This window comes from Streptomyces nitrosporeus, from assembly GCF_008704555.1.
GTDB classification, from domain to species: domain Bacteria; phylum Actinomycetota; class Actinomycetes; order Streptomycetales; family Streptomycetaceae; genus Streptomyces; species Streptomyces nitrosporeus.
Window position 1 is genome coordinate 6680001 of record NZ_CP023702.1, and the last position, 56511, is coordinate 6736511.

A 56511-nucleotide genomic window follows, 5' to 3' on the forward strand; every position below is an offset into this window, starting at 1 on the left:
TGAAGCCGGCCCGATCTCTTCGGAGTTGAGGGTAGTGGTGGAGCCGATGAACCAGACTTGTAGTAGGTAAGCGATGGGGTGACGCAGGAAGGTAGTCCAGCCCGGGCGGTGGTTGTCCCGGGGTAAGGGTGTAGGCCGTGTGGTAGGCAAATCCGTCACACGTTAAGGCTGAGACCTGATGCCGAGCCGATTGTGGTGAAGTGGATGATCCTATGCTGTCGAGAAAAGCCTCTAGCGAGTTTCATGGCGGCCCGTACCCTAAACCGACTCAGGTAGTCAGGTAGAGAATACCGAGGCGTTCGGGTGAACTATGGTTAAGGAACTCGGCAAAATGCCCCCGTAACTTCGGGAGAAGGGGGGCCATCACTGGTGAGGGAACTTGCTTCCTGAGCTGGGGGTGGCCGCAGAGACCAGCGAGAAGCGACTGTTTACTAAAAACACAGGTCCGTGCGAAGCCGTAAGGCGATGTATACGGACTGACGCCTGCCCGGTGCTGGAACGTTAAGGGGACCGGTTAGTGCACTTTCGGGTGTGCGAAGCTGAGAACTTAAGCGCCAGTAAACGGCGGTGGTAACTATAACCATCCTAAGGTAGCGAAATTCCTTGTCGGGTAAGTTCCGACCTGCACGAATGGCGTAACGACTTCTCGACTGTCTCAACCATAGGCCCGGTGAAATTGCACTACGAGTAAAGATGCTCGTTTCGCGCAGCAGGACGGAAAGACCCCGGGACCTTTACTATAGTTTGATATTGGTGTTCGGTTCGGCTTGTGTAGGATAGGTGGGAGACTTTGAAGCGGCCACGCCAGTGGTTGTGGAGTCGTCGTTGAAATACCACTCTGGTCGTGCTGGATGTCTAACCTGGGTCCGTGATCCGGATCAGGGACAGTGTCTGATGGGTAGTTTAACTGGGGCGGTTGCCTCCTAAAGAGTAACGGAGGCGCCCAAAGGTTCCCTCAGCCTGGTTGGCAATCAGGTGTTGAGTGTAAGTGCACAAGGGAGCTTGACTGTGAGACCGACGGGTCGAGCAGGGACGAAAGTCGGGACTAGTGATCCGGCAGTGGCTTGTGGAAGCGCTGTCGCTCAACGGATAAAAGGTACCCCGGGGATAACAGGCTGATCTTCCCCAAGAGTCCATATCGACGGGATGGTTTGGCACCTCGATGTCGGCTCGTCGCATCCTGGGGCTGGAGTCGGTCCCAAGGGTTGGGCTGTTCGCCCATTAAAGCGGTACGCGAGCTGGGTTTAGAACGTCGTGAGACAGTTCGGTCCCTATCCGCTGTGCGCGTAGGAATATTGAGAAGGGCTGTCCCTAGTACGAGAGGACCGGGACGGACGAACCTCTGGTGTGCCAGTTGTCCTGCCAAGGGCATGGCTGGTTGGCTACGTTCGGAAAGGATAACCGCTGAAAGCATCTAAGCGGGAAGCCTGCTTCGAGATGAGTGTTCCCACCACCTTGAGTGGTTAAGGCTCCCAGTAGACGACTGGGTTGATAGGCCAGATGTGGAAGCCCGGTAACGGGTGGAGCTGACTGGTACTAATAGGCCGAGGGCTTGTCCTCAGTTGCTCGCGTCCACTGTGTTGGTTCTGAAATAACGAACGGCCGTGTTGTTGTCCGGTGTTGGTTAATTTCATAGTGTTTCGGTGGTCATTGCGTTAGGGAAACGCCCGGTTACATTCCGAACCCGGAAGCTAAGCCTTTCAGCGCCGATGGTACTGCAGGGGGGACCCTGTGGGAGAGTAGGACGCCGCCGAACAATTATTCCGGGGAAGCCCCGCACCTTTTGGTGCGGGGCTTTCCTGCGTTCACCACCGGTTTCATCGCGCTGCCGGTTCCATCGGCCGGGGGCCGACGTACCGGACCGGTTCCCCTCCGGCACGGGCCCGGCGGGCATCCCGGGCAACCCCCGTGCACGCGGTGCCGAGGCCTGAAGGTAAGGTCATGGGGCATTGTTGGCACGTTCTTCACAGGAGGCCCCCGGGTGGAGGTCCAGGAGACTCGAGTTCAGACGGACCGAGTGCTCACCATCCCCAACATTCTGAGCATGGCTCGCCTCGTCGGCGTACCTCTCTTCCTGTGGCTGATTCTCCGCCCTGTCTTCGGGGGACCCAACAGCGACGGTTGGGCCCTGCTGGTGCTTATGCTCAGCGGCGTCAGCGACTATCTCGACGGCAAGCTGGCCCGTAAGTGGAACCAGATCAGCAGCCTCGGACGCCTTCTCGACCCGGCTGCCGACCGCCTCTACATCCTGTCGACACTCGTCGGACTCACCTGGCGGGAGATCCTCCCGCTCTGGCTGACCACCGCCCTGCTCGCCCGTGAACTGATGCTGCTCGTCATGGTGGGAATCCTCCGCCGGCACGGCTATCCGCCCCCGCAGGTCAACTTCCTGGGGAAAGCTGCAACGTTCAACTTGATGTACGCCTTCCCCTTGTTGCTGCTCAGCGACGGAAGTGGTTGGCTGGCATCGTTGGGCGCCATTTTCGGATGGGCGTTCGCTGGCTGGGGTACAACCCTCTATTGGTGGGCAGGGATCCTCTACGTGGTCCAGGTCCGCCGACTCGTCAAGGCGGATGCAGTAGCCGATTAGCTCGTTGTGACGCGGTGCCGTGCAGTGTCGCCGGCCCGCAGCAAATGCCTGAGGCGTTGCCCCGACGGGCGAAGTCGGCTAGACCGTCGTCTCTCAAGGAGGACGTTTCCGACATGAAGGCCGTCGTGATGGCAGGCGGCGAAGGCACTCGCCTTCGCCCCATGACCTCGAGCATGCCCAAGCCCCTCCTGCCGGTCGCCAACCGGCCGATCATGGAGCATGTGCTGAAGCTGCTCAAGCGGCATGGGCTCAACGAGACCGTGGTCACCGTCCAGTTCCTCGCGTCCCTCGTCAAGAACTACTTCGGGGACGGCGAAGAACTCGGCATGGAGCTCAGCTACGCCAACGAGGAAAAGCCCCTCGGTACCGCGGGCAGTGTGAAGAACGCCGAGGAAGCCCTGAAGGACGACACCTTCCTGGTCATTTCCGGTGACGCCCTCACGGACTTCGACCTCACGGATCTCATCGCGTTCCACAAGGAAAAAGGCGCACTGGTGACGGTCTGCCTGACACGGGTCCCGAACCCCCTGGAATTCGGGATCACGATTGTCGACGAAGAAGGAAAGGTCGAACGCTTCCTGGAGAAGCCGACCTGGGGCCAGGTCTTCTCCGACACGGTCAACACCGGCATCTACGTCATGGAGCCGGAGGTCTTCGACTACGTCCAGGCCGACACCTCCGTGGACTGGTCCGGTGATGTGTTCCCGCAGCTCATGAAGGACGGCAAGCCGATCTACGGCTACATCGCCGAGGGCTACTGGGAAGACGTGGGCACCCACGAAAGCTATGTGAAGGCCCAGGCCGACGTACTGGAACGGAAGGTCGACGTCGAACTCGACGGTTTCGAGATCTCGCCCGGGGTCTGGGTCGCCGAAGGCGCGGACGTCCACCCCGACGCGGTGCTGCGCGGCCCTCTCTACATCGGGGACTACGCGAAGATCGAAGCCGGCGCGGAGATCCGTGAGCACACCGTGGTGGGCTCCAACGTCGTGGTGAAATCCGGTGCGTTCCTGCACCGGGCCGTCGTCCACGACAACGTGTACATCGGGCAGCACAGCAATCTCCGCGGCTGCGTGATCGGCAAGAACACCGACGTCATGCGTGCGGCCCGTATCGAGGACGGCGCAGTCATCGGCGACGAATGCCTCGTCGGTGAAGAATCGATCATCCAGGGCAATGTGCGGGTCTACCCGTTCAAGACCATCGAGGCCGGCGCCTTCGTCAACACCTCGGTCATCTGGGAGTCCCGGGGCCAGGCCCATCTCTTCGGAGCCCGCGGCGTCTCAGGAATCCTGAACGTCGAGATCACGCCGGAACTGGCGGTCCGGCTGGCGGGTGCCTACGCCACCACCCTGAAGAAGGGCGCGACGGTCACCACGGCCCGTGACCACTCCCGAGGCGCCCGTGCGCTGAAGCGCGCGGTCATCTCGGCCCTGCAGGCCAGCGCCATCGACGTACGGGACCTGGAGAACGTACCGCTTCCGGTCGCCCGTCAGCAGACCGCGCGAGGCAGCGCCGGCGGCATCATGATCCGGACCTCGCCGGGGGTCCCCGACTCGGTCGACATCATGTTCTTCGACGAGAGCGGTGGAGACCTCTCCCAGGCGCGCCAGCGGAAACTGGACCGGGTCTACGCCCGTCAGGAGTACCGCAGGGCCTTCCCCGGCGAGATCGGTGACCTGAGCTTCCCGTCCAGCGTCTTCGACTCGTACACGGGCTCCCTGCTGCGCAACGTCGACACGGACGGAATCGCGGAGGCAGGGCTCAAGGTCGTCGTGGACGCCTCCAACGGCAGCGCGGGGCTTGTTCTGCCCAGCCTGCTGGGACGGCTTGGCGTGGACGCGCTGACCATCAACCCCGGCCTCGACGAGTCCCGGCCCACCGAGTCGGTGGAGAGCCGCAGGGCGGGACTCGTCCGGCTCGGAGAGATCGTTTCGTCGGCCAGGGCGGCCTTCGGGGTGCGCTTCGACCCGGTGGGGGAGCGGCTCTCCCTCGTCGACGAACGAGGCCGCATCATCGAGGACGACCGGGCCCTGCTGGTCATGCTGGACCTCGTGGCGGCCGAGCGGCGCAGCGGGCGGGTGGCCCTGCCCGTGACGACGACACGCGTCGCCGAGCAGGTGGCGGCCTACCACGGGACCCAGGTGGAGTGGACGACCACCTCCCCGGACGACCTGACCCGGGTCAGCCGTGAGGACACCACCATTTTCGGCGGTGACGGCCGCGGCGGCTTCATCGTCCCCGAGTTCAGCAGCGTCTTCGACGGAGCGGCTGCGTTCGTCCAGCTCATCGGCCTGGTCGCCCGGACCCAGCTCACGCTCAGCCAGATCGACGCCCGGATCCCGCGTGCCCATGTGCTGCGCCGGGACCTCGCGACCCCGTGGGCCGTCAAGGGCCTCGTCATGCGGCGGGTCGTGGAGGCCGCCGGGGACCGCAGCGTGGACACCACGGACGGTGTGCGCGTGGTCGAGACCGACGGGCGATGGGTCATGGTGCTGCCCGACCCGGCAGAGGCCGTGACCCACCTGTGGGCCGAGGGCCCGGACGACGCCTCGGCTCAGGCCCTGCTCGACGAATGGGCCGCCGTCGTCGACAGTGCGGGGGACTGACCCCCGGAACACCCCGGGCGTTTTTGGGCCGGGCAGCCGTCGTGGTGCGGCTGCCCGGCCCGCCGACGGGGCCATTCGGCGTCAGCCGGTATGACGTGCGACGATGTGCGGCATGTCGCAGCCGCCCCCCGATCGGAGTAGCGCACCGCCGCCTCCCCGCCCCGACGCGTCCATGTCGCTGCTGACCACGGTCATGGAGCACAGCCTGGACGAGGGGTACGCCGAGGCCTCGGCCCGGCGCAGGGCCGAGGGCAGGACCGGGATGCCCCGTACGCTCAAGGCGAAACTCGGCCTGGCGGCCGGACTGGTCCTCGCCGCCCTCGTGGTCACCCTCGGCGCAGCAGAGGCGCGTGTCGCCGCGCCGGTCGTGGCCAAGGAACGCGAAGAGCTCATCGACCGCGTCAACGCGGAGACCGGTACGGCCGACGAACTGGAAGCGGACGTCGAGGCGTTGCGCAAGGACGTCGGGGAACGCCAGCGCAAGGCACTCGAGCAGCACGGAGGCGGCCAGGCGAGCCTGGTCGCCCTGCTCTCGGGAGCAACCCCCGTCCAGGGCCCGGGGATCAAGCTGGTCGTCGACGACGCCGAGAACACGGACCAGGGCGGCGGCGGACCCCGGGAGTCGACCGGCTTCGCCGACACCGGGCGGGTCCGCGACCGGGACATGCAGCGAGTGGTCAACGGCCTCTGGCAGTCCGGCGCGGAGGCGATCTCCATCAACGGGCAGCGCCTGACAGCGCTCTCGGCCATCCGGGCGGCCGGTGACGCCATACTGGTCGACAACAGGCCGCTGGTGCCGCCGTACACGGTGCTCGCGGTGGGGGACGGAGAGAAGCTCGCCGCCGCGTTCCGGGACAGCGCCGACGGCCAGTACCTTCAGGCACTGCACGAGAGCTTCGACATCCGCACCGGCATCTCCGAGCAGGCGCAGGTACGCCTGCCGGCCGCGCCGAGCCTGATCGTACGCACAGCAGAGCCTTTGGCCGACGACACGGGAAGTGGCGCGGCGGAGACAGGGAAGGGCACATCGTGATCGCCGTACTGGGCCTCGTCGTGGGAGTCGTGGTCGGACTGTTGGTCCGGCCCGAAGTGCCGGCGGTGGTCGAGCCCTACCTGCCGATCGCCGTCGTGGCCGCGCTCGACGCGGTCTTCGGCGGGCTGCGCGCCATGCTCGACGGGATCTTCGTGGACAAGGTCTTCGTGGTGTCGTTCCTGTCGAACGTCGTGGTGGCCGCGCTCATCGTGTTCCTCGGGGACAAGCTGGGGGTCGGCGCCCAGCTCTCCACGGGCGTCGTCGTCGTCCTCGGCATCCGCATCTTCTCCAACGCCGCGGCGATCCGCCGGCACGTCTTCCGGGCCTGAGGCAGATGACCAACGAAGAACACCCGCGTATCGACGGACGTCGCAGCGCACTGCCCCCCGAGGTGCCCGCGCCGCCGCCGTCCGCCCCCGGCGCGCCGGAGCCGTCCGACGGGCGCAGACGCCTGCTGGCCGGTCTCTGGCCCCCGCGGGTGACGCGGGCCCAACTCGTCGTCGCGCTGCTGCTGTTCGGCCTCGGGCTGGGACTCGCGATCCAGGTCAGGTCCAACAGCGACAACGACGCGCTGCGCGGCGCCCGCCAGGAGGACCTGGTCCGCATCCTCGACGAACTCGACAACCGGACCCAGCGCCTGGAGGACGAGAAGCAGCGGCTGGAGGGCCAGCGCACGGAGCTGGAGAACAGCTCCGACCAGGCCGAGGAGGCCCGCAGGCAGACGCTCGAGAAGGAGCGGCAGCTCGGGATCCTGGCCGGTACCGTGGCCGCGCACGGCCCCGGCATCACGCTGACGGTCAACGATCCGACCGGCGCCGTCGAGGCCGACATGCTGCTCGACGCCGTCCAGGAGCTCCGCGCGGCGGGTGCCGAGGCGATCGAGGTCAACGGGGTGCGCGTGGTGGCCGACACCTACTTCTCCGGTGACGGGGGCGAGCTGAGCATCGACGGACACAAGGTACGGGCACCGTACGTGTTCGAGGTCATCGGCCGGCCGCAGGACCTCGAACCGGCTCTGAACATCCCCGGCGGAGTGGTCCAGACCCTGGAGAAGGAGCAGGCCACGGCAGAAGTGGCACGCTCGGAGGACATCGTCGTCGACGCCTTGCGGCACGCGCAGCAGCCTGATTACGCTCGGTCGTCCTCGCAGTGACACCGGTGCCCGGAGCACTCGGAGGACTCGGGGACGAGGTAGCGGGGGGTCGCCGCATCGGATCGGTGACGTGTGGTGGAAACTGTCGGGTGGATACGGACGTTGTGAGGATGTCCGGGTCGGCAGGTGTGTTCATTGAGGTTCGTCCTGCCCCACGGGCGGGTCTATTTCGGTCAAGGGGAAACGCCCGTGAAGTTGTTTGCAAAGTGGTTCGGAAAGAGCTCCCGCGAGGACAGCAACAGCGCTGCCCGTCACCGCGCTCCGCGGCAGGGTCAGAACGCCGATGAGCAGGGTTCGGAGCGCCCGCTCTTCCGCGACGAGGTGGCGGGAGGACCCGCCGGCGGATCCGGCGCGTCGTCTGTTGACCCTCGTGGTGCCGGGCGCATAGGTTTCGGAGAACCATCAACCTCAAGTACGGGTGGAGGGTTCACCCCCGCCCCGGAGGGCGCGTCCATGGCGGTTTGTACGAGGTGCGGCCACCGCAATGCCGCGGACAGCCGTTTCTGCTCCAACTGCGGTGCGCCGCTGCGGGGCGGAGTGCCCGAGCGTGCCTCGGAGACGACCTCGACCATCTCGATCTCGGGAATCGAGGCGTACGAGGCCGAGGCGACGGGACAGACCGTCCTGCCGTCCCTCTCGCCCGAGGCGCAGGCCGCCGTCGACGCCCTGCCGGCCGGTTCCGCGCTCCTCGTGGTGCGCCGCGGTCCCAACTCCGGCAGCCGGTTCCTGCTCGACGGGGACCTGACCACGGCCGGCCGTCACCCGCAGAGCGACATCTTCCTCGATGACGTGACCGTGTCACGGCGGCATGTGGAGTTCCACAGGAACCCGGACGGTAGCTTCACCGTGGGTGACGTCGGGAGCCTCAACGGGACCTACGTCAACCGTGAGCGCATCGATTCCGTCGCGCTGTCCAACGGCGACGAAGTCCAGATCGGTAAGTACCGGCTGGTCTTCTACGCGAGCCAGCGGGGCGTGTGACCCTCCCCCGGACCCGGTCCGGGGGGACCCCAGGAAGGTCCATGCTGCGAACAACGACAGGCGGTGCCGGACACGGCACCGCCTCCGCGGACGAACGCGCCATGAGCATCGGCACGGTGCTGCTGCGGCTGCGCGACGAGTTCCCCGAAGTCACCATCTCCAAGATCCGTTTCCTGGAGGCCGAAGGACTCATCGAGCCCCGGCGGACGCCTTCCGGGTACCGGAAGTTCAGCCCGGCGGACGTGGACCGGCTGGCGCAGGTGCTGCGGATGCAGCGGGACCACTACCTTCCGCTCAAGGTCATCCGGGAGCACCTGGACGCCCTGGCCAGGGGCGAGCGTCCGACGCTCGCCCCCGGGGGGCAGGGGCAGCTCGCCGACGGCCTCTGGGACCAGGAGCCGGGCCGGGCCACCGCCGCCCGTATCGGCCGTCCGGAGCTCCTCAGCGCCGCCGAGGTCACCGAGGAGCAGCTCACCGAGTGGGAGTCGTACGGCCTGATCACGGCCGGCCCTGAGGGCAGCTACGACGCCGAGGCGGTGACCGTGGCACGGCTTGTGGCGGATCTGGGCCGGTTCGGTCTGGAACCCCGCCACCTGCGGGCCGTCAGGGCCGCCGCCGAGCGGGAGGCGGGCCTGGTGGAGCAGGTCGTGGCGCCGCTGCGCCGGCACCGGAACCCGCAGACCAGGGCCCATGCGGAGGCCACCGCCAAAGAACTGGCCGAGCTGTCCGTGCGGCTGCACGCCGCACTGGTGCAGACGGCGCTGAAGGTCCGGTTCCACTGAGAGCAGGCGGGGCCCGACTATCCAAACATGCCGGGCACGTCCTAGGGTTGCTGTGTGAACGAGCTCGACGTTGTGGGTGTCCGGGTGGAAATGCCCTCCAACCAGCCGATCGTGCTCCTGCGTGAAGTGGGAGGCGACCGGTACCTCCCGATCTGGATCGGCCCTGGGGAAGCGACCGCGATCGCCTTCGCCCAGCAGGGCATGGCTCCGGCCAGGCCGCTGACCCACGATCTCTTCAAGGATGTGCTCGAGGCCCTCGGCCAGGAGCTCACCGAGGTCCGCATCACGGACCTCAAGGAAGGGGTCTTCTACGCGGAGCTGGTCTTCGCCGGCGGGGTCGAGGTGAGCGCACGGCCGTCCGACGCCATAGCGCTCGCCCTGCGCACCGGCACGCCGATCTACGGCAGTGACGGTGTGCTGGACGACGCGGGCATCGCCATCCCCGACGAGCAGGAGGACGAGGTGGAGAAGTTCCGCGAATTCCTCGACCAGATCTCGCCGGAGGACTTCGGTACCAACAGCCAGTGACCGCTGTTCCGGAGAAGCGCCAGCGCATCCGGCAAGCCGTTCCCCGTAATCGGTGTCCGGAAACCACCCTCAGGGTGATTATCACTCGGCGTGCCGAGTGTGGCGATCGTTGACGCACCCCGGGCGACTGCCTACCTTCGACATGGCAGGTCAAGGACGGAGGTCGGCGTGAGAAGCAGCGGCGACGGTACGGCTGCGGGCGGGTTGTACCGGCAGCACAGCAGTACGGCCGACCAAACCATCATGCAGCCGGTCACGCCGGCGGTGGTGGCAGCGGCGGACGGTGCGGCACCCGCGGACGGCATCGGCTATCGAGGGCCGACGGCGTGCGCGGCGGCGGGGATCACCTACCGGCAGCTCGACTACTGGGCGCGTACGGGGCTGGTGGAACCGAGTGTGCGGCCGGCGTACGGATCGGGGACCCAGCGTCTCTACAGTTTCCGGGACGTGGTCCTCCTCAAGATCGTCAAGCGGTTCCTGGACACAGGTGTCGCTCTGCAGAACATCCGCACCACGGTCCAGCACCTGAGGGCCCGCGGATTCACCGATCTGGAGCGGATGACCCTCATGAGCGACGGGGCGACGGTCTACGAGTGCTCCTCGCCCGACGAGGTCGTCGACCTCCTCCAGGGCGGTCAGGGAGTCTTCGGGATCGCCGTCGGTGTCGTCTGGCGGGACGTGGACGCGGCGCTGTCGCAGCTGCACGGCGAGCGGGTCGACACGGGCGAGACGCTCGTCGGCCACAACCCCGCCGACGAACTGGCACGGCGGCGCAACCGGGCGGGCTGACCTCCGAAGGCCCGCCGGGCCACCGGTTGTCAGTGGCGTGAGGCAGCATCGGGGGTGTGAGAGCAGCACCCACGATCCTGCATCTGGACATGGACGCCTTCTACGCCTCCGCGGAGCAGGCGGCGAAGCCCAGCCTGCGAGGCAAACCGGTGGTGGTGGGCGGGCTGGGGGCCCGCGGGGTGGTCGCGACCGCGTCGTACGAGGCCCGGCGGTTCGGCGTGCACTCCGCGATGCCCATGTCCCAGGCGAGACGGCTGGCCCCCAACGCCGCGTACCTGGTTCCGCGCTTCCCGCTCTACCGGGCGGTGAGCGAGACCGTGATGGAACTGCTCGGGCGGCTCTCCCCGCTGGTCGAGCCGCTCAGCCTGGACGAGGCGTTCGTCGACCTGGAGGCGGGCGGCCTCGCCGACGACTCCCGTTCCGCCCGTGCGGTCGGCGAGCAGCTGCGCCTGGTCATCACGGCGGCCACCGGACTCAGCGGGTCCGTCGGGCTCGCGGGTTCCAAGATGCTCGCCAAGATCGCCTCCGAGAAGGCCAAGCCCGACGGGCTCCTGCTCATCGAACCGGGCACCGAACGCGAACTGCTCGCACCCATGTCCGTCCGCACACTGCCGGGGGTGGGCCCCGCCACGGGTGACCATCTCAGACGCGCCGGGATGACGGTGGTGCACGATCTCGCCGAGGCGGGGGAGGCGGAACTCGTACGCCTGCTGGGCAAGGCGCACGGGGCCGCGCTGTACCGCATGGCCCTCGGCCACGACGACCGGCCCGTCGTGGCCGAGCGTGACGCCAAGTCCGTGTCGGTGGAGGACACCTTCGACGTGGACCTGCACGACCGCGTCCGGGTGCGGGCGGAGGTGGAGCGGCTCGCCGACCGGTGTGTGCGGCGGCTCCGGGACGCGGGACGCTCCGGACGGACGGTGGTGCTGAAGGTGCGCCGTTACGACTTCTCGACGCTGACCAGGTCCGAGACGCTGCGCGGCCCCACCGACGATCCCGGGGTCGTCAGGGAGGCCGCGGCGAGGCTCCTGGAGGCCGTCGACACCACCGGCGGCGTACGGCTGCTCGGGGTGGGGGTCACGGGACTCGCGGATTTCACACAGGAGGACCTCTTCGCGCAGGCGGCCGAGGCGCGGCAGGGCGACGCGGTGCCGTCCGCGGCCGAGGAGGCCGGGAGCGGGGCCGCCGGGCCGGGGACGGACGGGCGGGGGACGGACAGGCCCGAGACGGAGAGGCCGGAGACGGACGGGCCGAAGCCGGAGGAGTCCGGGGCCGCGCAGGCGGTGCTGGCCGCCCCGGAGGACGCCGGGCAGCCGTCCGCCCGGCGGTGGTCCGCCGGGCAGGACGTACGGCACGAGACGCTCGGGCACGGGTGGGTGCAGGGCAGCGGGGTCGGGCGGGTCACCGTGCGGTTCGAGGAACCGGGTTCGGCCCCGGGCCGGGTGCGGACGTTCAGGACGGACGACCCGGAGCTGCGGCCGGCCGATCCGCTGCCGCTGGTGCGCGATCCGGTCGACTACTCCTCGTGGCCGGCCAGCTTGCCGAAGTCCCGGTCGGGGGCCGTGCCCTCGGCGGGGGCCACGTCCAGCCCGTAGTGGCGGTAGAGCTGCAGTTCCTGTTCGGGGGAGAGGTGGCGGCCCACCCCGAAATCGGGCGCGTCCTTGATCAGGGCACGGTCGAAGGGGACCTTCAGCCGGCCGTCGGCGAACTCGCTCGGATCCAGCGGCACGAACGCGTCCCTGGTGAAGAGCCCCGTCCGCACGGCCGCCCACTCGGGGACGCCGGTGGCGTCGTCGAGATAGACCTCGTCCACCGTCCCGATCTTGGCTCCGGTGCGGTCGAAGGCCTTGCGGCCGATCAGACTGCGCGGATCGATGTCGCTCTGCACGGGACCTCCCACTGGTCACGGGGCATCAGGGTGGTCGCTACTGCTCCACAGGACTACGAAAGGCCAGATCCGGGGCTTCAGCCACTCGGAACGGCCCGGGCCGGCCCGCTGGTAGGCTGGAGGCGGCTGCCGACCCCGTGCGGGAGAGCCCTCCGAGACAGCATCGGAGGCGCCGAAGGAGCAACTCCTCCCCGGAATCTCTCAGGCCCCCGTACCGCACGGACGAAGCCACTCTGGAAAGCAGGGCGGGACCAGGACCGGCACGGACATGTGGCGGGACGGACCCGGCCTCACCGACGGTGAAAGCCGGCACGCCGCGAGGCGGGCCGGTGAAGCTCTCAGGTCGAGATGACAGAGGGGGAGGCCGTTCGGGCAGCTACGCCGTGCTGCCCCTCGCAGGTCGTGACAGACCAGGAGGCCTCCTTCATGACCCCCCGTCGCACTCCGCTCTCCCAGCTGGAGCAGGGCATCCCCTTCGAGCAGCGCCACATCGGGCCGGATGCCGGGGCCCAGGCGAAAATGCTCGCACAGGTCGGTTACGGCTCCCTCGACGAACTCACCGCGGCCGCGGTGCCCGACGTGATCAGGAGCGCCGAGGCACTGGACCTCCCCCGGGCGCGCACCGAGGCCGAGGTCCTGGCGGAGCTCCGGCAGCTCGCCGACCGCAACCAGGTGCTGACCCCGATGATCGGGCTCGGCTACTACGGCACGTTCACCCCGCCGGTCATCCTGCGCAACGTCATGGAGAACCCCGCCTGGTACACGGCGTACACGCCCTACCAGCCGGAGATCTCCCAGGGCCGCCTGGAGGCCCTGCTGAACTTCCAGACGATGGTGGCCGACCTCACCGGACTGCCCACCTCCGGCGCCTCGCTCCTGGACGAGGGCACGGCCGCCGCCGAGGCCATGGCGCTGGCACGGCGCGTGGGCAAGGTCAAGGACGGCGTGTTCCTGGTCGACGCGGACACCCTGCCGCAGACCGTCGCGGTGATCCGTACGCGCGCCGAACCGACCGGCGTCGAGGTGGTCGTCGCGGACCTGGCCGACGGCATCCCCGCCGAGGCCGCCGGACGCGGGGTCTTCGGCGTGCTCCTCCAGTACCCGGGCGCCTCGGGTGCCGTGCGTGACCTGCGGCCCGTCATCGAGCAGGCGCACGAACTGGGCGCGATCGTCACCGTCGCCGCCGACCTGCTGGCCCTGACCCTGCTGACCTCGCCCGGTGAGCTCGGCGCGGACATCGCCGTCGGCACCACCCAGCGCTTCGGGGTGCCGATGGGCTTCGGCGGCCCGCACGCCGGTTTCATGGCCGTCCGTGAGAAGTTCGCCCGGAGCCTGCCCGGGCGCCTCGTCGGCGTCTCCGTCGACGCCGACGGCGACAAGGCCTACCGCCTGGCCCTGCAGACCCGCGAGCAGCACATCCGCCGCGAGAAGGCCACCAGCAACATCTGCACCGCGCAGGTACTGCTCGCCGTCATGGCCGGGATGTACGCCGTCTACCACGGCCCCGACGGTCTGCGGACGATCGCCCGGCGGACCCACCGGTTCGCCGCGATCCTGGCCGGGGGGCTGCGGGCCGCGGGCGCCGACGTCGTGCACGACTCGTTCTTCGACACGGTGACCGTCCGGGTGCCGGGTGCCGCCTCCGGCGTGGTCTCCGCGGCGCGCGAGCGCGGGGTCAACCTGCGTCTCGTGGACGCCGACCACGTCTCGGTGGCCTGCGACGAGACCACCACCCGCGCCCATGTGGCCGCGGTCTGGGCCGCCTTCGGCGCGGACGGCGACATCGAGGCGCTGGACGCCGGGACCGCCGAGGCCCTGCCCGGCGGCCTGCTGCGCACCGACCAGGTCCTCACCCACCCGGTCTTCCACCAGCACCGCTCCGAGACCGCGATGCTCCGCTACCTCCGCCGGCTCGCCGACCGGGACTACGCGCTGGACCGCGGCATGATCCCGCTGGGCTCCTGCACCATGAAGCTCAACGCGACCGCCGAGATGGAGCCGATCACCTGGCCGGAGTTCGGCGCGCTGCACCCCTTCGCACCGGCCGAGCAGGCCCAGGGCTTCCTCACCCTCATCCGTGAGCTCGAGGAGCGGCTGGCCGAGGTCACCGGTTACGACGCCGTCTCCCTCCAGCCGAACGCCGGCTCCCAGGGTGAGTTCGCCGGGCTCCTGGCCGTACGCGCCTACCACCGGGCCAACGGTGACGAGGGCCGTACCGTCTGCCTCATCCCGTCCTCCGCGCACGGCACCAACGCCGCGAGCGCCGTGATGGCGGGCATGAAGGTCGTCGTGGTCAAGACCGCCGACGACGGCGAGGTCGACATCGAGGACCTGCGCGCCAAGATCCTGAAGCACCGCGACGAACTCGCCGTCCTGATGATCACCTACCCCTCCACCCACGGCGTCTTCGAGGAGCACGTCGCCGACATCTGCGGCGAGGTGCACGACGCGGGCGGCCAGGTGTACGTGGACGGCGCCAACCTCAACGCGCTGGTCGGCCTTGCGAAGCCCGGCAAGTTCGGCGGGGACGTCTCGCACCTGAACCTGCACAAGACCTTCTGCATCCCGCACGGCGGAGGCGGTCCGGGTGTCGGCCCCGTCGGCGTACGCGCGCACCTGGCGCCGTACCTGCCGAACCATCCGCTGCAGCCCGCCGCGGGCCCCGGGACCGGGGTCGGCCCCATCTCCGCCGCGCCGTGGGGGTCGGCAGGCATCCTGCCGATCTCCTGGGCGTACGTCCGCCTCATGGGCGGGGAGGGGCTGAAGCGCGCGACGCAGGTGGCCGTGCTCGCGGCCAACTACATCGCCAAGCGACTGGAACCGCACTTCCCGATCCTGTACACCGGCCCGGGTGACCTGGTCGCACACGAGTGCATCGTCGACCTGCGGCCGCTCTCCAAGGCGACCGGGGTCAGCATCGACGACGTCGCCAAGCGGCTGATCGACTACGGCTTCCACTCGCCCACGATGTCGTTCCCGGTGGCCGGCACGCTGATGATCGAGCCGACCGAGAGCGAGGACCTCACCGAACTCGACCGGTTCTGCGACACGATGATCGCCATCCGCGGCGAGATCGAGAAGGTCGCCTCCGGCGCCTGGAGCGCGGACGACAACCCGCTGCGCAACGCCCCGCACACGGCTGCCGCGCTCGGCGGCGACTGGGAGCACGCGTACAGCCGCACCGAAGCGGTCTTCCCGGCCGGTGTCACCCCGGCGGACAAGTACTGGCCGCCGGTCCGCCGCATCGACGGTGCCTTCGGGGACCGCAACCTGGTCTGCTCCTGCCCTCCGCTGGACGAGTACGACCGGTAGGGAACGCTCCCGGAACACGCGTCGGGGCCGGTGCGGAGACGATGTCTCGGCACCGGCCCCGGTGTTCCCCGTAAGCCTGGTGTTCTTCGCGGCGGCCGGGCGCTTCTGCTGTCTCTTCAGGCCGCTTTCGCCACGTGGCCCGTCCGCGACGGCCGGTGCGGGGCGATGATCTGCCCGTTCGGCAGCAGCTCACCGGTGTCCTCGAAGAGGAGAACGCCGTTGCACAGCAGGCTCCAGCCCTGCTCCGGGTGGTGCGCCACGAGGCGGGCGGCTTCCCGGTCGCTGGAGTCCGCGGTCGGGCAGGGGGGCTGGTGCTGGCACATGGGCGGGTTCTTTCGCTGCGTCGAGTCGGTTGTCCTGCGGGGTGGCGGTGGGTGCACGACAGCCCCCGTATCAAGTCGGTCCGTCACCAGTGTTGCCCCACGGACGCCTTTCCGCAGCGATTTCGCCCCAGCTTCCGCCCTCCTTCGAAGACGTGTCACCCGGCCGGGCGGTTCACGGCAACTGTGCTGCCTCTTCGGGTGGTTCCAGGTGGCCTGGGCGGGCTAGTCCGCATGGCCCACGCGGCCGGCGGCCGCTCCCGCGCCACGAACGGCGCAGGCCCCGTGACCGTGGCGGTCACGGGGCCTGCGCCGTCCTCGGTGCTCCCGGCGGGGTCAGCCGACGGAAGTGGTGCGGGAGGACGCCTGCTTCAGCGCCGGGGACGCCAGCAGCCCCGGCAGTGTGGCCGACGGGGTGATGCGCAGCGTCATGACGGGCAGCAGCGCGGCGACCGGATGCGGGAGGTGTGCCGTGATGCCCGGCGGGGCGGGCGCCAGCGGTACCAGTACGTCGGTCGGGGCGAGCGTGCCTCCCGCGGCGTCGTCCTCGGTGTCCTCGTGCAGCCACAGCGTGAGCATGTAGAGCTCCGGCACCGACAGCAGCCGGGCCTGGTACGGGGTCGTGACCGACTCGGCCTGCCTGAGGGCGAGTTCGGTCGAGGCGAGATAGGGCCCCTCGAAGAAATGGGAGAAGGCCCAGCCGTCGGCGGTGAGCACGGTGTCCGCGGCGGCCACCGCGCGCCCGCCGCCCCGGATCAAGAACCGCCACCCGGCGAGACGGGTGGACGGTGCCGGGCCGGTGGACGCGATGCGGTCCAGCACGTGGACAGGAAGCGGGAGTTCCGGGCTCAGCGGTCCCTGGACGGACCGGAGGGCGGGGGTGTGGGCCTCGCGGACTGCGGCAGGAGAACCGAGTGCCGTGAGAACGCTGCGCAGTGCGGGCGCGGGAGCCGGGGAGATATGCAGCGGCATAGTGGGTCGCCTCTCACTTCGGAGACACGGTGATGCGTGGGCGGGTGCAGACGGCGCTGTCGGCGTGCGGGGCCAGAGGAGGGCCGGTGGCGGAAGACGAGCCGGTGCGTCAACTCTCTGCCTCGTGCGCAGAGTTTATACGACAAGTGTTCACACGGTGTTTCGACTACCTGTCCCGCATATTGCCTGCAAGGCGGTTTCGAGCCTCTGAATTGCGGCATTCATAGCGGTTCGCCACGCCCTGCGGGGCCTTCGCCAGGTGTTTTCCCCGGGCGGCGGTAGGCTGAAACCCGCTGGCGATTGCCCTGTACCCGCTATCGCACACCCTTATGCGGCATGCCGTTGGAATGTGCCTGGGGCTCCGTTCACCAGACTACTGGGTACCCGTGGGCAGTGGAGGCGTTACGGATCACTTCCTCGGGGCATTATCGACCGTGATACGAGCGGCCTGTGCCGCGAGCCGTCCACCCGAGGAGGGACCCTTCGATGGGCGAGAAGGTCGTGGCGGGCGTCTTCGACCTGTCCGGTCGGCAGGAGTACCGCGAGAAGCTGGCCCGGTGTCTGGAGGGGTTGGAGCGGCTTCTGGCGGACAGGAGGTTCGACCGGCCCAGGAATCTCATGGGGCTGGAGATCGAGCTGAATCTCGTGGGTTCGGACGGCATGCCGCGGATGCGGAATGCCGAGGTGCTCCGACGCATCGCCAGCAGAGATTTCCAGACGGAACTGGGGATGTTCAACCTGGAAGTGAATATCCTTCCTCACCGGATGAGCGGCCGGGTATTCGATCAGCTCGCCGAGGAGCTCCGGACCGGTCTCGCATATGCCGACCGCAAAGCCGCCGAGGTCGACGCGGGCATCGTGATGATCGGCATCCTTCCGACGCTCGGCAGCCACGACGTCGTCTCGGCGAACCTGTCGGACGTGGACCGTTACATGCTTCTGAACGAGCAAATGGCGGCAGCCCGCGGCGAGGATTTCGTCCTGGATATCGACGGTGTCGAGCACCTGGTCGCCACTTCGGAGTCCATCGCCCCCGAATCCGCCTGTACCTCGGTGCAGTTGCACCTCCAGACCACCCCGGAGCGGTTCGCCGACGTCTGGAACGCCGCCCAGGCGATCGCCTCCGTCCAGATCGCCCTCGGAGCCAACTCGCCCTTTTTGTTCGGCAAGGAGCTCTGGCGGGAGTCCAGGCCGCCGCTGTTCCAGCAGTCCACCGACGTGCGGCCGCCCGAACTGAGGAACCAGGGGGTGCGGCCGCGGACCTGGTTCGGGGAGCGGTGGGTGGGATCGGCGTACGAACTCTTCGAGGAGAACCTGCGCTTCTTCCCGCCGATCCTGCCGATCTGCGAGGAGGAGGACCCGCTGCGGGTGCTGGACGAGGGCGGGGTGCCGAGCCTGGCCGAACTGGTCCTGCACAACGGGACCATCTACCGGTGGAACCGTCCGGTCTACGGGATCGCCGACGGCGTCCCCCACCTCCGCGTCGAGAACCGGGTACTGCCGGCCGGGCCGTCCGTCGCCGATGTGATCGCCAACGCCGCCTTCTACTACGGCCTGGTGCGCGCGCTCGCCGACGAGTCCCGCCCGGTATGGACCCGGCTGCCGTTCGAGACCGCCGCCCGGAACTTCGACACCGCGTGCCGCCACGGCATCGAGGCCGAGCTGCTGTGGCCCCGCCCGGGCCGCTCGGGCGGCGTGGCCAAGGTGCCCGCCGTCAAGCTGGTGCGGGACGAACTGCTGCCGCTCGCCGCCGCCGGGCTGGACGCCTGGAACATCGAGCCCGCGGACCGCGACCTCTATCTCGGGATCATCGAGGAGCGCTGCCGGCGCAGGGTCAACGGCGCCTCCTGGCAGGCCGACACCTACCACCGGGCCCTGGAGGCCGGTCTCGGACGGGAGAGCGCGCTGGCCGCCACCACCAGGCGCTACGCCGAACTCACGCAGACGGGCGAGCCGGTGCACAACTGGCCGGTCGGCTTCCCCGGCCGCTGAACGGCCGGCCTGGTGGCAGGCGCCCCCCTGCCCGTGGGGCAAGCTAGGGGTTGTCCCGTAATTCGTGGTGGATCAGCGTGCGGCGTCAGGCGCGGTGCATCGCAAGGCGGAGGGGCGTCCGCATACTGGATGTATGCGGATGTTCCGACAACGCCGCGAGGTGCCGTGACTGTCGTCGCACGCCCACCAGGGATTACGGGACAGCCCTTAGGGTCTGTCCGGCGGACCGGGGTCGGATGCCGTGGCCCCGGTCATGATCCGCCGGGCGGGCACGGGTGCCGGAACCGGGGGAACCTGCCGGAGGAGGCGCCGGGACGCACAGCTGACGGCAGGGTGCACGGGTGGAGGCGGGGCGCGTGGCGGGAACGGTTGCTCACGAGGGGACGGCACGCCGGACCCTCCGGTCGGAGACGCTGCTGGTGCTGGCCCTCTCCCTCGGGGCCAGCGGAGTGTCCGCCCTGATCAGCTTCATCGGTTCGCTGACGAAACCGGGCGGCCTGAAGGACCAGGCCGCGACGCTCAACGGCTCGTACGCCCCCGACCGGCCGTGGCTGGACCTGGCCTGGCAGCTGTTCGGCATCACCACGGCCCTGGTCCCGGTCGCCCTGGTCGTGCACCTGCTGACACGGGAAGGGGCGGGCCTGCGGACACTCGGGCTCGACCTCACCGCCCCCTGGAAGGACCTCGGCCGCGGCACGCTGGTCGCGGCCGGCATCGGCAGTGCCGGGCTGGCCTTCTACCTCGCGGCGCGGGCGAGCGGCTTCAATCTGACGGTGGTGCCGGAGTCGCTGCCCGACGTGTGGTGGAAGTTCCCCGTGCTGATCCTCTCGGCGGTGCAGAACTCGCTCCTCGAGGAAGTGATCGTCGTCGGCTATCTGCTGCGCCGGCTCGGCCAGCTCGGCTGGACCCCGATGGCGGCCCTGGCCGCCAGCTCCGTACTGCGCGGGTCCTACCACCTGTACCAGGGCATCGGCGGCTTCATCGGGAACATGGTGATGGGAGTCGTCTTCGTCCTGCTCTACCGGCGGTGGGGGCGAGTGGGGCCGCTCGTCGTCGCCCATGCCCTGCTGGACATCGGGGCGTTCGTGGGATACGCCCTCCTGGCGGGGAAGGTGGGCTGGCTGCCCACCGCGTGAGGCCCGCCCGCCGGCCCGCCGGGCCGCGTACGTCCGGTGGGGTACGTCCGGTCTCAGAGGCCGGTGAGCAGCTCGCCTTCGACGACGGTGACCGCGCTGCCCGTCAGCAGGGTGCGCTCGCCCCGCAGTGAGGTGCGCACCAGGCCCGAACGGGCGGAAGCCTGCAGGCCGGTGAGGTCGTCGCGGCCGAACCGCGCCGACCAGAAGGGCGCCAGCGCGGTGTGCGCGCTCCCCGTCACCGGGTCCTCGTCGATGCCGGCGCGGGGGAAGAACCCGCGTGACACGAAGTCGTACCCGGCTTCCCGGTCCGCCGCGGGAGCGGTGGCGACGATTCCGCGGGGGGAGCAGGAGGCGAGTGCGGCGAAGTCCGGCCGCAGGGCGCGTACGGCCGCTTCGTCGGCCAGCTCGACCAGCAGGTCACCGACGCGTTCGCCCGTGTCGTGGACGGAGACAGGAGTGGCGCCGAGCGCTCCGGCCAGTCCGGGCGGGGCCTCGACGGGCTCCAGCGGGGCCGTGGGGAAGTCCAGGGTGAGGGTGCCGTTCTCGTGGGCGGTGGTACGCAGGACGCCGGAACGGCTCGCGAAGCGTACGGTACCGCCGACGCCGCCCGCGGTGTTCAGTACGTGCGCGGTGGCGAGGGTGGCGTGGCCGCAGAGGTCGACCTCGGTGGTGGGGGTGAACCAGCGCAGGGACCAGTCCGCGTCTCCGCCCCGGGGAAGAGGATGGGCGAAGGCGGTCTCCGGCAGGTTGATCTCCGAGGCGATGCGCTGGAGCCGGCCGGCGGCGGGGAAGCGGTCCGTGTCCAGGATCAGGACTCCGGCGGGGTTGCCGGCGAAGGGGCGGTCGGTGAACGCGTCGACGATGCGGATCTTCATGGCCGCGACCGTAGACCAGGGCTGTCCGGCCGGTCCAAGGCCGGTCCCGGATGCCTGGCACGGCCGGTGTGCGGCCTCGCTCGGCGGACCGGGGCGGCCTTCGTCCCCGGCCTGGCCCCGCCCTGCCCCTAGGGGGCCGCCCGCCCGGGGCGGGGCTGGGCGTTTCGCCTGCCCGGGCCCGGGAGGTGAGCCCGGGCAGGGCGGGGGAGCGGGGTCATGCCTGCTGCTGTCCGGCGGCCCTGGCGGCCTGCTCCACCCGGTCGCGGTGGGACGCCCACCATGCCGGGTCCCCCGGGGCCATGCTCGTGTTGCCCTTCTCCATCCCGGCCGAGCCGTCCAGGAGTTCACGCAGGATGTCGGCATGACCGGCATGCCGCTGGGTGTCGGCGGTCACCCGCACCACGGCATGGTGCAGCGTGATCCCGGCCCTGGCCTCCGGCCACCACGGCACCCTGCCGGCCGTGTCGAGCGCCAGCGCGTCGATCGTCGCGTCCGCGTGGGCCCAGGCCCGGCGGTAGAGGCCCACGACGTCCTCGCGTGACTCGTCGGCGGTGGCCCACATGTCCGCGTTCGGCTCGGCGTCCTCGGCGATCCAGGGCAGCGCCACACCGGCCGGCCGGCCGAAGGTGTCACCGAGGTAGCCCAGCTCCACGGTCGCCGCGTGCTTCACCAGCCCCAGGAGGTTGGTGCCCGTCGGCGTCAGCGGGCGGCGCATGTCGTACGCGGAGAGCCCCTCGAGTTTCCACAGCAGGGCGTCGCGGGCGGACTGCAGGTAATAGCGCAGGTCGGATTTGGGATCCGGGGATGTCATGGGGCCAGTCTGCCGTGGCCGCGATCATTGTCCAGATCTTTTGGGCACAGGGGCCCTCGCCGGGCGGGGGGGCGGGCACCGGAGCCGGCGGGTCCGCTCCGGCCCGGGCAGGGTGGTCGGGCGATCCGGCGTCAGGACGCGTCCTGGCGGAAGGGCCGGAGCCGCGTGTGCAGGAGGCAGAACTCGTTGCCCTCGGGATCGGCCAGGACATGCCAGCTCTCGGCACCGGTCTGGCCGATGTCGGCGGGTCTGGCGCCGAGGGCGAGCAGCCGCTCCAGCTCGGCGTCCTGGTCGCGGTCGGTGGCGCTGACATCGATGTGCAGCCGGAGTCTCCCGGTCCGCGGGGCATTGCTGGGGCTGAGGACGAGGGTGGGCTGCGGCCCGCCGAAACCGGCGTCGGGCGGCCCGATCTCGATACTTCCGTCGTCCTCCCGGCCGAGTTCGACGTAACCGAGGACCTCGCTCCAGAACGCGGCGAGCCGGCCGGGGTCGGCGGCGTCGATGACCAGCTCACTGATGCGGCATGCCATGTCCGCCAGTGTACGGAGACGCGGCTGTGCCCGGGTCCGCCGGATAAGGAGGCCCCGGGCCCGGGCAGGTGCGTGCCGCCGGTGGCCGTGTCCCCGGGGGGGCGACGAAAACGGTGGTCCGGCGGAGGACCCGCGCCACTGTGGTGGCCCGATGGCACCGATCAAGAAGCTCCAGGTCACCTTCGACTGCGCGGAGCCCGAGCGCCTCGCCCGTTTCTGGTGCGAGGTGCTGGGGTACGTCGTACCGCCACCGCCGGAAGGGTTCGCCACCTGGAAGGATTTCGGGCACTCGCAGCCGCCTGAGGAGCGGGACTCGTGGTTCGCCTGTGCCGATCCCTCGGGCGTGGGCCCCCGGTTGTACTTCCAGCGCGTTCCCGAAGGGAAAGCCGCCAAGAACCGGGTCCACCTCGATGTACGGGCCGGCACCGGGCTCGTGGGCGGGGAACGCCTCGCCGTACTCGAGGCCGAGTGCGCGCGACTGGTCGCTCTCGGCGCGGTACGCGAGCGGCTGCTGCCCGCGGATGACGACAACGAGTCCTGCATCGCGATGCAGGACATCGAAGGCAACGAGTTCTGTCTCGACCGAGGGCCTGCGGGCATCTCCTCGCCCTGCCCGTGGGACGGGAGGCATGCCCGCGTACGGGACGATGCCGTTCCGTCTTCGAGCCGGGCGGCCGGTACTGCGGCCGTGGCCGGGCCGGAGCCGTCCCGTGCCCTCGACGGCCCCGGCTTCGAGCGGCCATCGCCTCGCCACGGACGCCGTGGTGAACACATAGGACCGGCACGCTCGTCGCCGTGACGCGGAGACGCCCCGAAGCCAGGGGCAACGGAATCAACCACATGACCGTCCTCCCTCACGCACCGGGGCCCGACGACGGCCGTACCCGTGTCCGCGCCCGCCTCTCCAGGCAGGAGCACGACCGGTGGCCGAAGTGTCAGCGCCCGCAGGCCTCCAGGATCCAAGGGAGGAAAATGACGAGGAGGATCAGGCAACCGCACCCGCAGCCGTCGTCCTCGTCACCGTCGACCGCTCTCCTGATCCGCGCGCGCTCGTCGCTCCGGCCTCGTTCGTACGCGTCCTGTTCGCTCCCGCTGCCGTACCAAGACACGACCGACCCCCCGCCAACTGCCGTGTGGATACTCCTTGTTCGATTCCCTTCGCGAGAAGGCCACAACCCTGGAGGCTGCCCGGATCCCCCGTGGGACACAGCCATGCGTTCCGGGCGAGGCGACCTGGAACTCCTTGGCCGGCACCACCGGACCGCCGTGGTGGCGCCGTGCCGTGAGCGGTGCCGACGGCTCGGACCGGGCGGGCGGGCCAGGTGCCGGTGCCGGTGCCGGTGCCGAGGGCGTGACGCGGGGCGCCCGTGCCCGGCCGCACGTGTACCTTCACCGGGATGGCGAGCGAAGAGGTGTTGCAGGACGGGGCTCATCGCCGGGTCGTACGGATCGGGAACACCGTCCGCAGGCCCGCTCAACCGTGGACACCCACCGTCCACGCGCTTCTGCGGCACCTGGAAGAAGCCGGTTTCCCCTGTGCGCCCCGCCCGTTGGGATTCGACGACGAGGGCCGCGAGGTCCTCACCTACATCGAGGGCGATGCCGGGCCGTCGTCCTGGGAGAAGGTCGTGTCCGACCACGGACTGCGCGCCTTCGCCCGGCTGCTGCGCGACTACCACGACGCGTGCGCGGACTTCTCGCCTCCTCCCGGGGCGACATGGGCCGGGGGTGAGGCCGGTATGGGCGGCGAAGACGTCGTCTGCCATGGGGACTTCGGCCCCTGGAACGTCGTCTGGCGGGGCGACCGGCCGGTGGGAATCATCGACTGGGACTTCGCCCGTCCCGCACCGCGGCTGCATGACGTGGCCTACGCGCTGGAATACGTCGCTCCGTTCCGTGATGACGTCGAGTGCCTGCGCTGGCTGCGTTACCCCGGACCACCGGACCGCCGCCGGCGGCTGGAGCTCTTCTGCGCCGTCTACGGGATCGATTCGACCGAGGGGGTCGTCGACGCCGTCATCACCCGGCAGCGCGACAACGCCGACCTCGTGCGCCGCCTTGCCGCACAAGGGCACGAGCCCCAGGCCACCTGGGTTTTCGACGGCCTGCTGACCCGCCTCGGCGACAGGATCACCTGGAGCCTGGGCCACCGGCACCTGTTCGAGTAGCGTCGAGGCCGGGCGAGGCCGGCTCGCGGGGACCGCCGGCCGGTGACGAGGGGCCGGGCCACAGGTTCTGCGAGGACGGCCGCACCGGGGCGCGGTCCGGAAAACCGTTGGCGGGACGAGGAGCGCCGGTCCGAGACCGGTGGGCCGACCGCACGGACAGGAAGAGCGGCCGACGCTGACGTGCAACCGTGACACCTTGCCCCTTCCCGAGAACCGTGTGCCCCGCATCGCCTACGAAGGCATCCGGGACTGGGCGGGAAACGACCCGGCCGGCCCCCTCCAGACCACCCGCCACGCGGACGCCCCGGCGGCCTGGCGGCTCTCATCGGGGTGCTCAACCGCCGCCGGCGCTGAAGCCATCGGGTGGGAGCGCCGACGGCTTTCCGCCAGGAACCCGCCTCCCCGGTCCCGCCACGCATCCTTGTGGCCGCGTACGCGACCGTTGGCCGCTGTGCCCGGCATCCTGACGAGCCCGTCACGAACTCTGCCGGAGTAGCTTTGCCGCCTGGAGTGGGGTGGGTGGCCACGATGCCGCACGTGCGCAGCCCGTTGCCACCAGAAGGCATACAGACAACGCAAAACGGCTCGGACTCGACAGAGGCCGGCGCCCCGCTTCGGTCCAGGGTGACTCGATGGACAGTGGACTCTCTCCGTTGAAAACCTGCCCGCTCATACAAGCGGTTCGCAGTCTCTCGCGAAGGGCGCGATGTGAGGTCGACGGTTCGAGCCCCAGCGTCCACGGCCAGTCCGAGGGCTTTGTCGATCAGCGCTTTGCCGACCCCGTGGCCACGGGCGGCGGCATCGACCACTACATCCTCGATGTGAGCCCGCAGACCAGACGGCAAGGGTGACGTCACCAGCGTCAACGTCCCAACGATCAGGCCTTCGACACGGGCCACCAGCAATGTGTTGGTGCTGGCACCCGTCAATCTCTCCACTGCTTCGTGGTCCAAGGGCTTGGCCTCGGCCGACAGCTGCGGAAGGAGACGAGCGAATGCCTCCACCACTTCATCAGTCGCCCCGTGAACGACCTCAGTCTCCACACTCATGCTCTGGAACTTACAGGCGCCCGGGAGTTGCCGGCCGGTAAGCGGCGACTGTCTTGGGCTGGATGACCCGAGACGACGGGCGAGGCAGGCCAGGCCATCTGCGGCAGGGGGCCGGATCGACGAAGGGTGCATCGACCGCCATCGGTCATCCGTCGCTGACGCGAGCGAGCGTATGCCCTTCATTGACGCAGAAAGCCACTGGTTGTGCATGGGCGGCAATCGATCGACGTCCACTTGCACAGGTCAGCCGCCTGCCGGGGCGTGGCCTTGCCGTACGAAAGATAGCGATATATCGTTGACGCATCGCGACAGGTCAAAGATAGGAGTCGCGAAACGACGATCGAGAGAGGAGCGCAGCTATGCGTTCACATGGACACGACCACGGATACGGCCCCGGGCGCCGGGGCGCCGGCAGGGGGGACTCCGGCGGATCGCGTGCGGCTTTCGGGCCGTTCGGGCCGCCCTTCGGCGGCGGCCCCTTCGGCGGGGGGCCCTTCGGCCCCGGACGCGGCCGGGGTGGAGGCAGGGGCAGGGCGAGGCGTGGTGACGTACGCGCGTCCATCCTCGCGCTGCTCAAGGACCGCTCGATGCACGGCTACGAGATGATCCAGGAGATCGGCGACCGCAGCGGCGGGGCATGGAAGCCCAGCCCCGGTTCGGTCTACCCGACCCTTCAGATGCTGGAGGACGAAGGCCTCATCGTCAGCGTCAGCGAAGGCGGAAAGAAGCTGTTCACCCTCACCGACGAGGGCCGCGTGGAGGCCGAGTCCGGCTCCGAGGCGCCCTGGGAGGACGCGGGGCGAGGAGTCGACTGGGAAGGCATGAACGAGATCCGGCAGGCCGGATTCGGCCTGATGGAGGCGTTCGGCCAGGTCTGGAAGACCGGCTCGGCCGACCAGCGCCAGAAGGCGCTCACGGTGATCAACGACGCGCGTAAGAAGCTCTATCTGATCCTGGCCGACGAGAACTGACCCCGCCCGTCGGGGTGCTCATCGGCCGAGGACGGGCCCGCGGCACGGCTGCGGGCCCGTCGGCGCGCGTGCGTCGGAGCACCCGTCCCGGGGAGGGTGGTCCGGTTGTGAGGGGTTCGTGCGCCGGAGGCGCTTTCACCGCCGGGCTGCCGGCCTCCCGTGGCCCGTGGGGCGATCTCATCCTCCGGGATGAGGAACCCGTCCCCGCGCCCACCTTCCGCGGGATGCCCGGATGGGCCGCGCTGGTGACGCTTTCGCCTTCCGGTACTGATGGAGTGGAAGGGTGCACAACCGGACGCCATGGACACCCGAACAGGCCCCGCAGAACCACGCCGGCCCAGCTGCCGCACCGCTCACCGCCGAACTGGCCGTGGTGGTGACGGGAGCCCGCAGACGGGCGGTCCGCGACGGCGACCGCCACACCGACACCGCTCACCTCCTGCACTCCCTCATCGAATCCGACCCCGAGGTGAGAGAGGCGTTCGAGGGCGGTCCGCAACTGGCGAGGGTTCTCGGCTACCTGGTCCAGCGCAGCATCGGTTACGGGCTCCGCTGGCAGGGCGCGCAGGAGGATTCCGGCGCGTTCCGTGCTGTACGGGAACCGGGCACGGACGCCTGGTCGCCCTCGGCCACCGCCGCTCTGGAACGGGCGGCCCGGAGTGCGGGGCGGCGCGGGGACCCCTGTGCGGAGGGCCTGGACCTGCTTGCCGCCCTGATCGCGGACCCCGGGTGCCGAGCCGTCGAAGTGCTGGAGCGGGCGGGTGTGGACGTGACACCGCTCGCGGGACGGGTGGCGGGGCGGCTGGCTGTCCTCGGGCGGAGCGAGTGAGGGCGGCGGGCGCGAAGAGGGCCGGTCGGGGGGCGGATGCGGCGGGGACGGGTGGGACGGGAGCGGATATGACGGGGGCAGGGGCGACAGGGGCAGGGACGGTGGGGTGCCTCTATGTCTTTCGTCAAGGCAGCCTTGTCGGTTTTGGGGTGGTTGGGGGTGCTGGGGTCATGTGGCGAGCTCGACGGCCTTGGGCGTGCGAGATTCGTAGAAGGTGCCGTCGCGGAGCATGGCGAACAGGACGCTGATGCGTTGGCGGGCGAGGCGGAGGAGGGCTTGGGTGTGGGTCTTTCCGCGGGCTCGCTGGCGGTCGTAGTAGAGCCGGGAGGCGGGGTCGGCGTTCATGCAGGCGAAGGCGGACAGGAACATCGCTCGCTTCAGTTGCCGGTTTCCGCCTCGGGGTGCGTGTTCGCCGTGGATCGAGGTCCCGGAGGATCTGGTGGCGGGGGCGAGGCCGGCGTAGGAGGCGAGGTGGGCGGCGGTGGGGAAGCTGGTGCCGTCACCGACGGTGGTCAGCAGTACTGCGGCGGTCCTGACGCCGACGCCGGGCATCGAGGTCAGGACCTGGGAAAGAGGGTGGGCCTCCAGCAGGGTGTTGATCTGGGCTTCCAGGGCTCGGCGCTGTTCGTGGACGGCGGCGAGCGAGCGGGCCAGGGACGGGACCACGATGTCGAGGGTGCCGGTGCCGGGAACGGTCACGGTCTGCTCGTCCAGGGCGTCGAAGACGTCGTCGATCAGCCGCTGGGCCATGCGTGGGGCCTTGGGGCGGATGAGTTCGACGAGGCGGCGGCGGCCGGCTTTGCGCAGGGCGGCCGGGGATCCGTGGCGTTCCAGGAGCCAGGTGATGGCCTGGTGGTCCAGGCGGGGGCCCAGGACGCGTTCCAGGCTGGGGTGGAACTGGGTGAGCAGGCCGCGTATCCGGTTGCTGGTGCGGGTTGCTTCGGCGGCGAGGTCCTGGTCGAAGCCGGTCAGCACGGTCAGCTCGGCGGTGATCTCGTCGGTCAGCTCCAGCGAGCGCAGGGTGTGCGGCATGGTCCGTGCGGCGTCCGCGATGACGGCCGCGTCCTTGGCGTCGGTCTTGGCCTCGCCGGGGTAGAGGTCGGCGATCCGGCGCATGGCCAGGCCGGGCAGGTAGGCCACTTGGCAGCCCGCGTCGCGGGCGACGGCCAGCGGCAGAGCCCCGATGGAGGCGGGCTGGTCCACGATGACCAGGACGGCGCCGAACTTGTCTCGCAGCTTGTCGAACACGGCCCGCAGTTTCGGTTCGCTGTTGGGCAGCGGCTTGTCGAAGACCTTCTTCCCGGCCGGGGTCAGTCCGTGGCCGTGGTGGGCGGACTTGCCCACGTCCAGGCCGAGGAACACGCCCACGTCGTCGATCTCGAACATGCTGCCCTTACAGCGGTGTTGACGGTGCCGGCCTCGGCTCGGGTGTCGTGCTCGCGCATCCACGTTATGCAGACCTGCCGCCCGCGAACTGCCCGGCGTTGCGCCGGACCGGACGGTGGCCGGACCTCTCATCAGCGTCTCCGACGAACACCCCCGGACCCGGTGACACCACCCCCCAGGTCATACCTTCGACAGGGGGACACAGTCATGCCGGACCCGGAGGCCAGCGGCCCCATTGCAGGACCGCGAAAAAGATAACGGGGGGCGCGGGGACAGGTGTGACAGGGGTGACGCTCCTGACGCCGGCTGTCATGATGTGCCGATGCACGGGTCTCGGAGGAGCAGCGCGGGGCTGGGTCCGGCCCTCGTCTCGGCGTTCGCGTTCGGCGGTTCGGGGGTCGCGGCCAAGCCGCTGATCGAAGCGGGGCTCGGCCCGCTGCACGTGGTGTGGCTGCGGGTCGCCGGGGCCGCTCTCATCATGCTGCCCGTCGCCTGGCGGCACCGGGGTCTCGTACGTGAACGGCCCGCTCTGCTCGCCGGGTTCGGCCTGTTCGCCGTCGCGGGGGTACAGGCTTTCTACTTCGCGGCGCTCTCCCGTATCCCGGTCGGCGTCGCGCTGCTCGTCGAATACCTCGCACCGGCCCTGGTGCTCGGCTGGGTGCGCTTCGTGCAGCGCAGGCCCGTCACCCGGGCTTCGGCGGTCGGTGTGGTGCTGGCCGCCGGCGGGCTCGCCTGTGTCGTCGAGGTGTGGGCCGGCCTGAGCTTCGATGCCGTCGGCCTCCTGCTGGCTCTCGGGGCGGCCTGCTGCCAGGTCGGCTACTTCGTGCTGTCCGACCAGGGGAGCGGGGACGCCGGGGACGGGGGCGCCGGGCGGCCGGGACCGCCGGACCCGGTCGGCGTGATCGCTTACGGGCTGCTGGTGGGCGCGGTGGTGCTGACCGTCGTCGCCCGCCCGTGGGGCATGGAGTGGAGTGTGCTCGGTGGCCGCGCCACGATGAACGGCCATGGCGTCCCGGCCTGGCTGCTGCTCGGCTGGATCGTGCTGCTCGCCACCGTCCTCGCCTATGTCACCGGTGTGGTGTCCGTGCGGCTGCTGTCTCCCCAGGTGGCCGGAGTCGTCGCCTGCCTGGAGGCGGTCATCGCGACCGTCCTGGCCTGGGTGCTCCTGGGCGAGCACCTCTCCGCCCCCCAGCTCGCGGGTGGCGCGGTGGTGCTGACGGGGGCGTTCATCGCCCAGTCCTCGGCGCCGAAACCGCCCGCCGGGCCGGTGGCGTCGGGCCCGGGAGCGCTCGACACCCCGGAGGAGGGTCTGCCCGCCGGGTCCGGGGGCGGGCGGGCCCGGCCGTCGTCCTCGCCCTGACACAGGAGTCCGCGAAGCCCCGCACCGCACCGTGCCGGAGGGAGCAGCGGCGGAGGGCCGGGAGGGAGCTGCCGCCCCCGTCCAAGGTGTCTCAGAGGGAGCCGAGGTAGCCCGGTGCGGGAATCGCCGGGTCGAGGTCGTCGGCCGGCACGGGGGCCGCATGGCCACGGGTCAGCGGTACCACGCCCGCCCAGTACGGCAGGGAGAGGTCCGCCGGGTCGTCGTTGGGTCCGCCGGTGCGTACCTTCGCGGAGAGCTCGTCCAGGTCGAGACGGACGACCGCGGTGGCGGCGAGTTCCTTCGTGTCGGCGGGGCGGGAGTCGCGGGACCTCCCGGGCACCACCTGGTCGACGATGGCATCAAGGGCGATCCGCCGCTCGTCGGGGTCCGTCACCGTCACCGCGGTGCCGTGGACCACCACACAGCGGTAGTTGATGGAGTGGTGGAAGGCGGACCGGGCCAGGACCAGGCCGTCGACATGGGTGACCGTCAGGCAGACCGGCAGGCCGGGGTCCGCCGCCCCGGCCGCGTGCAGCGGACGCGAGCCGGTGGAACCGTGTACGTACAGCCGCTCACCGACCCGGGCGAAAAGAGTGGGCAGGACGACCGGGGCGCCGTCGCGTACGAAGCCGAGATGGCAGAGGTAGGCCTCGTCGAGTATCGAGTGGACCAGTTCCCTGTCGTACGAGGCGCGGGCGCGGCCCCGGCTCGGGACGGTGCGCCCGGTCGGTGTGTAAGGGGTCGCGGTCTCCTGGGAGGCGCTCACGGGCGCCGAGGTCTCCGACATTGCGAACTCCATTGCACTAGTGCATAATTATTTTTGTGCTAGGAGAGTATCGGATCGAAGGGCGCCGTGCATCCGAGATCGCCGCGAGCGTCGAGCGGGGAGTCGGTGACGGGGAACTGGCGCCGGGCCAACTGCTGCCGCCCATGCGCGAGCTGGCGAACACCTTGGGGGTCAACCCGAACACGGTGGCGGCCGCGTACCGGACGTTGCGGGAGCGCGGGGTCATCGAGACGGCGGGCCGCAAGGGGAGCCGGGTGCGTCCCCGGCCGGCGAGTACGGCGCGCGGGTCGCTCCGGATCGAGGCGCCGCCCGGGGTGCGGGACGTCGGCGAGGGGAGCCCGGACGCCACCCTGCTGCCGGATCTCGGCGAGGCGCTGGCGGCCGCCGCCGAGGACTACCGTGCCGGCCCCGGTCTGTACGGGGAGGAGGCGGTGCTGCCCGGACTCGCCCGCGCCGCACGGGCCGGGCTGGACGCGGACGGGGTGCCCGACGGCCCGGTGGTCGTGACTTCCGGCTCCCTCGACGCCGTCGAACGGGTGCTCGCCGTCCACCTCAAGCCCGGTGACGTGGTGGCGGTCGAGGATCCGGGCTGGGGATCGATGCTCGATCTCGTTCCCGCGCTCGGGCTGCGGGCGCGGCCGGTGGCGTTGGACCAGGACGGGCCGCTGCCCCAGGACGTGGAGCGCGCCCTGCGGGCCGGTGCCCGGGCCCTCGTGGTCACCGACCGGGCGCAGAACCCGACGGGGGCCTCGGTGAGCGCGGCGAGGGCACGGGAACTGCGGTCCGTGCTCGCCGGGTATCCGCAGGTCCTGCTGATCGAGGACGACCACGGCCACGCGATCGTCGATGTGCCGCTGTACCCTCTGGCCGGTGTCACCGAGCACTGGGCCTTCGTCCGGTCGGTGGCCAAGGCGTACGGTCCGGATCTGAGGGTCGCCGTCCTCACCGGGGACGCGCTGACCCTGGACCGGGTGGCCGGGCGCCAGCGGCTGGGGCCCGGGTGGGTGAGCCGGCTGCTGCAGCGGGCCGTGCTGCACCTGTGGGAGTCCGGGGCCGTCGATCCGGCCGCGGTCGCGCGTTCCTACGGGGAGCGGCGCCGGGCCCTGGTGGAGGCGCTGGAGAGGCGCGGGATCCCCGCGTACGGGCGGAGCGGAATGCACGTCTGGGTGCCGGTCGGTGACGAGACGGGCGCGGTGGCGCGACTGCTGCACGCCGGCTGGGCGGTGGCCCCGGGGGCGCGTTTCAGGCTGGCCTCCCCGCCGGGGGTGCGGCTGACCGTGTCCCGGCTGTCGGAGGCCGACATCGAGCCGCTGGCGGACGCCGTGGCGGCCGCGGCCGGACCGGTCCGGCCGGTCGGCTACGACTGAGGGTTCCTGACGGGACGGGTACCGCGGACCGGGCGGCCCGCCCCGTCAGGACGTCCGGGCGGGCGGCGGGGGAGCGGGGGAGCGGGGACGGGCGGGGCGGGAATCCGCGGGCGGGCCTGGGTGAGTGCCGCGCCCGCGAGCACCACCAGCGCGCCGACCGGGGTGTTCCAGCTCAGCCGCTCGCCGAGCAGGGCCACTCCGGCGGCCGTGGCGATGACGGGGATGAAGTAGGTGACCATCTGCGCCGTCGTCGGGCCGACCTCCTCGACGAGACCGTACTGGAGCAGTACGGCCAGGCCGGTTCCGAGGGCTCCCAGGGCGACGACGGCGAGTGTCGGCAGCAGCGGGAAGCGGCCGGGCGCCGAGGTGAAGAGCGGGGTGACCAGAGCCAGCTGGGCTGTGCCCAGGAAGAGCTGACTTCCCGTCAGGGCGAGTGTGGAGGACCCTGTGCCCGCCAGGGTGCGACGGACGTATATCCACCCGATCGGGTAGCTCAGGGACGCCAGCAGTGCCATCGACGTGCCGCCGAGGTCCAGCCCCGAGAAACCCTGCCAGGCGCCCAGCACGGTCAGCACCCCCAGGAAGCCGAGGCCGAGACCGGCGACACGGCGGCGGGTCGGCCGGTCCTCGGAGAGCGCGACCAGGGAGAGCGCCATGCCCCAGAGCGGAGAAGTCGCGTTGCAGATTCCCGCGAGGGTGGACGGGATGGTCAGCTCGGCGTACGCGAAGAGCGAGAACGGCAGAGCGTTCAGAAGGAACGCGGCGACGAAGAGGTGGCCCCAGACACGCGCCGAGCGGGGCAGCCGTTCCCGGCGCACCGCCATGGCGGCGGCGAGAACGGCGGTGCCGAAGACCAGGCGGCCGAGGGTGACCTGGAAAGGGGCGTACCCGTCGGTCCCGACCTTGATGAGCAGGAAGCTGAACCCCCAGATGAGCGAGAGTGCCGCGAACCGCAGGCGCCAGTCCACCGGGCGCCAGTCCACCGGGCGGCGGGCCGCCGGGTGACGGGCCGCCGGTGCGGTGGAACCGGCGGGCGGGGCGGGGGTTCCGGCGGGCGGAACGGCCGGCCGGGCGGCAGAGGTGCTCATGGGGCAACGATGACGCGCCTTTTCTCGTAGCACAAGTGAGACTTTGTTGCCGTGAAGGTGTAGAGTTGCTTACATGTTGAACCTGGAGCGCCTCCGTACGCTGGACGCCCTCGCCCGGCACGGCTCGGTGAGCGGGGCGGCCGACGGTCTGCACGTCACGACGTCCGCCGTCTCCCAGCAGATGTCCAAACTGGAGCGCGAGGTGGGCCAGCAGCTCCTTGCCAGGAACGGCCGGGGCGTCCGGCTCACCGACGCCGGCCGGCTGCTCGCCGACCACGCCGCCAAGATCCTTTCCCAGGTGGAGCTGGCGCAGTCCGACATCGAGGCGCAGCGGGGCGAGGTGGTCGGCGAGGTCGCCCTCGCGGCCTTCCCGACCGCGGCTCGCGGCCTGTTTCCCGCCGCTCTCACCATGCTCCGCGCCGATCACCCCGAACTCAGGGTGCGCACGGCGGAGATGGAGCCGGAGAGCGGGATCCGGGCGGTGCTCAGAGGCGACGTCGATCTGGCGGTGGTTCTCGACTGGAGCAACAAACGCCTGCCGGTGCCCGGAGGGCTGACCAAGGCGGAACTCCTGGACGACGCACCGGACATCGCCATGCCGGACGGTCATCCGCTCGCGGACCGCGCGGAAGTGGGCCTCGAGGACTTCGCCGACGACGACTGGGTGTCCTGGCCGGAGGGGGAGTTCTGCCACGACTGGCTGATGTTCACACTGCGTTCCAAGGGCATAGAGCCCCGTATCGCCCATCTGGCGGGGGAGCACCACACCCAGCTCGCGCTCATCGCCGCCGGTTTCGGCGTGTGCGTGGCGCCCAGGCTGGGGCGCGGGCCCGTTCCGGAAGGAGTGCGGCTCGTGCCTGTGCGGCAGACCATGCGCCGTCACGTCCACGCGATATGGCGCTCGGACGCGGACAGGAGGCCCTCGATCAGAGCGGCGGTGGAAGCGCTCCGCGGTGCGGGCCGTGCGCTGCACGAGCCCGTTCCGTAGCCACCGTGTCCCGGCCGCCGTCTCCGCCGGGCCGGTGCGTGCTCAGCCGAGGCCGGAGAGCTTGTGGAAGTCCCAGGACGCCACGGCCTCCGGGGTGAGCCGGAGCCAGGCGTGCCGGGCATCGTGCGGCATGACGTCCAGACCGAAGTACTTCGCGGCGAACAGCCTCTCCGGGCGGTCCAGCTCCGGACAGCTCTCGCCCGTACGGGGGACCCCGCCGACGGGTGAGACCGTGCCCGACAGCTCCACGCCGCGCAGTTCGCCGTACTCCACCCCGTCGTCCACGACCACCGCGATCCGCGGGTCGCGCCGGAGCTGCGCCCAACGCAGGCTCCGGGTCAGTGAGTAGAGCCAGAGGGATGTGCCGTCCCAGACGAACCACAACGCTCCGACGTGCGGTCTGCCGTCGGCCGACACCGTGGCCACCCGACAGGTGCGCTGCTGGGTGAGATAGGCATCCCGCTCCGCGTCGGTCATCATGATCCGGCGCCCGCGGCGCTGGGTGTGGGACACGGGAGGACTCTCCTCGGGCTTCGGGACCGCCGGTCCGGCCGCGGCGCGGAACGGCGGACCGGTTCGCAGCGGTCGGTGCACCGGACACCGCGACCGGCGCACCGGGCGCCGGGTACCCGAATCATGGGGCCTCGGCTGCGCACGGGCAATGGGCGCGGCATTTCGGATCCGCGCCCCGGCCACCCGCCCCGCCGTACTTCGCGTACCGCCGCCCGTGCCTGGCGCGGCGCGGGCGGCGGCGCCCCCGGCCTGCCGCGTCGGGGCGGGCCGGAGCGGGGCGGGCCGGGGCGTGGGTCCGGGTTGCTGTGGGCCCAGCCGGTTTCCCGGGCCGGCCCCTCGCGGCGGGGCCTCAGGAGGTACGGGAGCCGCCCTTCCGGGTGAGCAGCATGTCCAGATCGACGGCCTCGGCCATCGCGAGGGTCCCGGCGTCATTGGGATGCAGGCCGTCCCCGCTGTCGTAGGCGGGGGCCAGTGCCAGTGGATCGCCGGCCGAGGCGGTCGCCGCGGCGAAGTCGATGACGCCGTCGAAGGCGCCGGAGTCTCGGATCCAGTCGTTGACCGTGTCCCAGGTCGCCTGCCGTTCCGGGGTCCAGACGAACGAGTTCCGGAAAGGCAGCAGGGTGCCGCCGTAGACCGGGACACCGCTGCCGCGGACCTTCTCGATGAACGTCCGGTACCCGGCGATGATGTCTTCGGCGGACGCGCTGAAGCCGATGTCGTTGATGCCCTCCTGAAGGATGACCGCCCTGACACCGCTCTGTCCGAGTGCGTCGCGGCCGACCCGGGAGATTCCCGAAGGGCCGTAATAGGGCTCGCCTTCACGGTCGGCGATGAGCCTGTTGCCGCCCAAGCCCGCGTTGACCACGGCGAGCGTACGGCCGGGCCGGTCCTGCAGCCGGCGGGCGAGATGGTCCGGATAACGCTGGTTGGCGTTGCCGGTGGTGCTGGCGGTATCGGTGATGGAGTCCCCGAACGTCACGACCGTGCCGGCGGTACGGGCACTGCCGCGCACGTCCACACCGCTGACCAGCATCCAGCAGGGGGTACCGGAGAACCCGGTCCCGGCGGTGTCGGCAGCCGCGTCCCCGGCCGCCAGGTAGTTGCCCTGAGCGGTGAACGGATGGTTCGTCAGCGGGCCTGTCGCCTTGTCGACATGGATGCTCACCAGCAGCGTGGACAGCGCGGGCACCTTCAGGCGGACCGGATCGCTGTAGAGGTCTCCTCCGGCCGGAAGGGTGGTCCTGTGCCGGCCGTCGAAGGTCAGGGTCCGCAGGGAGCCGGACACGGCCGCGGCCCCGGACCGCTGGAGCGCGACCGTGACATGGTCCACGCTCACCGGCCGCGAGCCGAAGGTGTTGGCCAGCCGCACCCGGACGCTGTTGCCTCCGGCGCTGACGAACAGGACGTTGCGGACCGTTTGGTCCGCCAGGCCGGAGCCTGCCGGGCAGGTGTTGCCCGGGATCTCACTGCCCGCCACCTGGCTGGCGCCCCAGACGGTGGCCCAGCCGCCGCCGGAACCGTGGGCGGCGGCCGGCCGGGGGAGCAGGGTGACGGCCAGGGCGAGAGCGCCGACGGCGGCGAGGGGGAGCCGGACGGCGGAAACGCCGGTGAACCGGCGGACGAACCGGTTCGACGGTGCTCCCGGGCGGGCGGAGGGGGTTGGTGGCGTCGTCCGGCGGCGGAAGACGGAGGAAGGACGTAAACGCATGGGTGTTCTCTCCTGGCAGAGGCAGAGGCAGAGGCAGAGGCAGAGGCAGAGGGGCGAGGCGGGGAGGCCGTGTGCCGGGGTGGGCGCGGTGGGGTCGGCGGGATGTCCTCGCGGGGGTGGGCGAGGAGGGGTGAAAGAGCCCCGACAACGTTGTCCGGCGGGGCTCGCCGGGCGGATGCAAGCACCGTTCGGGCCGCCGGGTCAAGGGCGGGGGTTACCGGCGATGGCCGGATCGCAGCGGTCGTCGAACCGCTCAGGGCATGGCGTCGGGCGGGAGCACGGACCAGGCGCCGTCCGGTGTCAGACAGACGCCCGTGAGGTGCGCGGCCTCGCCGGAGGCGAGGAACACCGCAGCGGCGGCGACGTCCTCGGGGGCCTCTCCTGCACGGCTGAGCGGAAGGCGTTCCATGCTGCCGTGCGGCGGGCTGTCCGCCATACGGCCCCCCGTGGGCATGCGGCCCGTCACGGGAAGTCCCGCGCGGGAGCCACCGGTGCCGAACACACCGGGACCGACGCAGTTGACGCGGATGCCGTACGGGGCCCCCTCGGCCGCGAGCCGGCGGGTCAGCGCGACCACCGCATCACCGGAGGGCCGAAGGAGCGCGGTGCCCCGGTGGTGGAAGGGGCCGTCCGGACCGGCGGCCGAACCGTCGACGACCACGCAACCGCGGCTGCGGACCAGATGCGGCCAGGCGGGGCGAACAACCGGCAGGAGCAGGTCCATCGGGAGCGGGTCAGGCCGGTCCGTACCCGGTCGCTCCGCATCTGGCCGCTTCGCATCCGGTCGGTCCGCACCAGGCCGGTCCGCACCCGGTCGGTCCGAACCAGGCCGGTCCGTACCCGGTCGCTCCTCATCCGGCCGGCCCGTGCCCGGCCGCTCCGCACCAGGCCCGGCCGGGCTCCGCTCGTCCCGCCCCGTGGAGGCGCAGGGGCGGAGGCCGGCACGGGTGTGGACGATGTCGATACCGCCGAACGCGTCCGCGGCCTCCTCGACCCAGCCGCGGACGGACGCCTCGTCGGCGGGGTCCAAGGGCCCGGGAACGAGGGCCGTGCCGCCTTCCCGGGCGATGAGCCGCCGGGTCTCGACGGCCTCCTCGTGCGACGGGTCACCGGCCACGACCAGCGCGCCCTCGGCGGCGAAGCGCAGGGCCGCCGCGCGGCCCCGGCCCGGGGCGGTAGCGGGCACCAGGACCACCTTGCCCTCAAGGCGTCTCACCGTACGGCCCCGGGGAGCGGAGCGTCCGCGGCGGCCGGCCGCAGGGCGTCGGACACGGACTTGACGCCCCCGTGCGCCGTGAGGCCGCCGTCGACGGGGATCTCGGCACCGGTGATGAACGACGCCCGGCCGGACAGCAGGAAGACCACCAGCGGAGCGACCTCCTCCGCGCTACCGGTGCGCCCCAGCGGGGTCTCCCTCACATTGCTCTCCCGGAAGGCCGGAGCGGCCGAGGCGGTCATCTCGGTCTCGATGTAGCCGGGATGGACCGTGTTGACGCGGATGCCGCGCGGCCCCAGTTCCAGAGCCGCCGTCTTCGACAGGCCCCGCAGCGCCCACTTGCTGGTCGTGTACGCGACCGGGTAGTGGGCGGTGAGGGCCGCCGAGGAGCCCACGTTCACGATGGAGGAGCCCGGGGGCATCAGGGGCGTGAGGTACTGGATGCCCAGGAGCGGGCCGGTGACGTTGACCGCGTGGACGCGTGCCATGTCCTCGGGGCGTACGTCGCCGACGCGGGCGCGCCAGGTGACACCGGCGTTGTTGACCAGCCCGTGCACCTGGCCGTACGTCTCGCGCAGTTCGGCGGCGAGCGCGGCCCAGTCCTCCTCGCTGGTGACGTCCAGGGCGCGGCAGCCGTCCACCGGCCGGGCGTCGGTCGCGACGACGTGCGCGCCCTCGCGGGCGAGGGCGGCCGCCTCTGCGGCGCCCTGGCCGCGGGCCGCGCCGGTCACGACGACGACCTTGCCGAGCAGGTCCCCGGTACGCGGGGCGGTCACGGCCGGGACCGGTCGCGGCGCCGGCCGGCCGGCAGCGGGTGGGGTTCGACGCCCGGGACCACGGTGCTGGTGAGTGTGCCGATGCCCTCGACGGTCAGGCTGACGACGTCACCCGGCCGCAGCGGGCGAGGGGTCTGCTCGCCGCGCAGGCCCCAGAGCTCCGCGAGGCAGCCCCCGTTGCCGCACGTGCCCGACCCGAGCACGTCGCCCGGCACCACCCGGGTGCCACGGGACGCGTAGGCGGTCATCTCCTCGAAGGTCCAGCTCATGTTGGACAGCAGGTCCTTCCCGACCGTCTCACCGTTGATCTCGGCGGTGAGCGCCAGGCGCAGGAAGCCGTCGGCGTCCCGGTACGGTTCCAGTTCGTCGGCGGTGACCAGGCAGGGGCCCAGGGTGGTGGCCGTGTCCTTGCCCTTGCAGGGGCCGAGGCCGACCTTCATCTCGGCGGACTGCAGGTCGCGGGCGGACCAGTCGTTGAAGACGGTGTAGCCGACGATGTGGTCGCGGGCCTGCTCCGGTGTGAGGTCGCCGCCCTCGCGGCCGATGACGGCACCGACCTCGAGTTCGAAGTCCAGGACGGACGAGCCGGGCGGCACGGGCACGTCCTGGCCGGGGCCGTAGATCGCGTGGGGGTTGGTGAAGTAGAAGGTCGGGGCCTCGTACCACTGGCCGGGGACCCCCGCGACACCGTCGACGGACCGGCGTACGCCCTCGACGTGTTCCTCGAAGGTGACGAAGTCGCGTACGGACGCGGGCTGGAGGGGCGGGAGCAGCCGCACCCGGGAGACATGGGGCCCGGCGGGCACGTCGAGGGCCGCCGCCCCCGCGGCGAGCAGTCCGGGCAGACCGCCGGTCTCCTGGAGAAGCGTGGTGAGTGAGGAGACGCCGGGCAGGGGGAGCAGGGTGCCGTCCTCTTCCATGACGGCCACGCGGCGGCGGTGCTGGTACTCGTAGGCGACGAAACGCACGGTACGGCTCCTGGTGGGGAGAGGGCCGGCGGCGTGGGACGGAAGGCCACGCCGCCGGCCCCGGACGGGCGGAGAGGTGAACGGGGAGGGGCGGGGGAGGGATCAGACGGGCGGGGCGACGAACACGCCGCGGTCGGGGTCGTTGAACGACTCCTTGGCGACGAGTTCGTTCATCGGGTTGGCGGTGCCCCACTGGTCGGTGACCTCGGGCCGGGAGAAGTCGTAGACGTGGGGGTGCCAGGTGTCCTCGTCCAGCAGCTCCAGCTCGGTGGTGTACTCGACGGTGTTGCCGTGCGGGTCGAGGAAGTAGGTGAAGGTGTTGTCCCCGGCCATGTGCCGTCCCGGACCCCACACCTTCTTGAAGCCCGCCCGGATGACCCGCCCGGAACCGCGCATGTACTCGTCGAGGCCGCGCATCTCGAAGGAGATGTGGTGCAGGGAGGTGTGCGGGCCCTGTGCGATCGCCATGGAGTGGTGCTGGTTGCTGATCCGCATGAAGTGCATGACCTCGCCCATGTGCGGCGAGCTGAGCGTGTCGGAGAGGGCGAAGCCGAGGTGGCGCTCGTACCACTCGCGGGTGCGGTTGAGATCGGGGGAGTTGAGGACGACGTGGGAGAGCTTGACCGGGATGGCCTCCTTCTCCTCGATCCTGCGGTGCTGCCGGACCTCGACGTCGGCCAGGACCTCGATGGTGCGGCCGTCCACGTCGAAGAAGCGGAAGCCGTACCCGCCGCCGGGGGTGTCCACCTTGCCGGGCCGGGAGATCAGCCGGACGTCTCCCGCGAGGAGCCGTTCGGCGAGGGTGTCCACGTCCTCGGGGCTCGCGGCGCCGTAGGAGACGAGGTCGAGGCGCTTCTCCTCCGCCTTCCGCAGACGTACGACGTACTGCTCGGGGGACCCCTCGGCGGCGAGGAAGGAGATACCGGAGTCCTCGGCGACCTTGGTCAGCCCCCAGACCCCGCCGTAGAAGTCGAGCTGCTTCTCGTAGTCCGGCACGGCCAGGTCGACGTGCCGCAGATGGGTGAGCAGACGTGCGCTCATGAGGGGTTCCTCCTCAGGCGTGGGTGAGGTCGAGCAGGGCGGACGCGTTCCGGCCACGCACGGCGTCGAGGTCGTCCTCGGACAGCCGGGCCGCGCGCAGGGCGGCGACGGGGTCGTCGGCGCCCATGTCGAAGGGGTAGTCGGAGCCGAGGAGCACACGGTCGGCGCCGGCCACACGGACCAGTTCCCGCAGGACGTGCGGGTCGTGGACGAGGGAGTCGAAGTACAGCCGCTTCAGGTAGCTGCTGGGCAGCTGGGCGCAGCCGGCGCCCGCGTCGGAACGGGCCGACCAGGCGTGGTCGGAACGGCCGATGTGGGTGGGCAGGTAACCGCCGCCGTGCGCCGCGATCAGCTTGAGGGGGTGGCGGTCGAGGACACCCGAGAAGATGAGGTGGGAGAGCGCGACCGCGTTCTCGGTGGGCTGGCCCACCGTGTTCGACAGGTACCACCGGTCCAGACGCTCGTCGAGCGTGCACCCGAAGGGGTGCAGGAAGACGACCGCGCCGGTCTGCGCCGCCCGGGCCCAGAAGGGCTCGTACGCGGGGTCGGAGAGCTCCCGGCCCGGCGCGTGGCTGGAGATCTCCACCCCGGCCAGCCCCTGTTCCAGGGCGTGGTCGAGGGCGCTCACCATGTGCTGCGGGTGCTGGAGCGGTACCAGTCCGAGGCCCCGCAGCCGGCCGGGCGCCGAGGCGCAGTGCGCCGCGGTCGCCTCGTTGGCCAGCCGGCAGACCTTCCCGGCCGTGTCCTCGTCGGCCCAGTAGTGGTAGTGCGAGGGGGAGGGGCTGACCAGCTGGACGTCCACGCCCTGCGCGTCCATCGCCGCGAGGCGCACGGCGGGGTCGGTCATCCTCGGGACGCGTTCGCGGACCATGGGGCCGTTGACGGCGAGCGCGGCGGGGCCGTTGCGCCGGGCGTCCAGTTCCCTGGCCTCCGCGTGGCCGGGCAGACCGGCCACCAGCGCGTCGATCTCCGGCAGCAGGACGTGGGCGTGTACGTCGACGGTCGGGGCAGCGCCCGTCCGGCGGCCGGCGGCGGCCGGGTGAGGGGCGGGTGCGGTCACGGAAGCTCCCGGAGCATCGTCATGGTGCGGCCCATGAGGCCGGGCACGTCCGCGTCGCGGACGCCGTCGAGCTGCCACCGCCCGATCTGCACGGACGCCTCCACGACCGGCCGGACACGTGCGACGCGCCGCTCGTAGTACGCCTGGAACAGGGCGTCGTCCCAGTCGTCGGCCGCGGTCAGCATCTGCGCGAGCACGGACGCGTCCTCCAGGGACAGGGCGGCACCCTGGGCGAGGGTGGGCGGGCAGCAGTGGGCCGCGTCGCCGATCAGCACCACCCGGCCGCGGTGCCAGGAGCCCTCGACCAGCAGGCGGTCGAACCAGGTGTAGTTGACCTTCGCCGCGTCCGTGACGGTTTCGGTGATCTCCGGCCAGAACCCGCCGTAGGCGGAGGTCAGACGGCGCATCTCGTCGGCGTACGACTCCGGGGGGATGGAGGCCCGGTCGCGGTTGGCCTCGACGACGTACGCGTAGAGGGTGGTCTCGCTGGTGGGGCAGTAGCCGGCGATGTAGGCGGGACCGCCGTAGGCGAGGTCGGTGCGGGTCACGCCGGCCGGGCGCGGGGCGGCGACCCGCCAGATGGCCATGCCGGTCGGCTCGGGCTTCGCCGTGATGCCGATGGCGGACCGGGTGGTGGAGCCGAGGCCGTCCGCCGCGACCACCAGGTCGTAGCGGTCCTCGGTGCCGTCGGTGAAGCGGACCGTGACGCCGCCGGCATCCTGGTCCAGCGACTCGGCGCGGGTACCGAGGCGCACCGACGCGCCGCTCGCCCGGACGGCCTCGATGAGGATCTGCTGGAGCCGGGGGCGCTGCATCCCGACGGTGGCCGGCAGGTCGTCGCCGCCGCTGCGGATGTCGTCCTGCACGTGCAGGACGGTGCCGTCCGGCGCCGTGATCCCCACCGAGCCGAAGCCGTAACCGGACGCCTCGACCTGTTCCCACACACCCAGCTCACGCAGCACCCGCAGAGCGTTGCCCTGGAGGGTGATGCCCGAGCCGGCGGTGGCGTTCCAGTCGTCCCTGGCCTCGATCAGATGCACCTCGACACCGGCGCGGCGCAGCAGCAGCGTCATGGCGTTGCCGGACGCGCCGCCACCGATCACCAGGACCTTGCGGGCTTCATTCATGGTGGAACTCCCTTGTTCCTGTCTCTACTTGACGGCGATCGGGTTGACGGGGGAGCCGACCGCGCCGGTGATCGGCAGGGGTGCGGCGGTGAGCCAGAAGTCGTACACGCCGTCGGCCGCGCAGTCCTCGGCGAGCGCGTCCAGGTCCCACATCTCGCCGATCAGCAGGCCGATGTTGGGGATGGCGACCTGGTGGAGCGGCTGGAAGGCGTGCTCGAACTCGTTGGGCCGGACCTCGAATCCCCAGGTGTCCGTGGCGATCGCGGCGATCTCGGTGCCGTGCAGCCAGCCGGCGGTGGTGAACGACAGGCCGGGGGCCGGGCCGCCCGCGTAGTCCCCCCAGCCCTCGCGGCGGACCCGGGAGAGCTGACCGGTACGGACCACGACGATGTCGCCGCGGCCGACCGCCACCCCCTGGGCCCCGGCGGTCGCCCTCAGGTGCTCCTCGGTGATCGCGAAACCGTCCGGCAGCTCGCCGTCCGTGCCGACCGCCCGCCCGACGTCCAGCAGCACACCGCGCCCGGCGACGTGCGGGGCCATGTGCTCGATACCGGTGACCAGGTCCCCGTCGGAGGTGACGGTCCTCCCGGCGTCACGCCCGTTCCACGCCTTGCCGTGGTCGAAGATGTGGCCCAGCCCGTCCCACTGCGTGGAGCACTGCAACGGCATCGCGATCACGTCGTCCGCGCCGCCGATGCCATGCGGAAAGCCCTGGAGGCCGAGGGACGCGTCGGTACCGGTGTCCAGCATGGTGTGCACCGGGTTGGTGCGGCGCCGCCAGCCCTTCTGCGGGCCGTCCATGTCGAAGCGCTGGGCGAGGGAGAAGCTGACGCCCCGCCGGATCAGCGCCGCGCCTTCCCGGCGCTTGTCCTCGTCGAGGAAGTTGAGGGTGCCCAGCACGTCGTCCTCGCCCCAGCGCCCCCAGTTCGAGTACGCCTTCGCCGCCCCGGCGACCGCCCCCTCGGGGTCGTGGCGGTCGAGGCTCACGGGGAGACCTCCGCCACGCAGCGGGTGCGCTGGGCGCCGAGACCGGTCACGGAGCCGTCCATGACGTCGCCGTCCCGCAGCAGCCGGCCCCAGTGCATGCCGTTGCCGGCCGGGGAGCCGGTCAGCACCAGGTCACCGGGCAGGAGCCGGGCGCTCTGCGACGCGTACGAGACCATGCGCGCCACGTCGAAGATCATGTCCTCGGTGGACTCGTCCTGCATGGTCTCGCCGTTCAGCTTCAGCACCAGGCGCAGGCCGCCGGTGTCCGGGACCGAGGCGGCGGGCACGATCCAGGGGCCGAGCGGCGTGAACCCGGGCGCGTTCTTGCTGCGCAGCCAGTCCGTACCGATCTGGGGCATGTCCCGGCGGAAGACGGTGGCGCGGTCGGTCAGGTCGTTGGCGATCGTGTAACCGGCGACGTACTCCAGCGCCTCCTCCACGGACACCTGGTGGGCGGGGCGGCCGATGACCGCCGCCAGCTCCAGCTCCCAGTCGGGCTTCTTCGCCCACGCCGGGAGCACGACGTCGTCGTACGGGCCGGTGATCGCGCTCGGCAGCCCGATGAAGACATACGGAAGGTCCTCGGCCGCCCGCCGGTCCATGATCTCCGCCGCTTCGGCGCGCCGCTCCTCCTCGGGACGGTCGTCGCCCGGGGCGCGGTGGGCGACATGCAGATCGATGACGTGCTGCCGGTAGTTCGCGCCGGACTGGAACACCTGACGCGGCTTGACGGGGGCGTGTACCCGGAAGTCCGCCAGTGGCCTCTTCTCCGCACCGCTGTCGCCGGCCAGCGCCTCCAGACGCGTCACCGTCGCGTCCCAGACGTCCAGGAGGCCGCGGACGGTCAGCCGGTCGTCCCCGAAGGCGGCGCGCAGGTCGACCACCTGGGCGTCCGCCGTGACGAGAGCGGGGAACTCCGGGCCGTCGGGCGCGGAGAGCGTGGCGAGGGCGTACGGGCCGGCGAACAGCGCGGACGCGGATACAGGTTTCACGAACATGTCCTCCTGATTGCGGTGCGACTAATCTGGACCCGCCACCTGCAATCAGGGAAATCGATTCTATGGATGGCTGCCATCCATCCTGTTTATTCCTCCCAGGTCGGAGGACTGTCGCATGAGGAAATCCTGTGAATCTGGCCCGTCTCGACCTCAATCTCGTCGTCGCCCTGCGCGCTCTGCTGGAGGAGCGCAACGTCACCCGCGCCGGACAGCGCGTCGGGCTCAGCCAGCCCGCGATGAGCGCCGCCCTGGCCCGGCTGCGCCGGCACTTCGACGACGACCTGCTCGCCCGCGTGGGCGGTCACTACGAACTCACCGCTCTCGGCCAGGTCCTCCTCCACCGCACAGCCACCGCCTGCGAGGTGATGGAGCGTCTCTTCGCGAGCCAGGCCGAGTTCGACCCGGGCAGCGAGACACGCGAGTTCAAGATCGTGGCATCCGACTACGCGGTCGCGGTGTTCGGCGCCGAACTCGCCCGGATCGTGCACGAGGAGGCTCCCGGCATCCGGCTCCGCTTCGCCCAGACCCCGCCCGGTGTGGTCGACGACACGGCCACCCTGCTGAGCACCACGGACGGGCTGTTCATGCCGCACGGGGTCATCAGCGACTTCCCCGCGACCGACCTCTACGGGGACCGCTGGGTCTTCCTCGTCGCCGAGGGCAATCCCGCGGTCGGCGACCGGCTCACCCGCGAGGATCTGGGGCGGCTGCCCTGGGTCACCTACCAGCGCACCTACGACGCCCCGGCCGTACGCCAGCTCGGCATGCTCGGCATCGAGCCGAGGGTGGAGGTCTCCGTCGACAGCTTCCAGCTGCTGCCGCTGCTGGTGCAGGGGACGCGGCGCATCACCCTGGTCCAGGAGCGCCTCGCCCGGCTCCTCGCCCCGCTCGCCGCCGTGCGCGTGGTGGAGCCGCCGTACGAAGCGGTTCCGCTCCGGGAGGCGCTGTGGTGGCACCCCGTGCACACGCACGACGCGGCGCACATCTGGCTGCGCGAGACGTGCGCCCGCGTCGGGGCCCGGATGGACGGCGCCTCGCCGGGCGCCGACGCCTGAAGTCCGGCCCGCCCCGCGCCGGCGGCCCCGGAAGGCGGCTTCCGGGGCGCGGCGGGCCCATGTGCTGATGTTCTGTCAGAAACGCTTGGTCTCAGGGGATTTCATGCGGGCTTTCCGCCCGGCACCAGCTTCCGGAGAGGGCCGTCGAGTTCACGCCGGTAGAAGTCGACGAAGCCGTCGGGGTCGGGCCCCGCGTTCTGCATCACCAGCCGGTCGAAGCCCGCGTCGACGAACTGCTGCGCCGCGTCGAGGTACCGCGCCGGATCGGGGCCGCAGGCGAACTTCCGCAGGATGTCCTCCTCGCGCACGGTGGTGGTGGCCGCGTCGAAGTTGACGGGGTTGGGCAGCTCGCTCATGACCTTCCAGCCGGTCAGTGCCCACCGCGAGGTGTCCAGTGCGGCCTGGGCCGCGGTGTGCTCGTCGGGCGCCCAGGCCATGGGCACCTCCGCGTACCGGGGGCCGGTGCCGCCGGCGTCGTGGTAGTGCCCGACGAGCTCCGGCCTGTCCTCGGTGGCGAACAGGCCGTCGCCCAGTTCGGCGGCGAGGGCCGCCGCCTCCCGTCCGCCCGCGGCCACCGCGATCAGGGGGAGCTCCTCGGGGAGGTCGAACACCCGGGCGTCCTCCAGCCGCAGGTGCTTGCCTTCGTAGGACCGGTACCCTCCGCTCCACAGCAGCCGGATGATCTCCAGGGCCTCCCGCAGCATCTCCTGCCGGGTGCTGACCGCGTCCGGGAAACCGCGGCCGACCACATGCTCGTTGAGCCGTTCCCCCGAGCCGAGACCGAGGACGAACCGGCCCTCGGACAGCAGCGCGAGCGTCGCCGCCGCCTGCGCGATGACCGCCGGGTGGTAACGCACGGTCGGGCACGTCACGCCGGTCGCCAGCCCGATCCGCGAGGTCCTGGCGGCGATGCTTCCCAGCACCGTCCACGCGAACGGCGAATGCCCCTGGTTGTCGAGCCACGGGTGGTAGTGGTCACTGATCTCGACGAAGTCGAAGCCCGCCTCCTCCGCCAGGACCGCCTGCCGTACCAGTTCCGCCGGACCGAACGCCTCGGCGGCGAGCTTGTAGCCGATCTCCATGGACGCCTCATTCCCTCGTCATCGTTTATCCGGATTCGCTCCTTCCGCACAGGGGTACCCCCCGACGCCGGGGCGTAACGCCGTCGCACCCGGGCCGAACCCGTCGGCCCCCGCCGCACGGACCGGGGCCACCGCTCCGTGACGGCGCAGGAGGCCGTACCCCGTGGCCCCGCGGCGCGGCGCGGGGGCCGGGCGGACCCCCGGCAGGGCGCGCGCCGGCCGGATGAGAACGCGGGCCCCCGCGTTTCGCGGCCGTCGGCGCGTGGCAAGGCCACCGGGGGCCCCGACGCGGGGCGCGCGCCCCGGTGGCGGGTACCGCACGGCCCGCGCCCCTGCCGCACGCCGTGTCCCGGCGGACCGTCACCCGGTGGCGGCTAGCCCGTTCGGTGAGGAGGCGAGCACCCCGTGGCCGTGGACGCCCGGTACGCCGGCGAACCCGGCCCGGGACCTTCCGACGCCTCGCCGCGGCCCAGGGCCGCGCCTCCTGCGCGGTGCCCGCTGCCACGGCACGGAGAAGACCGCGGGGCGCTCCGTGCGGCCGCCTTCCTCCCGCCGGCGGGGCCGGGGCGAGCGGCCGTCACGACGACGGCCACGACGGCCACGACGGCCACGACGGCAACGAAGGCAACGACGGCCGTGACGGCCATGACGGCCACGACGGCACGAGACAAGGAGCTGTTCATGGAGACCGACCGGTCCACAGGCAAGCGGATCGTGGTCACGGGCGCCACGGGCAACGTCGGGACGAGCGTGGTCCGCGCGCTGGCCGCCGACCCGGAGGTCGCCTCGGTCCTCGCACTGGCCCGACGGCGTCCCTCGCTGGACATCGCCGGTGTGGAGTGGCAGACCGCCGACCTCTCGCGGTCCGACAGCGCGGACCGCCTCACCGGTCTGCTGCGGGGAGCCGACGCCCTCGTCCACCTGGCCTGGCGCTTCCAGCCCACCCACGATCCCGTCGTCACCTGGCGCAGCAACGTACTCGGTTCCGTGCGGGTCTTCGACGCGGTGGCGCGCAGCGGGGTCCCGGCCCTGGTGCACGCCTCGTCCGTCGGCGCCTACTCGCCCGGCCCCAAGGAGGAACCCGGAGTCGGCGAGGAATGGCCCACCCACGGCTGGCCCGACGCGGCCTACTGCCGGGAGAAGGCCTACCTGGAGCGGGTACTGGACGCCTTCGAGCTGCGCCACCCGGAGGTCCGGGTGGTCCGGATGAGGCCCGGTTTCCTCTTCAAGGAGACGGCGGCGGCCGAGCAGCGGCGCATCTTCGCCGGACGGTACGTGCCGGGTCCCCTGCTGCGGCCGGGCCTGCTGCCCTTCGTCCCCGACCTGGACGGCCTGCGCTTCCAGGCGCTGCATACCGGTGACGCCGCGGAGGCGTACCGGCTGGCCGCCCTGCGGGACGTACGCGGTGCCTTCAACCTGGCGGCCGGCCCGGTGATCGACGCACGGAAGCTGGGCGGCCTGCTCGGTGCCCGGGTCGTGCGCGTTCCCAGGGCGCCGGCCCGTGCCGTACTCGCGGCCCTGTGGCGGGCCCATGCCGTACCGGCCTCGCCCCATCTCTTCGACGCCGTCCTGCGGCTGCCGGTCCTGGACTCCCGAAGAGCCCGCGAGGTACTGGGGTGGCAGCCGTCCCGGTCGTCCGAGGAGGCGCTGAGCGCCTTTCTGCGCGGGGTGCGCAGCGGCCGGGGGGAGGACACCGCGCCGCTGGCCGGCCGGAGGACCGGCTGACCCCGTGAACGGGGCACGGAGCGGTCCCGGCCCGTGCCGTGCCCGGCGGGCCGGGACCGTACCGGCCCGCCGCCCGGGTTCAGGGCCGGCGCCAGTCGTCGGAGGACAGATGCGAGCCCGCCTGCGGGCCCATGCGCAGCATCCCGCCGTCCACCACCCAGGAGGCCCCGGTCGTGTACGACGCCTCCGGCCCGGCCAGGAAGGCGACGACGGAGGCCACCTCCCGGGCGTCGCCGGGCCGGCCGAGCGGGATTCCGGGCCGGTCCACCCCCGCCACCTCCACGTCCTCCTGACCGGTCATCGGGGTCGCGATCTCCCCGGGAGCCACCGCGTTCACCGTGATCCCGTACTCCGCCAGTTCCAGCGCCATCACCTGCGTCAGCAGCCCCAGGCCGCCCTTCGCCGCGCAGTAGGGGGCCGCTCCCACCCTCGGCTGGTGCTCGTGCACCGAGGTGATGTTCACGATGCGGCCGCCCTCGCCCCGGTCGATCATGCGGCGGGCCGCGCGCTGGGACAGGAGCAAGGGCCCGACGAGGTCCACGTCGACCACCTGCCGGACCGTGGCGAGATCCAGGTCGAGGAAGCGGCTGGCCGTCCCCGTACCGGCGCAGTTGACCAGGACGTCGACGCGGCCCAGCGTCTCCGCGAGGACGTCCACCACGTCCGCTGCGGCCGGCAGGTCCGAGAGGTCCAGACGGGCCGATACGGCGCGGCGCCCCGAGGCGCGCACCTCGCGCACCGTGGCCTCGCCTCCCTCGCGGTCGCGGTGCCAGGTGACGCCCACGTCCATGCCCTGCTGCCCGAGTTTCACCGCCACGGCTCTGCCGATCCCCGAATCCGCGCCCGTCACGAGCGCCACCGGGGGGATCCGCCGGGTCTCTTCCGTCATCTCTGCCTCCTGAGGGGCGTGTCGCGGGCCGTCGGCGTCCCGAGGACGTGCCGACGTCGGGAGATACGCGCCGGCGTCCCGGGGGCGTGCGCCGGCGTTCAGGGCGGGATGCCGCTCCCGGCGGAGCGAGGGCGCACCGGCGGCTCCTGCCTCCCCGCTCCGGACCGTGCGGCGGAGGCGTCCGGCCGTGGCGGGCGTACGGGGCAGAGGTGCGCGGCAGTCCCGCACCCGAAGCGCGAACACTCACGTACCCGTGGAAAACGGGGACAAACGCATGGCGGCTTCTCGCCGCCGGAACCTCCGGGGCGCCCCGGAGGGCTCCTCGCGGGGGAGCCGGCGGGGCCCGCGCGGGGGCCTCCGGGAGGGGCCGGGGGTCGCCCGCAGGGCGTGCACGCGCCTTCGCACTTGCACAGGCGTCGTCCGGCCGGGACTCTGGTGGAGCAAGGCGGGCGAACAGCCGGTCACGACCGGCCGCCTTCCCCGGGGTGACGGCGAAGACGCCGGGTCACCCGGTCCCGACCCTCCCGCCGCTCCCCCTTCCCCACCGCTCCGTTCCGATGCCACTGCCCCGTTCCGATGTGCGGACGGCTCTGCCGGGCGCGCGGTGCGGTGTCAGGGACCGGAGACCTCCTCCCGCGCCCGGCCCGGCGTCCGCCGGCCCCTGAGCGGCGGATCCCTGAGGCGGGGGCGGGCCCAGCGGAGCCGGTCTCCCGCTCCGCGTCCCGGCGGGCACCCTGAAGTGAGAGAGAGGCTGAGCGCGATGCTGTCAGCACATCCCGCGGTACTCGAAGAGCTGCTGCGCCGCTACGACGAACTCCGGGCGAAACACGCCGAGGACCACGACGAGGTGCGCAGACGCCTCGAGGACGTCTGCTACACCCTGTGCGTCTCCACCGGGACGCGGGACATCGCCAAGGCGATCGACGCGGCCCGTGAACAGGTGCGCCGCTCGTCGTTCGGGAGGTGGGCCTCGGCTCCCGCCTGAACGGCACCGGTACCCGGCTGAACGGCACCGGTACCCGGCTGAACGGCACCGGTACCCGGCTGAACGGCACCGGTACCCGGCTGGACAGCGCCGGTGCCCGTCTCCTCCTCCGCGTACAGGGAGGCGGAGACGGGCACCGGCCGGTCCGCTCGCGGGTCAGGACGCCGGGTAGGGGTGGTCGGCGAGCAGCCGTGCCAGATGCACGGTATTGACGGCGAGTGTGCGGGTCGTGGAGGCGACGGCCTCGGGGACCTCGTCCAGGTCCTGGTAGTCGGTGCCGTGCATGGCTTCGCCCACCCAGTACGTGACCGCGCCCGGAGCCAGGGAGAAACCGACGTCGTCCAGCCCCTGGAACACGTCGGCGCTCACCTTGTGCGCCCCGTCCTCGTTGCCCACGACGGCCACGGCCGCCACCTTCCCGTAGAGGTGGGGGCGGCCCTGGTCGTCCGTCTCGGACAGTTCGGCGTCGAGGCGCTCCAGGACCCGCTGGCAGACGCTGGAGGGGTGCCCGAGCCAGATGGGCGTCGCCACCAGGAGGATGTCGCTCGCCAGGACCTTCTCCCGGAGGGCCGGCCAGGCATCACCGCCGCCCATGTCCACCCCGACACCCGGGCGGACATCGTGGTCGGCCACACGGACGATCTCGCCCCGCACGCCATGGCGTTCGAACTCGGCCATGACCTGCTCGGCCAGGAGATGGCTGCTGGATCGTGCGGGCGAGGCGTTCAAGGTGCAGACGAGAGCGAGTGCGCGCATGACCGGATGTCTCCTCGGGCTCGGTGGGGAGTGGCGCTCGGCGGCACGAGGAGACCGGACGCCACGCCGCCTCGGGGCGGCCGGGGCGCACGGGCCGTTCGGACCGGATGCATACAGACAAGACAGATAAAGCGGATGCGTCTGGAAGGCGTCCTACGGCATGCCGGGAAGGCACCCGCCCGGGCGAGGATCCGGTGCCGGGCGGCCGGGGGCCGGGCCCCGGGGCGACAGCGGCACGGGCCGGACGGGACGGCTTTGGGGCCGTTCCGTCCGGAGGGGGAACGGCCATGGGGCGCGGGTGCGCCGGAAGGCCGCCGCAGGCCCTGCCGGCCTTCCGGCCGGGTCTGGTCCCGGCGGCCCTCGTGCCGGTGGCGCGGGGTGCCGAGGAGGCCTGCGGCGGCTGTGCCGAAGTTTCCGTCACGGGTGGTCGGGGCGCTGCGCGGGCGGTATGCCGCCGCCCCGGCCGCCTCCCGACCTGCCCTTGTCCGTGCCGTGGGGCCGGCCACTGCCCCGTGGGGTGCCGGGCTGCCGCGCCTTCAGTTCGGCGCTGTCCTGCGGGGTTCCTCCGCCTTTGTCGCTGCGCCTCTTCTCGGGCTGCTGCGGGTTCGACATGGCGTTCGCTCCTTTGCCTCATTCCTGAGAACCGGATGGGTCCACCAGAGGTCGAGTGCCCGAGCATGGGTGTCCGAAACATCCTTTTAAGGCCCTTTGGCTGGGTGTCCTGTCAGGTCTCTTTTCGGCCGGACAGCCCACCGGGACCCCCGAGTCGTGCGTGGGGCCGGGGCGGCGGCGACCCTACGGCGACGGTGACGGCGGGGGCACCGGCCTTCGGTGGTGCGGATCGGTGCGGAGGGATGCGGAAGGGTGCGGATCGGTGTGGTGCTACGGCGTGAGCGGACGGGGGCCGGGCCGCGGCCGTTGACCCGTTTGCGCGCCCCGTACGGAGGCCGGAGGCTGGAACCCGGGGGCCCGGACAGGTGCGGCCGCCGGGCGCGCCGGGCCCCGTCGCGAAGGAGGCCATGCGATGACCACGGTCAGGGACATGCTCGCCACCCACCCCGCCGGTCTCGGCGGCGTCGACCGGGAGAAGCTCGGCCGCTGCATCGAGGAGTGCGTCGCCTGCGCGCAGACGTGTACCGCGTGCGCGGACGCCTGCCTGGCCGAAGAGATGGTCGGCGACCTCGTCAGGTGCGTCCGCACCGACCTGGACTGCGCCGGCATCTGCGCCGCCACCGCCGCCGTGCTGACCCGCCGCACCGGTGGCGACGCCGATGTCACCCGCGCCGTCCTCCAGGCGTGCGCGGTGGCGTGCAAGGCGTGTGCCGACGTATGCGAATCCCACGCGGACGTGCACGAGCACTGCCGCCTGTGTGCCGAAGCCTGCCGGTCCTGTGAACGGGCGTGCGACGAGCTGCTCCGGACGCCGGACCTGCGGGCCGGCTGAACGGCCGGTCCACGACGGGGACTTGTCAGGAGAGGGCGGTCCTGGGTCGCGCGGGCGCCGGCGTCCGTACCCCGCGGGCCGGTTTCAGCCGGCCGTCGTCGGCTCGGGCCGGTCGGCCGCCCGGGCGTCACGCGCTCCCATGCGCAGGTGCTCCACGTGGTAGAGGGCCTGGTCGAGGAGTTCGGCGACATGGTCGTCGTAGAGGGCGTAGATGATCGAGCGGCCGTGACGCTCGCCGGTGACCAGGCCGAGATTGCGCAGCAGGCGCAACTGGTGGGAACAGGCGGAAGACTCCATGCCCACGGCGGTCGCCAGGTCGTTGACGGAACACGGTCCTTCCTGGAGCCGGGCCAGGATGTGCAGACGTGAGGGGGTGGCCAGGGCCTGGAGGGTCGCCGCGACGTCGGCGGTCCCGACCGCGTCGAGGCGCTCGCGGGGAGTGGCGTTGCTGGTGGTGTCGACTCCGTGGCCCATGGGGCCATCCTACCCATCACTACTGAAAACCTGTTCAGGTGTTCCTGTATGGTGGGTGCGTCGCAGCCGGTCGCCCGTGAAGGGTCGTTCTGTCATGTCTTCAGCTCTGGAGCAGGGGGTCGCGTCCGCCCCCGCACCGCCCGCCCGGTCCTTGCCGCGGCGCCGCGCCCGCGTCCTGGCGCTGCCCGAGGTCCGCTGGGCGCTGGCCTCTCTGACGCTGTTCCTGGCCGCCCTGCCGCTGGAGCTGCTCGGCGCCCCGGCGTGGACCTGGGGACCGCTGTTCGCCGCCACCTACGTCACCGGCGGCTGGGAACCGGGGTGGGAGGGGCTGAAGGCCCTGAAGGACAGGACCCTCGACGTGGATCTCCTGATGGTGGTCGCCGCCCTCGGCGCCGCCGCCGTAGGACAGGTCCTCGACGGGGCGCTGCTGATCGTCATCTTCGCGACCTCCGGCGCCCTGGAGGCGGTGGCGACCGCCCGCACCGCGGACTCGGTACGCGGTCTGCTCGGCCTGGCCCCCGCCACGGCGACCAGACTCCTGCCCGACGGCGGTGAGGAGACGGTCGGAGCCGGCGAACTGCGGCCCGGGGACACGGTCCTGGTCCGGCCCGGTGAGCGGATCGGCGCCGACGGCCGGGTGCTCGCCGGGGAGAGCGACGTCGACCAGGCCACCATCACCGGCGAACCGCTCCCGGTGTCCAGGCAGGCGGGTGACGAAGTGTTCGCCGGCACCGTCAACGGCACCGGTGCCCTGCGGGTACGGGTGGAACGCGACCCGGCGGACTCGGTGATCGCCCGCATCGTGAAGATGGTCGAGGAAGCCTCCGAGACCAAGGCGCCCACCCAGCTGTTCATCGAGAAGATCGAGCAGCGGTACTCCCTCGGCATGGTGATCGCCACCCTCGCGGTCTTCGCCGTGCCCCTGGCCTTCGGCTCCGATCCGCGGTCCGCCCTGCTCCGGGCGATGACCTTCATGATCGTGGCCTCCCCGTGCGCGGTGGTGCTGTCCACCATGCCGCCACTGCTGTCGGCCATCGCCAACGCCGGACGGCACGGTGTCCTGGCCAAGTCCGCCGTCGTCATGGAACGCCTCGGGCAGACCGACACGGTCGCCCTGGACAAGACCGGCACCCTCACCGAAGGCGCCCCGCGCGTCACCGACACGTACGCCCTGCCCGGCGCGGGCCTCACCGAGGAGGCGCTCCTGACCCTGGCGGCCGCCGCCGAGCACCCCAGCGAACACCCGCTGGCCCGGGCCGTCGTCGACGCCGCCCGTGAACGGAACCTGCCCCTGCCCGACGCGACCGCCTTCACCTCCGCCCCCGGACAGGGTGTGAGCGCCACCGTCGACGGCCACGTCGTCCAGGTCGGGTCCCCGGCCCGCCTCCGCCCCCACGTCACCGGCCCCGCACGGGCCCTCGTACGGGAGCTGGAGGGCGCCGGGCGGACCGCGGTGCTGGTGCTGCGCGACGGCGTCCCGGCCGGGGTGATCGGTGTCGCCGACCGGCTGCGGCCGGACGCCGCGGCCACCGTCGCCGCCCTCACCGGACTGACCGGGCGGCCACCCGTACTGCTGACCGGTGACAACGAGAAGGCCGCCCGGCACCTGGCCGGCCAGGTCGGCATCACCGACGTCCGAGCCGGTCTGCTGCCCCAGGACAAGGTGGCCGCGGTCCGGCAGTGGGAGAGTGAGGGCCGTACCGTGCTGGTGGTCGGTGACGGCGTCAACGACGCCCCCGCCCTGGCCGCCGCGCACTCCGGCATCGCCATGGGCAAGGCGGGTTCCGACCTCGCCCTGGAGACCGCCGACGCCGTCGTCGTCCGCGACGAACTCGCCACCGTCCCCGCAGTGATCGCCCTCTCCCGGACCGCCCGGCGCCTGGTCACCCAGAACCTCGTCATCGCGGGCCTGTTCATCACGGTCCTGGTGGTCTGGGACCTGGTGGGCACGCTGCCGCTGCCGCTCGGTGTGGCCGGCCACGAGGGCTCCACGGTCGTCGTCGGCCTCAACGGCCTGCGCCTGCTGCGCGAAACGGCCTGGCGGACCCCCTGCCCGGCGGCCCCGCCCGAGCACACCGGGCAGGCGCTCCACGCGGACCCGGCCCCCGCGTCGCCCCGGTGACCGGAACCGGGCAGGCTTCCCGGCGGCAGGGCCCCCGGGCCCGTACGCCTGGACGGGGGCACCCTGGTAGGCCGGTCCGTGATCGGGTACCTGGAGGCGTATGAGCACAGGCAACCCCGACCCCGACCCGCACACCACCCCGGGCCTCGAGCCCGGCGGCGGTGTACCCGCGGGCGAGACGCCCCCGGCCGAGGGGAGCACCTCCGAGGCCGGTCCGCGGCACACACCCCCAGGGGCTGGGGCAAAGGGCCGCTGATCGCGATCCTCACCGTTGTCGTGCTGGTGGCGGCCTTCTTCCTGGCCTACGCCCTCCTGCTGTAAGAGCACCGCGCGAAAGAGGCGGCCGGTCACGCCGGGGCGGCCATGACGGGGCGGGCCCGTCGGGCGGGCGGTCATGACGGGACGGCCCCGTCGGGCGGGCGGTCATGACGGGCGGTCACACCGGGTGGCCTGCCACCCTCACGGCCCGGTCCGCCGGACGTGCCACCGCTCCACGGATTCCCGCGCCCGGCACTCCCGCGTCCGGGCGGCGGCCTCCTCCCGTTCGCCCTCCCTTCTCCTGGCGTCGTCGTCGAGGGCGATGCCGTCGGCCCTCTTCTTCATTCCCGCGAGCCGCCGGAGCCTGGCTCCGACGATTTCCGCTGTCCTGCTCATGGGCCCTCCTGACCTGTACCGGATTTCGCCGTCGTGCCGGAGCGGCGCCAGGGGAAGGGCGGGCCGGCCGGGGGAGGGCCGGCCGGCGGACCCCACCGCCCGCCGACGGCGGGCAGCCTGCCCGGGGCGTACTGCCGGAGACTGCCCCTCCCAGCCTCGCACACCCGGAACTCCCGGATTCCTCGCCGGGACGGCCGGGGAGCAGGGCCCCTGGAACCGCCTCCCCGGCGGGCAGCCGCCCGTACAGCCGCCGGGCCGGGGCCCGGTTCCGCCGCCGTGCCCCCGTGTGGGCGAGCTTTCCCACGTGTGCGGCGGCGGCCTCCGGGCACCTGGCGGATATTGGATTTCCTCTGCGGTCCCGCAGTGCGCGCCCGCCCGGACGAGGAGGTAGCTGCCGTGACGACCCCCGCCGCATCGGAGGACCCGGGAAACGGACATCGAGGACCCGGCGGGGGAGGGGGGAGCGGTCCGGGAGGCGGCCGGGGCCCGGACGGACACCACGACCGGGCCCGTGACCCCCGCGAGGAGGCGGCGGTACCGGGCGATTCCGGGACCGGCGTCGTCACGACGGCCGTACCCGCCCGGCTGGACCGGCTGCCGTGGTCGCGCTGGCACTGGATGATCGTCATCGGCCTCG

The 56511-nt window shown here is 71.6% G+C and carries 50 protein-coding genes, 2 rRNA genes, 4 pseudogenes and 1 riboswitch (2 of these 57 running past the window's edge); of the genes and pseudogenes, 30 read left to right on the forward strand and 26 right to left on the reverse strand.

Annotated elements, in window-relative coordinates:
- The 12 genes from CP967_RS29565 to CP967_RS29620 form a co-directional block, all read left to right on the forward strand.
- Positions 1–1560 (forward strand): 23S ribosomal RNA (locus CP967_RS29565); it begins 1565 nt to the left of the window's first position.
- 79 nt (positions 1561–1639) lie between these two features.
- Positions 1640–1756 (forward strand): 5S ribosomal RNA (gene rrf, locus CP967_RS29570).
- Positions 1757–1981: 225 nt separating this feature from the next.
- Entirely contained in the window at positions 1982–2590 is a 609-nt protein-coding gene (gene clsA / locus CP967_RS29575; protein WP_150490899.1) for a cardiolipin synthase ClsA, read from the forward strand.
- A 113-nt stretch (positions 2591–2703) separates the two neighbouring features.
- A complete protein-coding gene (locus CP967_RS29580; protein WP_150490900.1) occupies positions 2704–5199 on the forward strand; it encodes a mannose-1-phosphate guanyltransferase in 2496 nt (831 codons plus the stop codon).
- Positions 5200–5311: 112 nt separating this feature from the next.
- A complete protein-coding gene (locus CP967_RS29585; protein WP_190175030.1) occupies positions 5312–6232 on the forward strand; it encodes a DUF881 domain-containing protein in 921 nt (306 codons plus the stop codon).
- On the forward strand, positions 6229–6561 hold the full coding sequence (locus CP967_RS29590) for a small basic family protein (RefSeq protein WP_003970459.1): 333 nt from the start codon (positions 6229–6231) through the stop codon (positions 6559–6561). The genes CP967_RS29585 and CP967_RS29590 overlap by 4 nt, the downstream gene beginning before the upstream one ends.
- Positions 6562–6566: 5 nt before the next feature.
- Positions 6567–7385 (forward strand): DUF881 domain-containing protein, encoded by an 819-nt coding sequence (locus CP967_RS29595; protein ID WP_150490901.1) that lies wholly within the window; start codon positions 6567–6569, stop codon positions 7383–7385.
- Between the two features lie 453 nt (positions 7386–7838).
- Complete coding sequence (locus CP967_RS35160; protein WP_280116539.1) at positions 7839–8366, forward strand: FHA domain-containing protein; 528 nt, start codon at positions 7839–7841, stop codon at positions 8364–8366.
- 41 nt (positions 8367–8407) lie between these two features.
- Positions 8408–9148 (forward strand): transcriptional regulator FtsR, encoded by a 741-nt coding sequence (ftsR, locus tag CP967_RS29605; protein ID WP_150490903.1) that lies wholly within the window; start codon positions 8408–8410, stop codon positions 9146–9148.
- A 54-nt stretch (positions 9149–9202) separates the two neighbouring features.
- The gene (locus tag CP967_RS29610) at positions 9203–9676 is read left to right on the forward strand and encodes a bifunctional nuclease family protein (protein WP_150490904.1); all 474 of its coding nucleotides are present in this window, start codon (positions 9203–9205) and stop codon (positions 9674–9676) included.
- A 168-nt stretch (positions 9677–9844) separates the two neighbouring features.
- Positions 9845–10465, forward strand: coding sequence for a MerR family transcriptional regulator (locus CP967_RS29615; protein WP_150490905.1), 621 nt, complete (start codon positions 9845–9847; stop codon positions 10463–10465).
- A gap of 56 nt (positions 10466–10521) precedes the next feature.
- Positions 10522–12060, forward strand: coding sequence for a DNA polymerase IV (locus CP967_RS29620; RefSeq protein ID WP_150490906.1), 1539 nt, complete (start codon positions 10522–10524; stop codon positions 12058–12060).
- Here the strand turns inward: CP967_RS29620 and CP967_RS29625 are convergent.
- Positions 11982–12353: a PRC-barrel domain-containing protein gene (locus tag CP967_RS29625; RefSeq protein ID WP_150490907.1), complete on the reverse strand. Its 372-nt coding sequence runs from the start codon at positions 12351–12353 to the stop codon at positions 11982–11984. The genes CP967_RS29620 and CP967_RS29625 overlap by 79 nt on opposite strands.
- A 130-nt stretch (positions 12354–12483) precedes the next feature.
- A riboswitch (glycine riboswitch) is annotated at positions 12484–12580 on the forward strand.
- A gap of 199 nt (positions 12581–12779) precedes the next feature.
- Here CP967_RS29625 and gcvP point away from each other — a divergent pair.
- Positions 12780–15665 carry an aminomethyl-transferring glycine dehydrogenase gene (gene gcvP / locus CP967_RS29630; RefSeq protein WP_150490908.1) on the forward strand — a complete coding sequence of 962 codons (2886 nt, stop codon included), beginning with the start codon at positions 12780–12782 and terminating at the stop codon, positions 15663–15665.
- 116 nt (positions 15666–15781) lie between these two features.
- Here gcvP and CP967_RS29635 read toward each other — a convergent pair whose 3' ends face one another.
- Together CP967_RS29635 and CP967_RS29640 are read right to left on the reverse strand one after the other, a co-directional pair.
- Positions 15782–15988 carry a DUF5999 family protein gene (locus CP967_RS29635; protein WP_150490909.1) on the reverse strand — a complete coding sequence of 69 codons (207 nt, stop codon included), beginning with the start codon at positions 15986–15988 and terminating at the stop codon, positions 15782–15784.
- A gap of 333 nt (positions 15989–16321) precedes the next feature.
- Positions 16322–16957 carry a hypothetical protein gene (locus tag CP967_RS29640; RefSeq protein WP_150490910.1) on the reverse strand — a complete coding sequence of 212 codons (636 nt, stop codon included), beginning with the start codon at positions 16955–16957 and terminating at the stop codon, positions 16322–16324.
- A 486-nt stretch (positions 16958–17443) separates the two neighbouring features.
- On the opposite strand from CP967_RS29640, the gene CP967_RS29645 reads away from it, so the two are divergent.
- Positions 17444–18949, forward strand: coding sequence for a glutamate-cysteine ligase family protein (locus tag CP967_RS29645; protein ID WP_150490911.1), 1506 nt, complete (start codon positions 17444–17446; stop codon positions 18947–18949).
- A gap of 356 nt (positions 18950–19305) precedes the next feature.
- A complete protein-coding gene (locus tag CP967_RS29655; RefSeq protein WP_150490912.1) occupies positions 19306–20085 on the forward strand; it encodes a CPBP family intramembrane glutamic endopeptidase in 780 nt (259 codons plus the stop codon).
- Between the two features lie 53 nt (positions 20086–20138).
- Here the strand turns inward: CP967_RS29655 and CP967_RS29660 are convergent, their stop codons facing one another.
- From CP967_RS29660 to CP967_RS29670, 3 genes are all read right to left on the reverse strand, one after another.
- A complete protein-coding gene (locus CP967_RS29660; RefSeq protein ID WP_150490913.1) occupies positions 20139–20960 on the reverse strand; it encodes a PhzF family phenazine biosynthesis protein in 822 nt (273 codons plus the stop codon).
- Between the two features lie 214 nt (positions 20961–21174).
- On the reverse strand, positions 21175–21771 hold the full coding sequence (locus CP967_RS29665) for a DinB family protein (RefSeq protein WP_150490914.1): 597 nt from the start codon (positions 21769–21771) through the stop codon (positions 21175–21177).
- A 131-nt stretch (positions 21772–21902) separates the two neighbouring features.
- On the reverse strand, positions 21903–22301 hold the full coding sequence (locus CP967_RS29670) for a VOC family protein (protein WP_150490915.1): 399 nt from the start codon (positions 22299–22301) through the stop codon (positions 21903–21905).
- A 151-nt stretch (positions 22302–22452) separates the two neighbouring features.
- On the opposite strand from CP967_RS29670, the pseudogene CP967_RS29675 reads away from it, so the two are divergent.
- Both CP967_RS29675 and CP967_RS29680 read left to right on the forward strand, forming a co-directional pair.
- Positions 22453–22884 (forward strand): annotated as a pseudogene (locus CP967_RS29675) (VOC family protein); the annotation flags it as partial.
- An 814-nt stretch (positions 22885–23698) separates the two neighbouring features.
- Positions 23699–24469: a phosphotransferase enzyme family protein gene (locus tag CP967_RS29680; protein ID WP_150490916.1), complete on the forward strand. Its 771-nt coding sequence runs from the start codon at positions 23699–23701 to the stop codon at positions 24467–24469.
- A 647-nt stretch (positions 24470–25116) separates the two neighbouring features.
- Here CP967_RS29680 and CP967_RS29685 read toward each other — a convergent pair.
- A pseudogene (locus CP967_RS29685) lies at positions 25117–25728 on the reverse strand (GNAT family N-acetyltransferase); the annotation flags it as partial.
- 149 nt (positions 25729–25877) lie between these two features.
- Here CP967_RS29685 and CP967_RS29690 point away from each other — a divergent pair.
- Both CP967_RS29690 and CP967_RS29695 read left to right on the forward strand, forming a co-directional pair.
- Complete coding sequence (locus CP967_RS29690) at positions 25878–26489, forward strand: PadR family transcriptional regulator (protein WP_150490917.1); 612 nt, start codon at positions 25878–25880, stop codon at positions 26487–26489.
- 283 nt (positions 26490–26772) lie between these two features.
- A complete protein-coding gene (locus CP967_RS29695) occupies positions 26773–27318 on the forward strand; it encodes a Clp protease N-terminal domain-containing protein (protein ID WP_150490918.1) in 546 nt (181 codons plus the stop codon).
- A gap of 168 nt (positions 27319–27486) precedes the next feature.
- Here the strand turns inward: CP967_RS29695 and CP967_RS29700 are convergent, their stop codons facing one another.
- Entirely contained in the window at positions 27487–28704 is a 1218-nt protein-coding gene (locus tag CP967_RS29700) for an IS110 family RNA-guided transposase (protein ID WP_150490919.1), read from the reverse strand.
- A gap of 322 nt (positions 28705–29026) precedes the next feature.
- On the opposite strand from CP967_RS29700, the gene CP967_RS29705 reads away from it, so the two are divergent.
- The gene (locus CP967_RS29705) at positions 29027–30064 is read left to right on the forward strand and encodes an EamA family transporter (protein WP_150490920.1); all 1038 of its coding nucleotides are present in this window, start codon (positions 29027–29029) and stop codon (positions 30062–30064) included.
- A gap of 91 nt (positions 30065–30155) precedes the next feature.
- Here CP967_RS29705 and CP967_RS29710 read toward each other — a convergent pair whose 3' ends face one another.
- Positions 30156–30851: a pyridoxamine 5'-phosphate oxidase family protein gene (locus CP967_RS29710; protein WP_150490921.1), complete on the reverse strand. Its 696-nt coding sequence runs from the start codon at positions 30849–30851 to the stop codon at positions 30156–30158.
- A gap of 35 nt (positions 30852–30886) precedes the next feature.
- On the opposite strand from CP967_RS29710, the gene CP967_RS29715 reads away from it, so the two are divergent.
- Positions 30887–32218, forward strand: coding sequence for an aminotransferase class I/II-fold pyridoxal phosphate-dependent enzyme (locus CP967_RS29715; RefSeq protein WP_150490922.1), 1332 nt, complete (start codon positions 30887–30889; stop codon positions 32216–32218).
- Here the strand turns inward: CP967_RS29715 and CP967_RS29720 are convergent.
- Positions 32209–33306: a DMT family transporter gene (locus tag CP967_RS29720; RefSeq protein WP_150490923.1), complete on the reverse strand. Its 1098-nt coding sequence runs from the start codon at positions 33304–33306 to the stop codon at positions 32209–32211. The two genes, CP967_RS29715 and CP967_RS29720, sit on opposite strands and share 10 nt — an antisense overlap.
- A 73-nt stretch (positions 33307–33379) precedes the next feature.
- Here CP967_RS29720 and CP967_RS29725 point away from each other — a divergent pair, with 73 nt between their 5' ends.
- Positions 33380–34294 (forward strand): LysR family transcriptional regulator, encoded by a 915-nt coding sequence (locus CP967_RS29725; protein WP_150490924.1) that lies wholly within the window; start codon positions 33380–33382, stop codon positions 34292–34294.
- Positions 34295–34336: 42 nt separating this feature from the next.
- Here the strand turns inward: CP967_RS29725 and CP967_RS29730 are convergent, their stop codons facing one another.
- From CP967_RS29730 to CP967_RS29780, 10 genes are all read right to left on the reverse strand, one after another.
- Positions 34337–34807 carry a pyridoxamine 5'-phosphate oxidase family protein gene (locus tag CP967_RS29730; protein ID WP_150490925.1) on the reverse strand — a complete coding sequence of 157 codons (471 nt, stop codon included), beginning with the start codon at positions 34805–34807 and terminating at the stop codon, positions 34337–34339.
- Positions 34808–35156: 349 nt separating this feature from the next.
- Positions 35157–36515, reverse strand: a complete 1359-nt coding sequence (locus CP967_RS29735) for an SGNH/GDSL hydrolase family protein (protein WP_150490926.1) — start codon at positions 36513–36515, stop codon at positions 35157–35159.
- A gap of 253 nt (positions 36516–36768) precedes the next feature.
- Positions 36769–37701: an SDR family NAD(P)-dependent oxidoreductase gene (locus CP967_RS35165; RefSeq protein ID WP_280116540.1), complete on the reverse strand. Its 933-nt coding sequence runs from the start codon at positions 37699–37701 to the stop codon at positions 36769–36771.
- Between the two features lie 26 nt (positions 37702–37727).
- Positions 37728–38507: an SDR family NAD(P)-dependent oxidoreductase gene (locus CP967_RS29750; RefSeq protein WP_150490928.1), complete on the reverse strand. Its 780-nt coding sequence runs from the start codon at positions 38505–38507 to the stop codon at positions 37728–37730.
- On the reverse strand, positions 38504–39475 hold the full coding sequence (locus tag CP967_RS29755; protein WP_150490929.1) for a fumarylacetoacetate hydrolase family protein: 972 nt from the start codon (positions 39473–39475) through the stop codon (positions 38504–38506). Before CP967_RS29755 ends, CP967_RS29750 begins: the two co-directional genes overlap by 4 nt.
- Positions 39476–39577: 102 nt before the next feature.
- A complete protein-coding gene (locus tag CP967_RS29760) occupies positions 39578–40516 on the reverse strand; it encodes a VOC family protein (RefSeq protein WP_150490930.1) in 939 nt (312 codons plus the stop codon).
- A gap of 13 nt (positions 40517–40529) precedes the next feature.
- Positions 40530–41576: an amidohydrolase family protein gene (locus CP967_RS29765; RefSeq protein WP_150490931.1), complete on the reverse strand. Its 1047-nt coding sequence runs from the start codon at positions 41574–41576 to the stop codon at positions 40530–40532.
- A complete protein-coding gene (locus tag CP967_RS29770; RefSeq protein WP_150490932.1) occupies positions 41573–42703 on the reverse strand; it encodes an FAD-dependent oxidoreductase in 1131 nt (376 codons plus the stop codon). Before CP967_RS29770 ends, CP967_RS29765 begins: the two co-directional genes overlap by 4 nt.
- Before the next feature lie 24 nt (positions 42704–42727).
- Positions 42728–43690: a cyclase family protein gene (locus CP967_RS29775; RefSeq protein WP_150490933.1), complete on the reverse strand. Its 963-nt coding sequence runs from the start codon at positions 43688–43690 to the stop codon at positions 42728–42730.
- Complete coding sequence (locus CP967_RS29780) at positions 43687–44688, reverse strand: fumarylacetoacetate hydrolase family protein (RefSeq protein WP_150490934.1); 1002 nt, start codon at positions 44686–44688, stop codon at positions 43687–43689. Before CP967_RS29780 ends, CP967_RS29775 begins: the two co-directional genes overlap by 4 nt.
- Before the next feature lie 128 nt (positions 44689–44816).
- On the opposite strand from CP967_RS29780, the gene CP967_RS29785 reads away from it, so the two are divergent.
- A complete protein-coding gene (locus CP967_RS29785) occupies positions 44817–45743 on the forward strand; it encodes a LysR family transcriptional regulator (RefSeq protein ID WP_150490935.1) in 927 nt (308 codons plus the stop codon).
- Between the two features lie 101 nt (positions 45744–45844).
- On the opposite strand, the gene CP967_RS29790 is transcribed toward CP967_RS29785, so the two are convergent.
- Positions 45845–46825, reverse strand: a complete 981-nt coding sequence (locus CP967_RS29790) for a TIGR03557 family F420-dependent LLM class oxidoreductase (protein WP_150490936.1) — start codon at positions 46823–46825, stop codon at positions 45845–45847.
- 681 nt (positions 46826–47506) lie between these two features.
- On the opposite strand from CP967_RS29790, the gene CP967_RS29795 reads away from it, so the two are divergent.
- Positions 47507–48550: an NAD-dependent epimerase/dehydratase family protein gene (locus CP967_RS29795; RefSeq protein ID WP_150490937.1), complete on the forward strand. Its 1044-nt coding sequence runs from the start codon at positions 47507–47509 to the stop codon at positions 48548–48550.
- 79 nt (positions 48551–48629) lie between these two features.
- Here CP967_RS29795 and CP967_RS29800 read toward each other — a convergent pair whose 3' ends face one another.
- On the reverse strand, positions 48630–49439 hold the full coding sequence (locus tag CP967_RS29800) for an SDR family oxidoreductase (RefSeq protein WP_150490938.1): 810 nt from the start codon (positions 49437–49439) through the stop codon (positions 48630–48632).
- Between the two features lie 760 nt (positions 49440–50199).
- On the opposite strand from CP967_RS29800, the gene CP967_RS29805 reads away from it, so the two are divergent.
- Positions 50200–50424, forward strand: coding sequence for a DUF5133 domain-containing protein (locus CP967_RS29805; protein ID WP_150490939.1), 225 nt, complete (start codon positions 50200–50202; stop codon positions 50422–50424).
- A 156-nt stretch (positions 50425–50580) separates the two neighbouring features.
- On the opposite strand, the gene CP967_RS29810 is transcribed toward CP967_RS29805, so the two are convergent.
- Together CP967_RS29810 and CP967_RS29815 are read right to left on the reverse strand one after the other, a co-directional pair.
- Entirely contained in the window at positions 50581–51180 is a 600-nt protein-coding gene (locus CP967_RS29810) for a flavodoxin family protein (protein ID WP_150490940.1), read from the reverse strand.
- A gap of 417 nt (positions 51181–51597) precedes the next feature.
- Positions 51598–51792, reverse strand: a complete 195-nt coding sequence (locus CP967_RS29815; RefSeq protein WP_150490941.1) for a hypothetical protein — start codon at positions 51790–51792, stop codon at positions 51598–51600.
- A 412-nt stretch (positions 51793–52204) separates the two neighbouring features.
- Between CP967_RS29815 and CP967_RS29820 the strand changes: the two genes are divergently transcribed.
- Positions 52205–52624: a four-helix bundle copper-binding protein gene (locus CP967_RS29820; RefSeq protein ID WP_150490942.1), complete on the forward strand. Its 420-nt coding sequence runs from the start codon at positions 52205–52207 to the stop codon at positions 52622–52624.
- Positions 52625–52708: 84 nt separating this feature from the next.
- Here the strand turns inward: CP967_RS29820 and CP967_RS29825 are convergent, their stop codons facing one another.
- Complete coding sequence (locus CP967_RS29825; RefSeq protein ID WP_150490943.1) at positions 52709–53098, reverse strand: ArsR/SmtB family transcription factor; 390 nt, start codon at positions 53096–53098, stop codon at positions 52709–52711.
- A 94-nt stretch (positions 53099–53192) separates the two neighbouring features.
- On the opposite strand from CP967_RS29825, the gene CP967_RS29830 reads away from it, so the two are divergent.
- The 3 genes and pseudogenes from CP967_RS29830 to CP967_RS34905 all read left to right on the forward strand — a co-directional run.
- The gene (locus CP967_RS29830) at positions 53193–55220 is read left to right on the forward strand and encodes a heavy metal translocating P-type ATPase (RefSeq protein ID WP_150490944.1); all 2028 of its coding nucleotides are present in this window, start codon (positions 53193–53195) and stop codon (positions 55218–55220) included.
- A 100-nt stretch (positions 55221–55320) separates the two neighbouring features.
- Positions 55321–55392, forward strand: a pseudogene (locus tag CP967_RS35495) (DUF6480 family protein); the annotation flags it as partial.
- A 2-nt stretch (positions 55393–55394) separates the two neighbouring features.
- Positions 55395–55541, forward strand: a pseudogene (locus CP967_RS34905) (DUF6480 family protein); the annotation flags it as partial.
- A 138-nt stretch (positions 55542–55679) separates the two neighbouring features.
- Here CP967_RS34905 and CP967_RS29840 read toward each other — a convergent pair.
- A complete protein-coding gene (locus CP967_RS29840; protein ID WP_150490945.1) occupies positions 55680–55874 on the reverse strand; it encodes a hypothetical protein in 195 nt (64 codons plus the stop codon).
- A 396-nt stretch (positions 55875–56270) separates the two neighbouring features.
- On the opposite strand from CP967_RS29840, the gene CP967_RS29845 reads away from it, so the two are divergent.
- Positions 56271–56511, forward strand: the start of a protein-coding gene (locus tag CP967_RS29845) for an MFS transporter (protein ID WP_229888260.1). It continues 1385 nt past the right edge of the window; the window shows 241 of its 1626 coding nt (coding positions 1–241); the start codon lies at positions 56271–56273; the stop codon falls past the right edge of the window.

Excerpts from the sequence above, each read along its gene's own strand:
- CP967_RS29665 (WP_150490914.1), bottom strand. The coding sequence starts at position 21,771 with ATGACATCCCCGGATCCCAAATCCGACCTGCGCTATTACCTGCAGTCC.
- CP967_RS29825 (WP_150490943.1), bottom strand. The coding sequence starts at position 53,098 with ATGGGCCACGGAGTCGACACCACCAGCAACGCCACTCCCCGCGAGCGC.
- CP967_RS29720 (WP_150490923.1), bottom strand. The coding sequence starts at position 33,306 with ATGAGCACCTCTGCCGCCCGGCCGGCCGTTCCGCCCGCCGGAACCCCC.
- CP967_RS29800 (WP_150490938.1), bottom strand. The coding sequence starts at position 49,439 with ATGACGGAAGAGACCCGGCGGATCCCCCCGGTGGCGCTCGTGACGGGC.
- CP967_RS29705 (WP_150490920.1), top strand. The coding sequence starts at position 29,027 with ATGCACGGGTCTCGGAGGAGCAGCGCGGGGCTGGGTCCGGCCCTCGTC.
- CP967_RS29580 (WP_150490900.1), top strand. The coding sequence starts at position 2,704 with ATGAAGGCCGTCGTGATGGCAGGCGGCGAAGGCACTCGCCTTCGCCCC.
- CP967_RS29680 (WP_150490916.1), top strand. The coding sequence starts at position 23,699 with ATGGCGAGCGAAGAGGTGTTGCAGGACGGGGCTCATCGCCGGGTCGTA.
- CP967_RS29670 (WP_150490915.1), bottom strand. The coding sequence starts at position 22,301 with ATGGCATGCCGCATCAGTGAGCTGGTCATCGACGCCGCCGACCCCGGC.
- CP967_RS29725 (WP_150490924.1), top strand. The coding sequence starts at position 33,380 with ATGTTGAACCTGGAGCGCCTCCGTACGCTGGACGCCCTCGCCCGGCAC.
- CP967_RS29840 (WP_150490945.1), bottom strand. The coding sequence starts at position 55,874 with ATGAGCAGGACAGCGGAAATCGTCGGAGCCAGGCTCCGGCGGCTCGCG.
- CP967_RS29795 (WP_150490937.1), top strand. The coding sequence starts at position 47,507 with ATGGAGACCGACCGGTCCACAGGCAAGCGGATCGTGGTCACGGGCGCC.
- CP967_RS29815 (WP_150490941.1), bottom strand. The coding sequence starts at position 51,792 with ATGTCGAACCCGCAGCAGCCCGAGAAGAGGCGCAGCGACAAAGGCGGA.
- CP967_RS29635 (WP_150490909.1), bottom strand. The coding sequence starts at position 15,988 with ATGTGCCAGCACCAGCCCCCCTGCCCGACCGCGGACTCCAGCGACCGG.
- CP967_RS29820 (WP_150490942.1), top strand. The coding sequence starts at position 52,205 with ATGACCACGGTCAGGGACATGCTCGCCACCCACCCCGCCGGTCTCGGC.
- CP967_RS29760 (WP_150490930.1), bottom strand. The coding sequence starts at position 40,516 with ATGAGCGCACGTCTGCTCACCCATCTGCGGCACGTCGACCTGGCCGTG.
- ftsR (WP_150490903.1), top strand. The coding sequence starts at position 8,408 with ATGCTGCGAACAACGACAGGCGGTGCCGGACACGGCACCGCCTCCGCG.
- CP967_RS29660 (WP_150490913.1), bottom strand. The coding sequence starts at position 20,960 with ATGAAGATCCGCATCGTCGACGCGTTCACCGACCGCCCCTTCGCCGGC.
- CP967_RS29770 (WP_150490932.1), bottom strand. The coding sequence starts at position 42,703 with ATGAATGAAGCCCGCAAGGTCCTGGTGATCGGTGGCGGCGCGTCCGGC.
- CP967_RS29805 (WP_150490939.1), top strand. The coding sequence starts at position 50,200 with ATGCTGTCAGCACATCCCGCGGTACTCGAAGAGCTGCTGCGCCGCTAC.
- CP967_RS29640 (WP_150490910.1), bottom strand. The coding sequence starts at position 16,957 with ATGCCGCTGCATATCTCCCCGGCTCCCGCGCCCGCACTGCGCAGCGTT.
- CP967_RS29810 (WP_150490940.1), bottom strand. The coding sequence starts at position 51,180 with ATGCGCGCACTCGCTCTCGTCTGCACCTTGAACGCCTCGCCCGCACGA.
- CP967_RS29700 (WP_150490919.1), bottom strand. The coding sequence starts at position 28,704 with ATGTTCGAGATCGACGACGTGGGCGTGTTCCTCGGCCTGGACGTGGGC.
- CP967_RS29830 (WP_150490944.1), top strand. The coding sequence starts at position 53,193 with ATGTCTTCAGCTCTGGAGCAGGGGGTCGCGTCCGCCCCCGCACCGCCC.
- CP967_RS29735 (WP_150490926.1), bottom strand. The coding sequence starts at position 36,515 with ATGCGTTTACGTCCTTCCTCCGTCTTCCGCCGCCGGACGACGCCACCA.
- CP967_RS29780 (WP_150490934.1), bottom strand. The coding sequence starts at position 44,688 with ATGTTCGTGAAACCTGTATCCGCGTCCGCGCTGTTCGCCGGCCCGTAC.
- CP967_RS29790 (WP_150490936.1), bottom strand. The coding sequence starts at position 46,825 with ATGGAGATCGGCTACAAGCTCGCCGCCGAGGCGTTCGGTCCGGCGGAA.
- CP967_RS29690 (WP_150490917.1), top strand. The coding sequence starts at position 25,878 with ATGCGTTCACATGGACACGACCACGGATACGGCCCCGGGCGCCGGGGC.
- CP967_RS29645 (WP_150490911.1), top strand. The coding sequence starts at position 17,444 with ATGGGCGAGAAGGTCGTGGCGGGCGTCTTCGACCTGTCCGGTCGGCAG.
- CP967_RS29585 (WP_190175030.1), top strand. The coding sequence starts at position 5,312 with ATGTCGCAGCCGCCCCCCGATCGGAGTAGCGCACCGCCGCCTCCCCGC.
- gcvP (WP_150490908.1), top strand. The coding sequence starts at position 12,780 with ATGACCCCCCGTCGCACTCCGCTCTCCCAGCTGGAGCAGGGCATCCCC.
- CP967_RS29595 (WP_150490901.1), top strand. The coding sequence starts at position 6,567 with ATGACCAACGAAGAACACCCGCGTATCGACGGACGTCGCAGCGCACTG.
- CP967_RS35160 (WP_280116539.1), top strand. The coding sequence starts at position 7,839 with ATGGCGGTTTGTACGAGGTGCGGCCACCGCAATGCCGCGGACAGCCGT.
- CP967_RS29710 (WP_150490921.1), bottom strand. The coding sequence starts at position 30,851 with ATGTCGGAGACCTCGGCGCCCGTGAGCGCCTCCCAGGAGACCGCGACC.